Raw genomic sequence first — 56,528 nt, 5'->3', positions numbered from 1 at the left:
GGCGCCGCGGGCCTCTCCCGGGTGCGGGGGGGGGGGGGGGGCGGCGGGGGTGTTGTTTTACAAACAGTGTTCTAACCCTGTTTCTCACTCACGACGGCCGCGGCAGACCCGTCAGTCCAAGCCGGTGAGCCAGTCGGCGACGGCGGCGGCCGTCGTCGGGGCGTCGGTGTCGATCAGCGTGAAGTGGTGCCCCGGTGCGGTGTACTCCGTCCCGGCGTGGGACCACGTCGTCTGCCAGTCGCCCGCGAGCCCGTCGAAGGGATCGGCCGCGCGGACCAGGAAGGACGGCGTCGCGATGCCGGTGATCTCGATGCGGGGCAACAGGTCCATGTACCGGGCCATCGCCGTGAGCTTCGCCCGGTCGAAGCCGCCGTACTGGGATTCGTTGGCCAGCATGCCCTTCGCCATGTCCGCCGCCTTGTCGCCGATCGCGTCGTCGCCGTTGACCGCGTAGGTGTCCAGGAGCACGATGCCCGCGGCCGGGGTGCCGGCGCGTTCCAGGCTTTCCGCCACGGCGTGCGCCAGCACGCCCGCCGAGGAGTACCCGAGCAGGGCGAACGGCCGGTCGCCCGCCGCCTTGCGCAGGGTCTCCGCCAGCACCTCGACGATCGCCTCCGGCGTCGACGGCAACGACTCGTCGGGCAGGAACCCGGGCATCGGCACGGCGTACAGCTCGCGCTCGCCCGGGAACCCGGCGGCCAGCTTCGCGTACTGGTAGACCCCGCCGGTCGCCACCGGCGTGCTGAAGCAGAACAGCTGCGTCGCCGCGCTGCCTTCCTTCAGCCGCACCGGTGACGGCAGCCCGTCGATGTCGGCGGGCGAGGTGAACGACGGCCGCAGGTTCGCGACCGAGGCCAGCAGGCCGAGGCCGTCCTCCACCCGCCCGGCCCGCACCGCGTCGGCGAACACGCCCGCCAGCCCGTCGGCCTCTTCGGCGGGCTCCGGCGCCGGCCCGTCGCCGTCCAGCTCGGCGAGCAGGTGGGCGGCCAGTCCCGCGGGCGTCTGGTGGTCGAAGACGACGGTCGGCGGCAGCCGCAGCCCGGTGTCTTCGTTGAGCCCGTTGCGCAGTTCGACCGCGGTGAGCGAGTCCAGCCCGGACTCCAGGAAGTGCCGCTGCGCTTCGATCGCGCCGCCCCCGGCGTAGCCGAGCACGGCCGCGGTCCGGTCCAGGACCAGGTCGAGCACGGCACGCTCCCGCTGCAGCGCATCGAGCCCGGCCAGCCGCTGCTGCAGCGTCGGGCCCTCGGCGGCCTGCGATGCCACCCGCCGGGACCGCGGGGCCAAGGCGCGGAAGACGGGCGGGACGTCGCCCGGCTCCCCCGCCGCGCTCACCTTCATCGGCACCAGCAAGGCTTCCGGCCGCAGCGAAGCCGCGTCGAACAGCGCCATCCCTTCGTCCCCGGACAGCGGGGAGACGCCGTTGCGCGCCAGCCGCGCCCGGTCGGCGTCCGTCAGCGCCGCCGTGGCATCGCCCGGGGCGTCCCACAGCCCCCACGCCAGCGACTGCGCGGGCTGCCCGTGGGCGCGCCGGTGCACGGCGAGAGCGTCGAGGAAGCTGTTGCCCGCGGCGTACCCGGCCTGGCCGGCGTTGCCCAGCAGGCCCGCGACGGACGAGAAGAGCACGAACGCCGAGAGGTTCTCCTGCTCGGTCAGCCGGTGCAGGTTCAGCGCGGCGTCGACCTTCGGCCGCAGCATCGCGGCCACCCGCTCGCGGGTCAGTGCCGTGACGGGCGCGTCGTCCACCACCGCGGCCAGGTGCACGACCGCGGTCAGCGGGTGCTCGGCCGGGATCGCGGCGAGCACCGCGGCCAGCGCGGCCTCGTCCGCGGCGTCGCAGACGCCGACCGTCACGGTCGCGCCCAGCTCCGTCAGCTCTTCGACCTGGCCGGGCGCCGCGCCGCGGCGGCTGACGAGCAGCAGGTTCCGCACGCCGTGTTCGGTCACCAGGTGGCGCACCAGCCGGGAGCCGATCCCGCCGCCCGCCCCGGTGACGAGCGTGGTGCCGTTCGCGTCGAACGTCGTCGCCGGCGCGTCGGCCGACGGCGCGAGCCGGGTCAGCCTGCCGCCGTACGCGGCACCGCCCCGGATGACGAGCTGCGGTTCCCCGGCGGCCGCGAGCCGGGGCACCCAGGCCGCGGCGTCCTCGTCGACGTCCGCGAGGACGAACCGGCCGGGGTGCTCGGACTGGACCGCGCGGATCAGGCCCCACACGGCCGCGCCGGCCAGGTCGGTGCCGTCCTCGCCGTCCAGGGCGGCCGCGCCGCGGGTCAGCACGGCCAGCGTGGAGCTCGCGAATTCCGCGCGGCCCAGCCACTCCTGCACCAGCTCCAGGGTGCCGGTCACCGCCTCGGGCACCGCGGCGTCCGAAGTGGACAGATCGAGCGCCACGACGTCGGGGACCGGGCCGGCGGCCAGGAGCGCGTCGAGACCATCCTCCAGCGCCGCCCAGCTCCCGGCGGCGGCGGGGACGGGAACCGGCTGCCACGCCCAGCCGTGCAGCGACTTGGGCGGCCGGACGGCCCCGACGCTCGACACCCCGGCCCGCAGCACGAGCGAGTCCACCGACGCGACCGGACGGCCCGCCTGGTCGGCCAGCTCGAGCGACACGGAGTCCGCGCCGAGCGGGGTGACCCGCACCCGCAGCCGGGACGCGCCCGCCGCGTGCAGCTCGACTCCCGTCCAGGCGAACGGCAGCCCGCCCGCCACCGTCACGGCCTCGCAGAGGCCGATGGCGTGCAGGGCGGCGTCGAACGCGGCCGGGTGCAGCCCGAACCGGTCGGTGCCGGGGGCCGCCGAAGTGATCTCGGCGAACACCTCGCCGTCGCGGACCCAGGCCGCGGTCAGGCCCTGGAACGCCGGCCCGTAGCCGATACCGGCCTCCTCGAAGGCTTCGTAGACGCCGTCCAGCGACACCGGCTCCGCGCCGGCGGGCGGCCACTCCGGCAGCCCCGCGGGCTCCGGTCCCCCCGAAGGCGCCAGTACGCCCGCGGCGTGCCGGATCCAGGGATCCGCCGCGTCGGCCTGCGAGTACACCGAGAGCGCGCGGCGGCCGGAGCCGTCCGGCTCGTCGACGACGACCTGCACCCGCACCTTGCCCAGTTCGGCCAGCAGCAGGGGCGTCTCCAGCGTCAGCTCTTCCAGCCGCGGGCAGCCCGCTTCGTCGCCGGCCCGCACGGCGAGCTCGACGAAACCGGCACCGGGGAAGATGATCGCGCCGCCGACGGTGTGGTCGGCCAGCCACGGGTGCGTGTGCACCGAGACCTGACCGGCCAGCACCACCTGGGCCGAGCCCGCCACCGCGAGGGCGGCGGAGACCAGCGGGTGTTCGGTGGCGTCGAGCCCGGTCGCGGTGAGGTCGCCGTTGGCGCGCAGGGCCTCCATGTCGACCTCCGGCCAGAACCGGGTGCGGTGGAAGGCGTACGGCGGCAGCGCAACGCGCTCCGCGCCGCGGAACAGCCGCGCGGAGGCCAGGTCCAGGCCGGTGGCGAAGAACCTGCCCGCCGCCAGCTGCGCCCCCCGCACCTCGTCCTGCTTCTTGGCCCGCATCGGCACGACCACGACGTCGCGCGGGTCACCGGTCAGGCAGCCCTGGGCCATGGCCGCGATGGTGCCGTCGGTGCCGAGCTCGACGTACCGGGTCACCCCGGCCGCCTCCAAGGCGCGGACACCGTCGAGGAACCGCACCCCCTGCCGGCAGTTGGCCACCCAGTACTCCGGGTCGGCCCAGCGTTCCGGCGCGGCCTCCGCACCATCCACAGTGGACACGATGCCGATCCGGGCGGGCTCGTAGGTGAGCTCTTCGGCGATCTCACGCAGCTCGGGCAGGATCTCGTCCAGCAACGGCGAGTGCGCGGCCACGGTGATCGCCAGCCGCTTGGTCCGGCGGCCGAGCCCCTTGAAGTGCTCGACGATCGCGAGCACGTCGGCCTCCGCGCCGGACACCGTCACCGAGGCCGGGCCGTTGATCGCCGCGATCGCGGACGCGGCGGTGAGCAGCGGCGTCACCTCGGCCTCGGTGGCCTCGACCGCGACCGCGGCGCCGGGGGGCGCCTCCTGCATCAGCTGGCCGCGGAAGGCGACCAGCTTCACCGCGTCCGCCAGCGAGAACACCCCGGCCACGTGGGCCGCGGCGATTTCGCCGAAGGAGTGGCCCAGCAGCACGTCCGGGCGCACGCCCCACGACTCGACCAGGCGGAAGAGCGAGACCTGCATGGTGAACAGCGCGGCCTGGGTGAAGGCCGTCCGGTTGAGCAGCTGGGCGTCGGCCGTGCCTTCCTCGGCGAAGATCACCTGGCGCAGCGAGCGGCCGAGGTAGCCGTCGAACAGCGCGCTCGTCCGGGTGAAAGAGTGCTCGAACACCGGGAACGCGGCGCACAGCTCACGGCCCATGCCGGGACGCTGGGTGCCCTGCCCGGAGAACAGGAACGCCGTCCGGCCCCCGCGCGCGGTGCCCCGCACGACCGACGGCGAGTCCTCGCCCGCGGCCAGCGCGGCCAGCCCGGCGGCGAGCTCCGCCCGGTCGGTCCCGGCGACCGCGGCGCGGTAGGGCAGCGCCGGCTCGCGGACCGCCAGGGAGAACCCGACGTCGAGCGGGTCCAGCCCCGGGTTCTCCTCCAGGTGGGTCAGCAGCGCGGCGGCCTGCAGGGGCAGGGCCTCCGGGGTGCGCGCGGTCAGCAGCCACGGCGGGAGCACCGCGGTGCGGTCCTCCGCGGCGGGCGCCGGCCCGGGTTCCCCGGACGGCGGTGCCTGCTCCAGGATCACGTGCGCGTTGGTGCCGCTGTACCCGAACGACGACACGCCCGCCCGGCGCGGCCGCCCGCGGTCGGGCCACGGGATCGTCTCGGTGAGCAGCCGCACGGTGCCCGCCGACCAGTCGACGTGCTCGGTGGGGTCGTCCGCGTAGCGGGACTTCGGCAGCTCGCCGTGCCGCATCGCGAGGACCATCTTCAGCACGCCGGCGACGCCCGCGGCGGCCTGCGTGTGCCCGATGTTCGACTTGACCGACCCCAGCCACAGCGGCTCGCCTTCGGGGCGGTCGCGGCCGTAGGTGGCCAGCAGGGCGTTGGCCTCGATCGGGTCGCCCAGCTTGGTGCCGGTGCCGTGCCCTTCGACCGCGTCCACCTCGTGCGGGCCCAGGCCGGCGAGCTTGAGCGCGCGCCGGATCACCCGCTCCTGCGACGGGCCGTTCGGCGCGGTGAGGCCGTTGGACGCGCCGTCGGAGTTCACCGCGCTGGCCCGGACCACGGCGAGGACCTCGTGCCCGTTGCGCCGGGCGTCGGACAGCCGCTCGAGGACCAGCAGGCCGGCCCCTTCGGCCCAGCCCAGCCCGTCGGCCGCCGCCGAGTACGGCTTCGACCGCCCGTCGGCGGCCGTGCCGCCGTTGTCGAAGTTCACGAACGGTTCCGGCGAGACCAGCGCCGACACCCCGCCGGCCAGTGCCAGCGAGCAGTCGCCCTGGCGCAGCGCCTGGACGGCCAGGTGCAGCGCCACCAGCGACGACGAGCACGCCGTGTCGATCGAGACGGCGGGTCCCTCCAGGCCGTAGGCGTAGGCGACCCGCCCGGACACCACGCTGCCGAGCGCGCCGGAGCCGCGGAACAGGCCGTGCTCGGTCCCGCCCATCGGACCCGGGTCGTAGTCGGACTGCATGACGCCGGCGAACACGCCGGTGTCGGTGCCCTTCAGCGCCAGCGGGTCGAGGCCGGCGGACTCGCACGCTTCCCAGCACGCCTCCAGGAGCATCCGCTGCTGGGGGTCCATCATCACGGCTTCGCTCGGGCTGATGCCGAAGAAGCCGGCGTCGAAGTCGGTGAGGCCGGTGACGAACCCGCCGTTGGGCTCCTTGCCGGCGGCGGCCGCCGCGCCGAGCCAGTGGTCGAGGTCCCAGGACCGGTCCTCCGGGAACCGCGAAGTGCCGTCGCGGCCGGCCGCGATCAGCTCCCACAGCTCCTCCGGAGTCGTGACCCCGCCGGGGTACCGGCAGGCCATGCCGATGATGGCGACCGGCTCGTCGGCGCGTACGCCGGCGGTGGCCGCTTCGGGCTCCCCCGCGTCGCCGAGCTCGCCCAGCAGCGCTTCGTGCAGGTGCGCCGCGAGGTCTCCGGCGGTCGGGTAGTCGAAGACGAGCGTCGCGGTCAAGCTCAGGCCGGTGGCCTCGTTGAGCGCGTTGCGCAGTTCGACCGCGGTCAGCGAGTCGAAGCCGAGGTCCTTGAACGCGCGGTCGGCGTCGACGAGGGCGGCCGAGCCGTGGCCGAGGACCGCGGCCGCGTGCTGGACGACCAGGTCGAGCAGGTGGTCCGCGCGCTTCTCGGCGGGCAGCCGGATCAGCTTGCCCAGCAACGAGTCCGCGCCCGCCTCGCGACCGGCCACCGTCCGCCGCGTAGCCGGGACGAGGCCGCGCAGCAGGTCGGGGACGCCGCCGGCGTCGCGCCACGCGGGCAGGTCGAGCTTGATCGGGACGTACAGGTCGCCCGCCGCGCCGACCGCGGCGTCGAACAGGGCCAAGCCCTCCGCGACGCCGAAGGCGCCGAGGCCGCGCTTGCCGTGGGTTTCACCCGCCATGCCGGCCGCCGACTCCCACATGCCCCAGGCCAGCGAGTGCGCCGGCTTGCCCTCGGCGCGGCGGACCGCGGCGAGCGCGTCCAGGAACGCGTTCGCCGCGGCGTAGTTCGCCTGGCCCGGGGCGCCCAGCACGCCGGCGGCCGAGGAGAACGTGACGAACGCGGTGAGGTCGCCGGCCAGCTCGTGCAGGTGCCACGCGGCGAGGGCCTTGGGGTCGAAGACACCGTCGACGCGCTCCGGCGTCATCGACGAGAGGACACCGTCGTCGAGCACCCCGGCCGCGTGCACGACCGAGTTCACCGGGTGCTTCTTCAGCAGGGCCTTGACCTTCGCGCGGTTCGCGAGGTCGGCGGCCACGACGGTCGCCTCGGCGCCCAGCTCGGCCAGTTCCGCGACGAGCTCGGGAACGCCGTCGGCGTCCGGGCCGCGGCGGCTGACGAGCACGAGGTGCTCGACGCCGTGCTGCCGCACCAGGTGCTTCGCGACGAGCTTGCCCAGTGCGCCGGTGCCACCGGTGATCAGGACGGTGCCCCACTCGGGCGGCTCGGCGGGCCCGGTGGTCGCGCGGGCGAGGCGCGGGACGGTGACCCGATCGCCGTCGACGCGGACCGACGACTCGTCGGCGACGGCGATCGCGGCCAGCTGCTCCGGCGTCGCGTCGCCCTCGACGAGCACGATCCGGCCCGGGTCCTCGGCCTGCGCCGAGCGGACGAGCCCGGCGACGGCGGCCCCGGCCAGGTCGCCGTGGGTCACCACCAGCAGGCGGCCCTCGGCCTGCTGCACTGTGGACAGTGCACTGTGGACGGCCTTTTTCGCCGCCGCGGCAGTCGTTCCCGGCTTGACCTCGTACACCGTGAAGTCCGTTTCGGAGACCTCCGGCAGCGGGAACGGAACCCGGTCGATCCGGTAGAGGGAGTCGCCGCCGGGCGCCACGCGGGCGGCGGCGAGCTGTTCCTCGCTGATCCGGCGCAGCCGCAGCGCACCGACGCGGGCGACCGGGGCGCCGGTGGAGTCGGCCAGCCGCAGCTCGACCGTCTGCTCCCCGGTGGGCCGGACGTGCACGCGCAGCGCGGCCGCGCCCGCTGCCAGCAGCTCGACGTCGGACCACGCGTACGGCAGCGTGGTGCCCTCCCCGGCGGCGCCACTCAAGCCGACCGCGTGCAGCGAAGCGTCGAAAACGGCGGGGTGCAGGCCGAACACCTCGGCACCGAGCCGGTCCTGCTCGGGCAGGGCGACCTCGGCGAACACGTCGGCACCGGCGCGCCAGGCGGCCCGCAGGCCCCGGAAGATCGGGCCGTAGGCCATGCCCGCTTCGGCCAGCAGGTCGTACATGCCGTCGATGTCCACAGCTTCGGCACCGGCGGGCGGCCACTCGCCCAGGTCGAACGCGGCGGCGGCCGTCGCGGTCTGCACGGTGCCGTCGGCGTGGCGGACCCAGCCGCCGGTCGCGGCGAGGTCGTCCGGTCGCGAGTGGACACTGATCGGGCGCGACCCGTCGGCGCCGGGCTTGCCGATCCGGACCTGGATCCGCGCGGCGCCCTTCTCCGCCAGCACCAGCGGGGCGTGCAGCGTCAGGTCGCGGACGCGGCCGCAGCCCGCCTCGTCGCCGGCGCGGACCGCGAGCTCGACGAAAGCCGTGCCGGGCACCAGAATCGCGCCGCCGACGACGTGGTCGGCCAGCCACGGGTGGGTGGTGGCGGAGATCCGGCCGGACAGCACCAGGCCGTCGGCGTCGGCCAGCAGGGTGGCCGCGCCGAGCAGCGGGTGGTCGACCGGGTCGAGGCCGATCGAGGCGAGGTCGCCGGAGTCGGAGGTCACCTCCAGCCAGTAGCGCTGGTGCTGGAAGGCGTACGTCGGCAGGTCGGCGCGGGCCGCGCCGCGGGCGGCGAAGTGCGCCTCCCAGCCGGGCACGACCCCGCGGACGTGCAGGGCCGCGAGCGCGGTGGCGAGCGCGACGTCCTCGGGCACGTCCCGGCGCTGCGCCGCGACGGCGACCGCGGTCTCGGCGGACTGCGGGACGACGGCGGTCAGCGGCGCGTCCGGGCCCAGCTCCAGGAACCGGTTGACCCCTTCGGCGGCGAGGGCGCGCACGGCGTCGGCGAACCGGACCGGCTGCCGGACGTTGCGCACCCAGTACTCGGGGTCGGTCAGCTCGGCGGAGACCTCGGCGCCGGTGACGCTCGAAATGACGGTCAGTTCGGGCTGGGCGTAAGTGAGTGTCTTCGCGACGGCCCGGAACTGCGCGAGCGTCGGCTCCATCAGGCGCGAGTGGAAGGCGTGCGAGACCTTCAGCCGGGTCGTCCGCCGTCCGGCTTCGACGAACTTGTCGCCGATCGCGATGACGGCGGCTTCCTCGCCGGACAGGACCACCGAGCGCGGGCCGTTGACGGCGGCGACGTCGACCGTCCCTTGTGGATCGTAGGCGGCGACCTCATCGGGAGTCCCCTCGACGGCGATCATCGCACCCCCGGCGGGCAGCGCCTGCATCAGCCTGCCGCGGGCGGCGACGAGCTTCGCCGCGTCGGCGAGGGAAAGGACGCCGGCGCAGTGCGCGGCGGCGAGTTCGCCGATGGAATGGCCGCACACCGCATCCGGGACCAGGCCCCACGACTCGACGAGCCGGAACAGCGCGACCTCGAAGGCGAACAGGGCGGCTTGGGTGTTCCCGGTCTGCCCCAGCGCTTCCGCGTCGGTGTCGATCACTTCGCGGATCGGGCGGTCGAGGTGCTTGTCCAGCTCGGCGCATGCTTCGGCGTACGCCTCGGCGAACCGCGGGTAGGCGGCGGCCAGCTCGCGGCCCATGCCGGGCCGCTGGGAACCCTGGCCGGAGAACAGGAATCCCGTGCTGGTCTCGCCGCGGGCGACGCCGGTCAGCGCGCCCGGCTCGCCGTCCGCGAACGCGCGCAGCGCGGCGAGGAGCCCGGCACGGTCCTTCGCCACGACAGCGGCGCGGTGGTCGAGGTGCGCGCGCCCGGTGGCGAGGGTGCGGGCGACGTCGAGCGGCTCGGCGGCGGTGCCGTCGAGAGCCGTGAGGAGCCGCTCGGCCTGCGCCCGCAACGCCTGCGGCGTCCGGCCGGAGAGCACGAACGGGATCGCGGCGGTGTCGCGCGGAGTCTCGCCCGCTGCTTCGGGCTCCGGTGCTTCTTCGATGATGACGTGCGCGTTCGTGCCGCTCAGGCCGAAGCACGAGACGGCGCCGCGGCGCGGGTGACCGTTGCGGTCCCACGGCCGTCGCTCGGTGAGCAGCTCGACCCGTCCGGAGCTCCAGTCGACCTGCCGGGTCGGCTGGTCGACGTGCAGGGTCTGCGGCAGCACGCCGTTGTTCAGGGCCAGGACGATCTTCAGCACCCCGGCGACCCCCGAGGCGGCCTGGGTGTGGCCGAGGTTGGACTTGACCGATCCCAGCCACAGCGGCGACTTCCGCTCCTGGCCGTAGGTCGCCAGCAGCGCGCCCGCCTCGATCGGGTCGCCGAGCTTCGTCGCGGTGCCGTGCGCTTCGACGACGTCGACCTCGTCGGGAGCAAGGCGGGCGTTGGCGAGCGCCTGGCGGATCACGCGCTGCTGGGCGGGACCGTTGGGCGCGGTCATGCCGTTGGACGCGCCGTCCTGGTTGATCGCCGTGCCCCGGACGATCGCGAGCACGGGGTGGCCGTTGCGCCGGGCATCGGAAAGCTTTTCCACCAGCAGCATCCCGCAGCCCTCGGACCAGCCGGTGCCGTCGGCGGAGTCGGCGAAGGCGCGGCAGCGGGCACTGCGGGCGAGCGTGCCGTCGAGGCTGAACTCGACGAAGGTGCGCGGCGTCGACATCACCGAGACGCCGCCCGCGAGCGCGAGCGAGCACTCCCCGGACCGCAGCGCCTGCACGGCCATGTGCAGCGCGACCAGCGACGACGAGCACGCCGTGTCGATGGTGACCGCGGGGCCTTCCAGGCCGAAGGTGTAGGCGAGGCGGCCGGAGATGACGCCGGAGGAGCCGTAGCTGCCCTGGTAGTTGTGGTACATCGTGCCGGCGAAGACGCCGGTGGGGCTGCCCTTGACCGAGTTCGGCGCGATGCCGGCGCGTTCGAAGGCCTCCCAGGACGTTTCCAGCAGCAGCCGTTGCTGGGGGTCCATGAGCAGGGCTTCACGGGGGCTGATTCCGAAGAGGTCGGCGTCGAATTCGAGGGCGTCGTGGAGGAACCCGCCTTCCCGCACGTAGCTCGAGCCCGCGCGCTCGCCCGTCGGGTCGTAGAGCCGGTCCAGGTCCCAGCCGCGGTCGGCGGGGAATTCGCCGATCGCGTCGACGCCACCGTCGAGCAGCCGCCAGAGCGCTTCCGGAGTCGTGGCACCGCCCGGCAGCCGGCAGGCCATGCCGATGATCGCGATGGGTTCCCGCGCGGCTTCGGTCAGCCGCCGGTTCTTCTCGCGCAGCCGTTCGCTCTCCTTGAGGGAGGCGCGGAGCGCACCGACCAGCTTGTCTTCGGAGTTGCCCACGAGTCCTCTTTCCTTCCACGTCGGCTGCGCTGGAAAGGGGATCTCGCCCCCACAGCAATGGATCCGACGATACGAGCGGGCCGCGGGCCCACCCACCCCTAAAGGCCCCGGAGAACACGGGATCCGCGCCCCTAGGCGGCCGGTCCGCGCCCCGCCAAGGTCCGCTTTAGACGGTCTTTAGGGGTTGTCGGTCGCCCGGCGCCGATGTCAGATTCCGAACGGCACTTCCGCCACTGTTGATGCCGTGCGACGGCACTTCCATCAGCACCAAGACTGGGGATCCGGTATGCACAGGAAAACAAGCAAGCTGCTGGTCGTGGGGGCGCACGGCGACGACGAGACGCTCGGCGCGGGCGGCACGATCGCCCGGCTCGCCGACGAGGGCGTGACGATCTCGCTCTGCATCCTCACCAACGACGACGGCTCGCGGTCGGCGACCGGCACCGGGGTCGTCAACCGCACCGGCGCGATCGAGCTGGCCGCCAAGACGCTGGGCATCGAACGCGTGCGCATCCACGAGTTCGGGGACAACCGCCTCGACACCGTCAGCCACCTCGAGCTGAACCGGGTGGTGGAGCGCGAGGTCCGGGACTTCGAGCCCGACACGATCCTCACCACGAGCATGTGCGACCTGAGCACCGACCACGCGCTGGTCAGCCGGGCCGCCCGGGTCGCGGGCCGGCCGGGCAAGGGCAGCGTGCGGGAGGTGCGGACCTTCGAGATCCGCTCCGCCACCGACGTCGGCGAAGCGTCGGGTCTGCCGGTCACCTTCCGCCCCAACTGCTGGCAGCGCCTCGAAGAGTCGCACATCGAGCGCAAGATCGAAGCGCTGCGCGCGTACGGCAAGGAACTCGAGCCCTGGCCCCACCCGCGCAGCGAGCGAGGCGTCCGCGCACTGGCCGAGTACCGCGGTTCGCAGGTCTCCACCGAGCTCGCCGAAGCCTTCGAAATCGTCCGGGTCGTGCTCTGACCCGCACCACCTTCCACCGTGCAAGAGACGGGTGAACCGCTATGACGAGTACTGTCGCCGAACACGAAACCCTGGCCGAACTGAACGAGCTGACCTCCGTCGCGGTGATCGGGATGGGGTACGTCGGCCTGCCCACCGCGCTCGGCCTGCACGAGAGCGGGGTCGGCATCATCGGCATCGACCTCTCGCAGAACCGCCTCGACGCGATCCGCGCGGGCGAGGTCGACCTGATCGAGGCCGATCACCGCCGGCTGGAGAAAGCCGTGCACCAGGAGGACTTCCAGCTCACCGTCGACCTGGCCCGGATGGCCGAGGCCGACGCGGTGCTCGTGTGCGTGCCGACCGGGCTGGACGAGTACCTGATGCCCGACCTCGGCCCGCTGGAGAGCGCCTGCGCGGCGCTGATCGCGCACGCCCGCGCCGGCCAGACCCTCATCCTCACTTCCACCAGCTACGTCGGCACCTCCGCGCGGCTGCTGGTGAAACCGCTGGTCGCCAAGGGTTTCAAGGTCGGACGCGACATCTTCGTCGCGTCCAGCCCCGAACGCATCGACCCCGGCAACGTCACGCACACGCAGCAGGAGACCCCGCGGGTCCTCGGCGGCGTGACGCCGGCGTGCACCGCGATGGCGCAGCGCGTGATCAACCTGCTGACCCCGGCGGTGCACTGCGTCAGCTCGGCCGAGGTCGCCGAGCTGACCAAGCTGTACGAGAACACGTTCCGCGCGGTGAACATCGCGCTGGCCAACGAGTTCGCGGAGATCAGCGACGGCTTCTCGATCGACCCGATCGAGGTGATCGACGCCGCGGCGAGCAAGCCGTACGGTTTCATGGCCTTCCACCCCGGCCCCGGCGTCGGCGGCCACTGCATCCCGTGCGACCCGCACTACCTGCTCTGGCAGCTGCGCGCGACGCAGCACAACGCGCCGCTCGTCACCCAGGCCATGCACGCCATCGCCGAGCGGCCCAAGCAGGTCGTCGACCGGGTGGCGGACACGTTGTCCCGTGACGGCAAGGGGCTGGGCGGCACCCGCGTGCTGGTGGTGGGTGTGACGTACAAGCCGGGTGTCCAGGACGTCCGCTCGTCGTCCGCTTTGGACATCATCGACCTGCTGGCGGCGAGGGGCGCGAAAGTCGGCTACCACGACCCGCTCGTGCCGACGATCCGCGTCACCGGCGGGCAGCTCGACAGCGTCGTCGAGCCGGACGGCGACGACTGGGACGTGGCGCTGATCCACACCGTCCAGCCCGGCCACGGCTACGACTGGCTCGGCCAGTGCCCGCTCGTCATCGACGCCACCTACCGCTTCGATCCCGCGCTTTTCGCGAACTGAGAGGACTTCCGACGTGCGTTACCTCATCACCGGCGGCGCCGGCTTCATCGGCTCCCACCTGACCGAGCACCTGCTGGCGGGCGGCCACGAGGTCGTGGCGCTGGACAACCTCAGCACGGGCACCCTCGACAACCTCGCGGCGGTGCGGGACAACCCCGGCTTCCGCTTCGTGCGCGGCTCGGTGACCGACGCGGCGGCGGTCCAGGCGTGCATGCCCGGCATCGACGCGATCTTCCACCTGGCGGCCGCGGTCGGCGTCTTCACCATCCTCGACAAGACGATGGACAGCCTCCGCACCAACCTGCACGGCACCGAGACGATGCTGGACGCGGCCCTGCAGCACGACGTCCCGATCCTGGTCGCCTCGACCAGCGAGATCTACGGCAAGAACACCGCCGACGGGCTCACCGAGGACGCCGACCGGATCATCGGCTCGCCGCTGAAGAACCGCTGGTCCTACGCCGAGGCGAAGGCGCTGGACGAGACGTTCGCGTACCTGTACGCGGTGGAACACGGCCTGCGCACGGTGATCGTCCGGCCGTTCAACACGGTCGGCCCGCGCCAGACCGGCCGCTATGGCATGGTCATCCCGCGGTTCGTGAAGCAGGCACTGGCCGGCGAGCCGATCACGGTCTTCGGCGACGGCCAGCAGACGCGCTGCTTCTGCCACGTCCACGACGTCGTGCCGGCGCTGGTGGCCCTGCTCGCCGACGAGTCGGCGTACGGCACCGTGTTCAACCTCGGCAGCACCGAGCAGACGACGATCTCGCAGCTGGCGGAGCGCGTGATCTCGGCGACGGGCTCGGCGAGCACGATCGCGAAGGTGCCGTACGAGGAGGCTTACGGCGACGGCTACGAGGACATGCAGCGCCGCATCCCGGACTGCACCAAGGCGTTGCGGCAGATCGGGTTCTCGCCGACCCGCACGCTGGACGACATCATCGCGGCGGTCGTCGCCGACCAGCGCGGTTCCTGAGCTCCTGACGCGCGAAGGCCACCCCGGCTCACCCGGGGTGGCCTTCGCGCGTTTCAGCGCGGTGCCGGGCCGAGCTTGCGGTACACCGTCTCCAGGAGGCCCGCCGCGTCCGCCGCCGCGATGCCCAGCTTCTCCGCGATCGCCTCGATCGCCGTCGCGTCCGCGGCCAGCTCGGCGACCTTCAGCTCGGTTTCGGTGAGCAGCACGTTCACTGCGCGCTTTCGGCGTTGTCGAACTCGCCGGCCAGCGCGGCCCGGCCCGCGACGCCCAGCTTGCGGTACACACGGGTCAAGTGCTGCTCCACCGTGCTCACCGTGATGTACAGCGACTCCGCGATCTGCCGGTTGGTCCGCCCCGCCACGGCCAGCTCCACGACCCTCAGCTCCGCCTCGCTCAGCACGGACGCCGACGGCGAGACCGGCTCGGGGCGCCCCGCCGGGCGCGGGACCGGCGGCCGGGCCCGGCCCTGGCGTGGCACGTGCACCGCTTTCACCAGGCTCCCGCCGCGTTCCGCCCGCTGGCTCAGGTGGTTGATCGTGCGCATCGTCTTCGCCAGCTCCAGCCGGTCGCCGGACGCCTTGAACTCCTCCGCCGCCCGGTTCAGCAGCCCCGGGCGCGCCGCCGCGTCGCCCGCCAACGCCAGCACCCGCAGCGCCGACCCGCGCGTGTACGCGTCGGCCGGGCCGGCCAGCGACTGCTTCGCCAGTTCGACGGCGACGGCGGTGTTGCCCAGCCGCAGGTTCGCGTCCGCGAGGTCGGCCTGCCAGGGCAGCACGGCCGGGAGCTCCAGGCCCTGCTCCTGCAGGATGCGACGGCACTCCCGCAGATCGCTCACGGCCGCGAGGCCGCGGTTGGTCGCCAGGTGGAAGTGACCGCGCGCCCGCAGGTACCGGACACCACCGAGCGTCCCCCACGCCGCGTCCGGCAGCGGGTGCCGCAGCACCGCCGCCGCGTTCTTGAACGCGCCCGAAGCGGTGTAGGCGATCAGCAGCGTGGCCAGCGGGTAGCTGATCGCGACGCCCCAGTTCGGCGCGTCCAGCATGCCCAGCGCCCGGGTGCCGAGGTCCACCGCACCGGTGACGTCACCCCGGCGCAGCAGCAGGCTCGCGCCGATCGCGTCGAGCATCGCCTTCCACGTGATCGCGCCCCGGTACTCGGCTTCCTCGCTGAGCGACGTGCACCAGCCCTCCGCGCGGTCGGCCTTGTCGTCGTAGGCCAGCGCGAGGATCGCCGTGCACAGCGCCTCCAGCGAGGTGTCGGAAAGCCGGCAGTTCTGCAGGATCCGTTCCGCGCACGCCGAAGCCGTCTCGGTACCCCCGGTGTGCCACACCGCGGCCAGTGAGGTCGCCGTCTGCAGCCAGGGATCGCCCGGTTCGGCCGTCGTCGTCGAGCCGCCGTAGTGCCAGTGGCCGGCCAGGACGAGTTCCGCGCAGGTGCGCGGGTCGAGCGGTTCGCTGTCGTGTTCGAGCGCGGCGAACGAGCGCTCGAAGGTGTCGCGATCGCCGAGCCACAGCGACTGCCGCGCCAGCCCGATCCGGTCGGACCGGTCCAGCGAACCCGCTTCGCGCAGCGACCGCAGGTGCGGTGCGGCGGCGGCCGGGTTGACGCGCCAGGTGATCTTGGCCAGCAGCTGGGAGATGGTCTGCTGCTCCCACCGCGCCGTCGAGACCGACGAGGCGAGCTTCAGGCAGCGGGTGGCGAAGTCGATGTCGTCGCCGAGCATCACCTGCTCCGCGGCTGCGACCAGCACCGGCAGCGCCCAGTCGGCCGTCGCCTCGCCCGCCGCGACCAGGTGCCGGGCGACCTCGGCGGGGCTCAGCCCGCGGGCGTGCTTGACCTCGGCGGCCCGGACGTGCAGCCGGGCCTTCTCCGGCCCGCGCAGCCCGCCCACGACCGCGGCGGCGGCCGGCGGCCGGAACCGGACGCCGGCGACCAGGCCCGCGTCGGCGAGCCGCCCGGTGGACGCCTCGGCCTCCAGCGGGTCGACCCCGGCGACGATGGCCACGGCTTCGGTGGTGACGTCGCTGTCCAGCACCGCGATCGCCGTCGCGACCTCGCGCAGCGGCGAGCCGTAGCGGTGCAGCAGCCGCTGCACGGCTTCGGAGTACGCCGAGCCGGTGTCCGCGCTGTCGCGGTGGGCGTCGACCAGCGCGCGGACCAGCAGCGGGTTCCCGGCGCTCAGCTCGTGGATCCGCTCGGGCAGCCCGTCGTCCGGCACCAGCTCCGCGATGGCCTGTACCGACAGCGGCGTCAGCTCGACGTGCCGGTGCGGCAGCGAGGTGAACGGCGAGTCGGCGTACGAGCCATCGGCGTGGTTGAGGACCAGCAGCAGCGCGGCGGACGGCGCCCGGCGCTGCAGGCGCAGCAGGAGCCGCGCCGAGGTCTCGTCCACGTGGTGGAGGTCGTCGACGGCGACCAGCACCGCGCGTTCGCGGGCCAGCCGGTGGATCGCGCTGCACAGCCCGGCGATCCGCTCGTCGGTGTTCCCGCCGTCGCCGCCGGCCGGGTGCCCGGTCAGCGACGGCGGCAGCAGCGGGCTCGCCAGCAGCTGGTCGATCACACCGCCGTCCACGTCCCGTTCGTCGGCGGCACCGGCGGCGGTGAGCGTGACGATGCCCAGTTCCTTCGCCCGCACCACCACCTGGTGCTGCAAGTGTGTCTTCCCGCTGGCCGGTCCCCCACCGACCAGCACTGTCTCTCCCACGCCGGCATCGCAGTCGATCAGCAGGCCCTCGAGAAAACCCAAGGCCCCCTGCGGATTTTCGCGGCGGTTCTGCCCCCAGATCGCGCCCATCGCAAGCTCCTCGAAGCAGGCGGTTGTCTTCCTGCCCTCACAACGTTCGCAGCAGGCGCCTAAGCAGGGCCAACAGCGATCTAAAGTCACCCAACGGAGTGAATTGGACACAGGTTCGGTAGGGGTTGCCAGAGCGGGGAAAGGCCCGAACACTTCGGAAACTGTGACTGCCCTGAACGAAAGAACGAGCCGGTGGATCCGGCGCTTCCACGCGGCCGACGACGCCGCCGTGCGGCTGGTCTGCCTGCCGCACGCGGGCGGGTCGGCGACGGCGTACTTCCCGTTCTCGCGCGCGGCCGCCCAGGCCGGGCTGGACGCGGACATCGTCGCCGTCCAGTACCCCGGCCGCCAGGATCGCCTCGGCGAACCCTGCTACGACGACGTCGGCGCGATGGCCGACGCGATCGCCGACGACCTCGGCCCGTGGTTCGACCGGCCGGTGGCGCTCTTCGGCCACAGCATGGGCGCGACGCTCGGCTACGAGGTCACCCGCCGCCTCGAAGCCCGCGGCGCCAAGCCGCTGGGCCTGTTCGCCTCGGCTTGCCGGGCGCCGTCGGCCCAGCGGATCGAGTACGTCCACCAGCGCGACGACGACGGCCTGATCGCGGCACTCAAGGAGCTCAGCGGCACCGACAGCGCCGTGCTCGGCGACGACGAGCTCCTGCGCATGGTGCTGCCGTCGATCCGCGGCGACTACACGGCGGTGGAGACCTACCGGCACCGCCCGGGGCGTGAGCTGGAGTGCCCGATCCACGTGCTGGTGGGCGACGACGACCCGGTGACCGACCTGGCCGAGGCGGACGCGTGGCGGGCCCACACGACCGGCGAGTGCGTCGTCGAGGTGTTCCCGGGCGGGCACTTCTACCTGCACGCGCAGCTGGCGGGCGTGCTGGCCAGTGTCAAGGCCCGGCTGGGTGACTGGGGCCCCTGACCGGTGCCCTTAGGGGATGGGGAAACCCCAGCCGGAGATCAGGTGCCGGCCCCATGGCCGGCCGGGCGCCGGTCCGCGAAACTGGGTACATCGAGAAAACGACCCGCCCCTCGGAGGTAGTCATGATGACGATCCAGACCGTTCCCGGTGTCACCCAGCGGATGCTCCCCAACGGCCACCTCCGGCTCACCTGCCGCAGCACGAGCCGCCAGGTCGAGTGCGAGCCCGTGGCGGCGGCGATGTGGATCGCGCTGAAGCAGCACAACGGCGACGTCGACCGCGCGAGCGCCGTGCTGGCGGCCCTGTGGGAGACCGACGTCGAGGACACCCGCTACGACATGGAGCTGCTGGCGGGTTCGCTGTGCTCGCTGGGACTGCTCGCCGAGGTCTGATCGACTCCTGAGGCGGTGCACGGATCGGGTCGCCGTGCACCGCCTTTGTCGTGTCCGGCAACCTGCCGCGCGCGTCGAGCGGTCTGCAGCGCACGCAAAAGGACCGCTTCCGGCGCCGTTGGCGGAAGCGGTCCTGGTGTCCCGGCCGGGGGAGGCGGCCGGGAAGTCTCAGCCCTGGGACTCCAGTTCTTCGTCCAGCATCGCGAACAGCTCGTCCGCGCCCGCCTCCTCGAGTGCGCGGTCGGCCGGGGAGAACGTCGCCACCAGCTCACGCAGCCGGCCCACGACCGCCACCCGCGCGTCCGCGTCCAGCGAACGCAGCTCGGCTTCCAGGTCCGTCAACCGGACCTCCACCGCCGACGGCGGATCGGCCAGGCCGGCACCCAGGAACTCCGCCAGCGCCGAAGCCGACGGGTGGTCGAAGATCAACGTCGCCGGCAAGCGCTGTCCCGTCACCGATTCCAGGCGGTTGCGCAGCTCGATCGCCGTCAGGGAGTCGAAGCCCAGCTCGATGAAGCCCTTGCGCGGGTCGACCGCGTCCCGGCGTTCGTGGCCCAGCACCACCGCCGCCGTGCCGCACACCAGGTCCAGCACCGCGCGGGGCCGCTCCGCCGCCGGCAGGGCGACCACCCGGGCCCACGAGTCGTCCGAAGCCTCCGCCCGGCGACGACCGCCGCGGACCAGGCCGCGCAGCATCGCCGGGACGCTGTGCGCGTCCGCCCGCAGGCCCGACATGTCCAGCCGGACCGGCACCAGCGACGGCTGCGACGTCCCGAAAGTGGCGTCGAACAACGAAAGCCCGTCGTCGAACGACAAGCCGAACACACCCGACCGGGCCATCCGGATCAGGTCGGTCTCGGCCAGCTCGTTCGACATGCCGCCCTCGGACCACAGGCCCCACGCCAGCGACACCGCGGGCCGCCCGGTGGCGGCCCGGTGGTGGGCCAGCGCGTCCAGGAAGACGTTCGCCGCCGAGTAGTTCGCCTGCCCGGCCGCGCCGAGCGTGCCGCCCGCCGACGAGTACAGGACAAACGGGATGTCCAGCGAAGCGGTCAGCTCGTGCAGGTTCCACGCCGCGTCCACCTTCGGCCGCAGCACCGCGTCCATCCGCTCCGGCGTCAGCGCCAGCAGGACGCCGTCGTCGACGACGCCCGCCGTGTGCACCACGGCCGACAGATCGACCCCGGCGAGCAGCTCGGCTGCCGCGTCCCGGTCGGCCAGGTCACACGCTTCCAAAGAAACGTTGGCCCCCAAGGAAGTCAGCGACTCGATCAACTCCGCCGCTCCGGGTGCCGAAGCGCCGCGACGGCTCGTCAGCAGCAGGTTCTTGACGCCGTGCTCGGTCACCAGGTGCCGGGCGATCAGCTGCCCGAGCACGCCGGTACCGCCGGTGACCAGCACCGTTCCGCCGGGATCCAGGGCAACCGCCTCGGACGACGGCACGAACTTCGCCAGCCGGTGCACCAGCACCGCGCCGTCGCGCACCGCGACTCCGGGCTCGTCGGCGTACATCGCGCCGAGCACCGCGTCCAGGGGCAGCTCTCCCCCGTCCACGTCCACGACCATGAACCGGTCGGGGTACTCGAGCTGCGCCGTCCGGACCACGCCCCACAGCGCGGCGTGCGTCAGGTCGTCGACGCCCTCGTCCGGTCGCGTCCCGATCGCCCGCCGGGCCACGACCACCAGCCGTGACGACCCCAAGGTCTCCTCGCCGACCCAGGCCTGGGCCAGCGCCAGCAACCGGTGCGTGGCTTCACGAGCCGCGGCCGGTGACGCCGTCGAAGGAGCCGCGAACGGCGCGAACACCACGTCCGGGGCCACCCCGTCGGCGACCAGCGCCGGAAGGTCCGCATAGGACTTGCCCGGCAGTCCGAACCCGGACCCGAGCACTGCGGACGAGACGCCCGAAACGGCGTCGCCCGCGAACGGCTGCCACTCGACGCGGAAGAGCGAGTCGTCCACCGCCGAGCGCGTGCCGCGGAACGCGTCCGCCGCGATCGGCCGCAGCGACAGCGATTCGACGCTCAGCACGGGCGAGCCCGCGGTGTCGGTCGCGGTCAGCGACACGGTGTTCTCGACGTCCGAGGCGATCACGACCCGCAGGTCCGACGCGCCGGCGGCGTGCAGCGACACCCCCGACCACGCGAACGGCAGCACCGGTTTGTCCTCGGTCGGCCCGGCGAGGCCGATGGTGTGCAGCGCCGCGTCGAGCAGCGCCGGGTGCAGGCCGAACGCCGCGGCGTCGGTGCCCTCCGGCAGCGCCACCTCGGCGGCGAGCCGGTCGCCCGCCTGCCAGACGCGGCGCAGCCCGGCGAACACCGGGCCGTAGTCGAAGCCCTGCGCGGCCAGCTCGTCGTAGCGGGACGTCACGTCGATCTCGGTCGCCCCGGCGGGCGGCCACTCGGGCACCGCCACCGGCGCGGAAACCGACGAAGACAACCGGCCGCTGCCGTGCTGCACCCATTCGGCCGCGTCCTCGGCCTGGGAATAAATCGACAGAGAGCGCTGCTCCGCTTCGAGAGCACCGACGACGACCTGCAGCCGGACCGCGCCTTCGGCGGGCACGATCAGCGGCGCGGCCAGGGTCAGCTCGTCGAGCCGCCCGCAGCCGACCTCGTCGCCCGCCCGGATCGCCAGTTCGACGAACGCCGTGCCGGGGAACAGCATCGAGCCCTGCACGACGTGGTCGGCGAGCCACGGCTGCGTGGCGGCCGAAAGCCGGCCGGTCAGCACGGCACCACCCGAATCGGCCGTCACGACGACGGCACCCAGCAGCGGGTGCTCGGCGTCGCGCTGCCCGACCTCGGCGACCCCGCGGACGCGAGCGCCGGTCGGGTTCTCCAGCCAGTAGCGCTTGCGCTGGAACGCATAAGTCGGCAGTTCCACCGGCGCGCCGCCGGCGTAGAACGCCGAGAAGTCCACAGTGGACCCGGTGACGAACAGCGAAGCCACCGCGGCGGCCGCCGACTCGCCTTCGGGCCGGTCCTTGCGCAGGACCGGGACGAACGTCGCCCGGTCGTCGTCGCCCAGGCACGTCTGGCCCATCGCGGTGAGCACCGCCGACGGGCCGACCTCGACGAACGTCGTGACCCCGGCGTCGAGCAGCGTGCGGACGCCGTCGGCGAACCGGACGGCGTCGCGCACCTGGCTCACCCAGTACTCCGGCGAGGTCAGGTCGGCGTCCGGCGAAACCGTCGAGACGATCGGAATCACCGGGTCGGCGAAGGTCAGGTTCCGGGCGATGAAGGCGAAGTCGGCCAGCATCGGTTCCATCAGCGCCGAGTGGAACGCGTGCGACACCTTCAGCCGCGAAGTCTTCTCGAACTTCGACGCCACGGTGAGCACCGCGTCCTCTTCGCCGGACAGCACGACCGACACCGGTCCGTTGACGGCCGCGATCGAGACACCGTCGGTCAGCAGCGGCAGGACGTCGGCTTCGGCCGCCGCCACGGCGACCATCGCCCCTCCGGTGGGCAGGGCCTGCATCAGCCGCGCCCGGGCGGTCACCAGCGTGCACGCGTCTTCGAGCGAGAGGATCCCGGCGACGTGCGCCGCGGCGATTTCGCCGATCGAGTGCCCCAGCAGGTAGTCCGGCGTGACGCCCCAGGACTCGAGCAGCCGGAACACCGCGACCTCGACGGCGAACAACGCGGGCTGGGTGTACCCGGTGTCGTCGGAGCCCAGGACGGTCCGCAGCGGCACGTCGAGGTGCTTGTCCAGCTCGGCGGCCACGAGGTCGAAGGCCTCGCCGAAGGCCGGGTACGCCGCCGCCAGCTCCACACCCATCCCGGCGCGCTGCGCGCCCTGGCCGGTGAAGAGGAAGGCCGTGCGCCCGGTGGATGCCACGCCTTCGACGACACCCGCGGGCGTGCGACCGGCCGCGTACTCGGTCAGCGCGCGGATCGCGGCGGCCCGGTCGGGAGCCACGACACCTGCGCGGTGCTCGGCCTGGGTGCGGGTGGTCGCCAACGAGAACCCGACGTCCACAGTGGACGCGTCAGCGGCGGACGCGGCGAGCTTGCCCGCCTGCGCGCGAAGGGCCTCCGGGTCGTTGGCGGACAGCAGCCAGGTCACCGGCCCGTCGTCCGAAGAGCGCGTCACCGGGTCGCCCTGCTCGACGATCACGTGCGCGTTGGTCCCGCTGATGCCGAACGACGACACGCCGGCTCGGCGCGGCCGCCCGGTTTCCGGCCACGGCTTCGGCTCGCTCAGCAGCGAAACCGTGTCGGTCCATTCGACGTGCGGCGACGGCTCGTCGGCGTGCAACGTGCGCGGGAGGACGCCGCGGCTCAGCGCCTCCACCATCTTGATCACGCCGCCCACACCGGCGGCCGCCTGCGTGTGGCCGACGTTCGACTTGAACGACCCGACGTGCAGCGGCCGCTCGGCGGTGGCCGCCTTGCCGTAGGTGGCGATCAGCGCCTGCGCCTCGATCGGGTCGCCGAGCTTGGTGCCGGTGCCGTGCGCCTCGACGGCGTCCACATCGGACAGTTTCAGCCCCGCGTCGGCGAGGGCCGCCTTGATGACCCGCTGCTGCGCGGGCCCGTTCGGGACGGTGATTCCGCTGGACGCGCCGTCGGAGTTGACCGCGCTGCCCCGCAGCACCGCGAGGACGTGGTGGCCGTTGCGGCGCGCGTCCGAAAGCCGTTCCAGGAGCAGCATTCCGGCGCCTTCCGAGCAGCCGACGCCGTCGGCGCCGCTGCCGAAGGCCTTGCACCGGCCGTCCGGGGCCAGGCCCTGCTGCTCGCTGAAGTAGACGAACATGTCCGGCGTCACCATCACGGTCACGCCGCCGGCCAGTGCCAGCGAGCACTCGCCGCGCCGCAGCGCCTGGGCCGCCCAGTGCAGGGCGACCAGCGACGACGAGCACGCCGTGTCCACCGACACCGACGGGCCTTCCAGCCCGAGGGTGTAGGAGATGCGGCCCGAGATGAGACTGCCGTCGCTGCTCCCGGCGCCGTAGTCGTGGTACATCACGCCGGCGAAGACGCCGGTTTTGCTGCCCCGCAACGTCGAGGGCACGATCCCGGCGCGTTCCACGGCCTCCCACGCGGTTTCCAGCACGACCCGCTGCTGCGGGTCGAGCGTGCGGGCCTCGCGCGGGGAGATGCCGAAGAACTCCGGCTCGAAGTCGGCGGCGTCGTAGAGGAAGCCGCCTTCCTTCGAGTACGTCGTGCCGGGCCGGCCGCTCGGGTCGAAGAGCGACGCGGTGTCCCAGCCGCGGTCCCCGGGGAACTCGCCGACGGCGTCGGTGCCGTTCGCGACCAGCTCCCACAGCTGCGACGGCGTGGTCACCCCGCCGGGGTACCGGCAGCCCATCCCGATGATGGCGATCGGCTCGCTCATCGCCGCGGTGAGCTTCTGGTTGTCCGCCTTGAGCCGCTCGTTGTCCATCATGGACTGGCGCAGCGCGGCGACGATCTGCTCGGTGGACGGCTGGCTCACTGGGACTCCTCGGTTTCGGTGCCCGCCATCGCGGACCGGACCAGGTCGGCCAGGTCCATCCCGGCGATGGCGGCCACTTCGTCGGTTCCGTTGGCCTCGGCGACCTCTTCGACCGGCTCGCCGAGCTCGGGCAGCAGCTCGCCGAGCAGGAACCGGGTCAGCGGAAGCGGGCTCGGGTAGTCGAAGATCAGCGTCGCCGGCAGGCGCAGCCCGCAGGCCGCCCCGAGCCGGTTGCGCAGTTCGAGCGCGGCCAGGGAGTCGATGCCCAGGTCGGTGAAGCCCTTCTCGACCCCGACCGCCGAGGCGTCGTCGTAGCCGAGGACGGCCGCCGCGTTTTCGCAGACCAGCTGCAGCACCGCGGTTTCCCGCTCGTCGGCCGACATCCCGGTCAGCTTGTCGGCGAAGCCCGCCTCGGGCGCCGCCGTCGCCGGACCGGCCGCCGCGGCCGCCCGGCGCGGGGTGGCCGTGACCAGGCCCCGCAGGAGCGGCGCGATCCGGTCGGCTTCCTTCAGGTCGGCCAGTTTCACCGGCACCAGGGTCGGCTCACCGGCCGCCAGGGCGGCGTCGAAGAGGTCCAGGCCGTCGGTGACGGCCAGCTCCGCGACCCCGTACCGGGCGACGTGCGTGAGGTCGACGGCGTCGCCGCTGCCTTCCCACGGACCCCAGGCCAGCGACGTCGCCGGGAGGCCCAGCGCCGTGCGGTGTTCGGCCAGCGCGTCCAGGAAGACGTTGCCCGCCGCGTAGTTCGCCTGCCCGGCGGCGAGCAGCAGCCCGCCCGCCGAGGAGTAGAGGACGAACGCCTTCAGGTCCAGCGACGCGGTCAGCTCGTGCAGGTGCCAGGCCGCGTCCACCTTGGGCCGCAGGACGTTCGTGACCTGCGAAGGGGTGAGCGCGGTCAGCACCGCGCTGTCCATCTGCCCGGCGGCGTGCACGACGGCGGTGAGGTCGGGCAGCGACCCGATCAGCGCCGCCAGCTCGGCCCGGTCGGTGACGTCGCAGGCCGCGACGGTCACCCCGGCGCCCAGCTTCTCGACCAGCTCACGGGCCCCCGGCGCGTCGAGACCGCGGCGGCTGGTGAGGACCAGCTTGCGGGCCCCGCGAGCGACGAGGTGCCGGGCGAGGTGCCCGCCGAGCAGGCCGGCGCCACCGGTGATCAGCACCGTGCCGTCGGTGTCCCACTCGACCGGGTCGCCGACCGTGGTGACCTTGGCCAGCCTCGGCACGCGGACCTCGCCGACGCGCACGATCGCTTCCGGCTCGCCGGAGGCGACCACCGCGGGCAGGGCCCGCAGCGACTGGGGCAGGTCGTCGACGTCGACCACCTGAATCCGGCCCGGGTTCTCCGCCTGCGCGGCCCGCACCAGGCCCCAGACCGGCGCCTGCGCCAGGTCCGGGTTCTCCGCCACGGCGCCCCGCGTGACGACCAGGAGCTTGCCGTCGGACGGGCCGTCGAGCCAGGCCTGCAGCTGCTTCAGCGTCGCCTGGACGGTCGCGTGGACCCGGGTGGGCACGTCTCCGTCGGCGGAGGTCACCGGCAGGACCAGGACGTCCGCGGCCACCGGGTCGGTGTGCGTCGGGACGCCGAGGCCGAGGTCGTCGGCGCCGAGCACGGCCCAGCCCTCGAGGGACTTGACCAGCCGGACCCCGGCGGCGGGCTGCCAGTCGATGCGGTGGAGCGAGTCGGGCACCTTGGCGCCCAGCTGGCCCTCCGACACCGGCCGCGTCACCAGCGACTCGATCCACGCGACCGGCGTGCCCGCGGCGTCGGCGAGGGCGAGCGAGGCGTCCTTGCCTTCCTTGCGGACGTGCACCCGCAGTGTCGTGGCCCCGGAGGCGTGCAGCGAGACCTGGTTCCAGGCGAACGGGATCGTCGTCTCGGTCAGCGCCTTCGGGCCGCCGGGGACGAGGAAGTCCGTCGCACCCAGCGCCGAGTCGAGCAGGCCCGGGTGCAGCCCGAACTCGGTCGCCGCGGTGCCCTCGGGCAGCGCCACCTCGGCGAACACCTCGCCCTCGCGCAGCCAGACCGCCCGCAGGTTCCGGAACACCGGGCCGTAGCCGAAGCCGAGCCCGGCCAGGTCGTCGTAGAGCCCGGTGAGGTCGACGGCTTCGGCGCCCTCGGGCGGCCACGCCGTCAGGTCGAACTCCGCCGGCTGCGCGCCGGTGGCGAGCGTGCCCGCCGCGTGCTGCGTCCACCCGTTCTCGGTGCGGGAGTGCACCGAAAGCTCGCGACGGCCGTCCGCGCCGGGAGCGCCGACGACGACCCGGATGTCGACGCCGCCCTCCTCGGGCAGCAGAAGCGGCGCCTGCTGGGTCAGCTCTTCCAGGAGGTCGCAGCCGACCTGGTCGGCGGCGTGCAGGGCCAGTTCGACGTACGCGGTGCCCGGCAGCATCGTCCGGCCCAGCACCACGTGGTCGGCCAGCCAGGTCTGCTTGTCGACCGCGAGGCGGCCGGTGAGGACCGCGCCGCCGTCGGGCAGCTCCACCAGCGCGCCCAGCAGCGGGTGCGCGGCCGACTTGGCCCCCAGCGAACCGACGTCGCCGGCGGGCTTCGTCGCGTTGAGCCAGTACTCCTTGTTCTGGAACGCATAGGTCGGCAGGTCCACAGTGGCCGCGCCCCGGCCGGCGAACAGGGCGCGCCAGTCGATCTTCGCCCCCCGCGAGTACACCGTGGCCAGCGCGGTGAACAGCGTCTGCACCTCGTCGCGGCCCCGGCGCAGCGCGGGCACACCCACGACGCGGTCCGGCCGGTCGGCGACCGAGGTGTCGCACTCGCGGGCCATGCCGGTCAGCACGGCGTCCGGGCCCAGCTCGACGAACCGGGTGACCCCGGCCGAGAGCAGCGTGCCGACGCCGTCGGCGAAGCGCACGGCCTCGCGGACGTGGTTCACCCAGTACTCGGGCGAGCAGAGCTGCTCGGCGGTGGCGATCCGGCCGGTCACGTTGGAGACGACCGGGATGCTCGGCGCGTTGTAGGTCAGTTTTTCCGCCACGACGGCGAAGTCGGCCAGCATCGGTTCCATCAGCGCGGAGTGGAAGGCGTGCGAGACGACCAGTTGCTTGGCCCGCCGGCCCGCTTCCTTGAAGGCCGCCATCGCGGCCTTCACCGCGTCCTCGGGACCGGAGACGACCACCGACCGCGGGCCGTTGACCGCGGCGACGTCCACCCCGGCCGGGAGCGCGACGCGCACCTCGTCCTCGGTGGCCGCGATGGCCGCCATCGCCCCGCCTTCCGGCAGGGCCTGCATGAGCCGGCCGCGGGCGGCGACCAACGCGCAGGCGTCGGCGAGCGAGAGCACCCCGGCGACGTGCGCCGCGGCCAGCTCGCCGATCGAGTGCCCGGCGACGTAGTCCGGCGTGAGGCCCCACGACTCGACCAGGCGGTAGAGCGCGACCTCGATCGCGAACAGCGCGCACTGCGTGTACGCCGTCTGGTTCAGCAGCGGGCTGCCGTCCCAGATGACGTCCTTGAGCGGGACGTCGGTGTCGAACAGGCCGCACGCCTCGTCGAACGCTCCCGCGAAGACGGGGAAGGCCTCGTACAGCTCGCGGCCCATGCCCGGCTGCTGCGCGCCCTGGCCGGTGAAGAGGAACGCGGTCAGGTCGGCCGCGCTGGTCGTGCCGGTCACCGTGCCCGCCGGGGTCCCGCCGCCGGCGAGCCCGTCGAGGGCCTTCAACGCGGCGTCGCGGTTACCCGCCAGGACCACCGAGCGGTGGTCGAGCGCGGCCCGGCCGGTCGCCAGGGAGTAGCCGACGTCGGTCAGGTCCAGCTCCGGGTTCGAGCGGATCCACGCGGCCATCCGGGCGGCCTGGTCGGCCAGCGCCGCGGCCGTGGTCCCGGCGATCGGCAGCGGCACCGAGGTCAGCTCCGGCGCGGTCCGGCGCGGACGCTCCACAGTGGACGGCGGAGCCTCTTCGATGATGATGTGCGCGTTCGTCCCGCTGATGCCGAAGGACGAGACGCCCGCGCGGCGCGGGCGGCCGTTCGGCAGCCACGGCCGGGCCTCGCTCAGCAGCTCGATGTCACCGGTGGTCCAGTCGACGACCGGGGACGGCGCGTCGATGTGCAGCGACTTCGGCAGCATGTTGTGCCGCATGGCCTGGACGACCTTGATCACGCCCGCCGCGCCGCCGGAAGCCTGCGCGTGACCGATGTTGGACTTGACCGAGCCCAGGTACAGCGGCTGCCCCTCCGGGCGGTCCTGGCCGTAGGTGGCCAGCAGCGCCTGCGCCTCGATCGGGTCACCCAGCTTGGTGCCCGAGCCGTGCGCCTCGACGGCGTCCACTTCGGCCGGAGTGAGGCCGCCGGCCGCGAGGGCCGCGTGGATCACGCGTTCCTGCGACGGCCCGTTCGGGGCGGTGAGGCCGTTGGACGCGCCGTCCTGGTTGACGGCGCTCGATCGGACCACCGCGAGGACCTCGTGCCCGTTGCGCTGGGCGTCGGACAGGCGCTCCAGCAGGAGCAGGCCCGCACCCTCGGCCCAGCCGACGCCGTCGGACGCCGCGGAGAAGGACTTCGACCGGCCGTTGGGCGACAGCACACCCTGGCGGCTGGAGTCGACGAAGAGGTCCGGCTGCGAGAGCAGCGTGACGCCGCCCGCGAGGGCCAGCCCGCACTCCCCCGCCCGCAGCGCCTGCACCGCGAGGTGCAGCGTGACCAGCGAAGACGAGCACGCGGTGTCGACCGTCATGCACGGGCCTTCCAGCCCCAGCAGGTAGGAGATGCGGCCGGAGACGACCGCGCCCGAGCTGCCGTTGGGGATGTAGGCGGCGACGTCGAGCGGCGCGCCGGGAACGCGGCTGCCGTAGTCGTCGTACATCGCGCCGGTGAAGACGCCGGTCATGCTGCCGCGCAGCGCGGTCGGGTCGATGCCGGCCCGCTCGATGGCCTCCCACGCCGTCTCCAGCAGGAGCCGCTGCTGCGGGTCCATGGCCAGCGCCTCGCGCGGGCCGATGCCGAAGAACGCCGGGTCGAACTCGATGCCCTGGTGCAGGAAGCCGCCTTCGCGGGCGTAGGTCTTGCCCCGCTTGCCGCGCCCGGGGTCGTAGATCGCGTCGATGTCCCAGCCGCGGTTGGTCGGGAACTCCGACACGGCGTCGACCTCGTCGACGAGCAGCTGCCAGAGGTCCTCCGGCGACCGGACGCCACCGGGGTACCGGCAGGCCATGCCGACGATCGCGATCGGTTCCTGCATCGACGCGTTGGTCCGGGTCGTGGTGGCCGGGACCTTCGCGACCGCGCCGAGCAGTTTGCCCTTGACGAAGTCCGCCACCGCCTTGGCTGTCGGGTGGTCGAAGATCAGCGTCGCCGGCAGGGTCAGGCCGGTCGCGGTGCCGAGCAGGTTGCGCAGTTCGACCGCGGCGAGCGAGTCGAAGCCGAGCTCCTTGAACGCGCGTGCGCCATCCACTTCGGACTTGTCGGCGTAGCCGAGCACGGTGGCCACCTGCGTCCGGACGATGTCCAGCAGCACGCGGTCGCGCTCGCTGTCGGCCAGGGCGGCCAGCTCCGCGGCGAGGGCGTTGTCGGCCGCCTTCGCCGCCTTGGCGGTCCGGCGGGCCTTCGGCGGGACGAACCCGCGCAGCAACGCGGGCAGCTCGTCGGTGCGGGCCTTCAGTGCCGCGACGTCGATCCGCAGCGGGGCGATCACGGCCTCGCCGGTGGCGGTCGCCGCGTCGAACAGCGCGAGCCCCTGCTCCGCGGTGACCGCGGGCAGGCCGAGCCGCGCCATCCGGGCGAGGTCCGCCTCGGCGAGTTCGCCGCCGAGGCCGGTGTTCTCGGCCCACAGGCCCCACGCCAGCGCGGTCGCCGGCTGACCGGCGGCCCGGCGGTGGGCGGCGAGGCCGTCGAGGAACGCGTTGGCGGCGGCGTAGTTCGCCTGGCCCGCGGGCAGCACCTGGCCGCCGGCGGAGGAGAACAGCACGAACGCGGCCAGGTCACCGGCCAGCTCGTGCAGGTGCCAGGCGGCGTCGACCTTGGCCCGCAGGACCGAGTCGAGCCGGTCGGCGGTCAGCGAGTCGAAGACGCCGCTGTCGGCGGTGCCCGCCGCGTGCACCACGGCGGTGAGGTCGTCGATCGCGCCGAGGACGTTCTCGACCTGGGCGCGCTCGGTGACGTCGCACGCGGCGACCCGCACCAGGGCGCCGAGGTCCTTCAGGTCCTCGACCAGCTGCGCCGCGCCCGGCGCGCCGATCCCGCGGCGGCTGGTGAGCACCAGGTCGGTGACGCCGTGCTCGGCCACCAGGTAGCGGGCCAGCAGGCTGCCGAGCCCGCCGGTGCCCCCGGTGATGAGCACGGCACCGCCACCCCACGGCGAAGCGTCGCCGGCCTCGGTCTTGGCGTACCGCGGCACGACGACCGCGCCGTCGCGGATCGCGGCCTCCGGTTCGCCGGAGGCGACGACGGCCGCCAGCGTCCCGGCCGTGGTGGCCGCGTCGGCGTCGACGACGAACACCCGGCCCGGGTGCTCGGCCTGCGCCCCGCGCGCCAGGCCCCACAGCAGGCCCTGCGTGACGTCCACAGTGGACTCTCCGGCGGGGACCGCGTCCTGCGTCACGACCGCCAGCTTGGTGGCGGCGAACCGGGCGTCGGCCAGCCAGGCCTGCAGTTCGGCGAGCAGCCAGGCGGCGTTGGCCCGCGCGGTCTCCGGGACGTCCCCGGTGCGCTCGGGCACGGTCAGCGTGAGCAGGCTCGGCACCGGCTCGCCGCGGTCGATCGCGCCGACGAGGTCGGCGAAATCGGCGTAGGTGGCGGCCACCCCGACCCGGCCCCGGCCCACGGCCACGACCTCGGTGTCGGACTGCGGCACGGACACCGGCTGCCAGGTGATCTTCAGCAGCGAACCGTCCACTTCGGACGACGCGGTCAGCTCGCGGCGGACCGGGCGCGAGACCAGCGAGTCGATGGTCGCGACCGGGCGGCCTTCACTGTCGGCCACCTCGATGGCCGACACCTCGTCGCCGTTGATCCGCTCGATCCGCACCCGCAGCACCGAAGCGCCGGCGGCGTGCAGCGTGACGCCGTTCCAGACGAACGGCAGCAGCGTCGCGCCACCCGGGTCGCCGAGGAGGTCGGCGTGCATCGCGATGTCGAGCAACGCGGGGTGGAGGCCGTACAGGTTCGCCGTCGCCGCCGCCGGTTCCGGCAGCGCGACCTCGGCGAACACCTCGGTACCCCGCTTCCAGGCGGCCGTGAGCCCCTGGAAGGACGGGCCGTAGCCGTACCCGCGCTCCTCGAGCAGGTCGTACGCGCCCTCGACGTCGATGGGGGTCGCCCCGGCCGGCGGCCATTCGGTGAGCCCGGCGGGCTCCGGCCGCGGTGCCGCGGACAGCGTGCCGAGCGCGTGCTGGGTCCACTCGTCGCCGTCGGCCGGCCGTGAGAAGACGGTGACCGGACGCCGGTCGCCGTCGGCGGGGCCGACCACGACCTGCAGCGCGACGGCGCCGTCCGGCGGCAGGACGAGCGGCGCCTGCAGCGTCAGCTCTTCGACCGTCGAGTGCCCGACCTGGTCGCCGGCGGCGATGGCGAGCTCGACGAACCCGGTGCCGGGCACCAGGATCGCGCCCTTGACGACGTGGTCGGCCACCCACGGCACCGACGCGGCGGACAGCCGGCCGGTGAGCACCGTGGTGTCCGAACCGGACAGCGGCACGACCGCGCCGAGCATCGGGTGCGGCAGCGGCTGCTGGCCGACCGCCGTGACGTCGCCGGACGGGGTCGCGTCGAGCCAGTAACGCTTGTGCTGGAAAGCGTACGTCGGCAGGTCGAGCCGGATCGGGCCGTCGCCGAGCACCTTGCCCAGCCCGGCGGCACCACGGGCGTGGAGCCGGCCGAGCGCGGTCAGCGCGGTGCGCACCTCGTCGCGGTCGCGGCGGCCGAAGGGCACGAACGCGGCGTCCGGGTCGATCTGGCGGCCGAGCGCGGTCAGCACGCTGTCCGGGCCCAGCTCGAGGAACGTCCGGACGCCGTCGGCGGCCAGCGCGGTCACCGCGTCGGCGAAGCGGACGGCTTCGCGGACGTGCGTGACCCAGTACTCCGGCGAGGTCAGGTCCGCGTCCGGCGAGACCGTGGAGAAGATGGGGATCTTCGGCTCGTGGAACGTCAGCCCGGCGGCGATCTCGCGGAACTCGTCGAGCATCGGCGCCATCAGCGGCGAATGGAACGCGTGGCTCACACGCAGCCGCCGCGTCCGGACGTCGGTGCCGCGCTCGATGCGGGACACGACGTCGGCGTCACCGGAGATGACGACCGACGCGGGGCCGTTGACGGCGGCGATGCTGACCTCGTCCTCGTGCCCGCGGATCAGCTCCCGCGCGGCTTCTTCGGTCGTGGCCAGGGAAACCATCGCCCCCGGCGGCGTGCTCAGCGCCCCCATCAAGCGGCCACGGGCGGCGACCAGCTTCGCGGCGTCCTCCAGGGACAGCACCCCGGCGACGTGTGCCGCGGCCAGCTCGCCGATCGAGTGGCCGGCCAGGGCGTCGGGGACGATCCCCCACGACTCGGCGAGCCGGAACAACGCGACCTCGACCGCGAACAGCGCGGTCTGCGTGTACTGCGTCTGGTCGAGCAGGCCGCGGTCGGCGAGCGCGGTCGTGCCGAAGACGACGTCGCGCAGCGGCACGTCGAGCAGCGGGTCGAGCGCGGCGCAGACGGCGGCGAAGGCTTCCGCGAAGACGGGGTAGGTCGCCGACAGCTCGGCGCCCATCCCGACCCGCTGCGCACCCTGCCCGGAGAACAGGAACGCCAGCTTGCCCTCGGTGACGGGCTCGCTGCCCTGCTCACCGGCGGCCAGCGCGTCGAGGCCGGCGGCCAGCTCGGCCGCGGTCCCGGCGACGACCACCGCGCGGTGCTCCAGCGCGGCGCGGGTGGAGACCAGCGACCGCGCCAGTTCGGCGACGGGGACGCCTTCGTGGTCGGCGAGGTATTCGCGCAGGCGGGCGGCCTGGCCGCGCACCGCGGCCGCGGACCGGCCGGACAGCGCGACCGGCACGACGGCTTCGGGCTGAGGTTCGGTGGGCCGCTCGACCACCGCGTCGGCCGGAGCCTGTTCGATGATCACGTGGGCGTTGGTACCGCTGATGCCGAAGGACGAGATCGCCGCGCGGCGCGGGTGGCCGTTGGGCGCCCAGTCCTGAGCCTCGGTCAGCAGGCGCACCGCACCCGTGTCCCAATCGACCACAGTGGACGGCCGGTCGACGTGCAGGGTCCGCGGCAGCTGCTCGTTGCGCAGCGCCATGACCATCTTGATGATGCCCGCGACACCCGCGGCGGCCTGGGTGTGGCCGATGTTGGACTTGATCGAGCCCAGCCACAGCGGCTGGTCGTCGGACCGGTCCTGCCCGTAGGTCGCGAGCAGCGCCTGCGCCTCGATCGGGTCGCCCAGCGTGGTGCCGGTGCCGTGGCCCTCGACGGCGTCCACTTCGGACGGCTGGAGACCCGCGTCGGCCAGGGCCTTGGCGATCACGCGCTGCTGCGACGGGCCGTTCGGGGCGGTGAGGCCGTTGGACGCGCCGTCGTGGTTGACCGCGGAGCCCTTGACGAGCCCGAGCACGGGGTGGCCGTTGCGCTGGGCGTCCGACAGCCGCTCGACGAGCAGCATGCCCGCGCCCTCGCCCCAGCCGGTGCCGTCGGCGGCGTCGGCGAACGAGCGGCAGCGGCCGTCGGCGGACAGGCCGCGCTGGCGGCTGAAGTCGACGAACGTGTCCGGAGTGGACATCACGGTGACGCCACCGGCCAGGGCGAGGGTGCACTCGCCGCGGCGCAGGGCCTGGACCGCCCAGTGCAGGGCGACCAGCGACGACGAGCACGCCGTGTCGACGGTGACCGTCGGGCCCTCCAGGCCGAGCGCGTAGGAGACGCGGCCGGAGACGACGCTGGCGAGGCTGCCGTTGCCGAGGTAGCCCGCGATGTCGTCGGACACGGTGCCGAGGCGGGTGCCCCAGTCGTGGTACATGACGCCGGCGAACACGCCGGTCGCGCTGCCGCGCAGCGAAACCGGGTCGATGCCGGCCCGCTCGAACGCCTCCCACGACACTTCCAGCAGCAGCCGCTGCTGCGGGTCCATGGCGGCCGCTTCGCGCGGGCTGATCTCGAAGAAGTCGGCGTCGAACTCGGCGGCGTCGTGCAGGAACGCGCCGTGCTTGACGTAGGAGTGGCCGGGCTTGCCGGGCTCGGGGTCGTAGAGCGCGTCGACGTTCCAGCCGCGGTCGGCCGGGAACGGCGTGAGCGCCTCTTCACCGCCCGCGACGAGCCGCCACAGGTCCTCCGGCGTCGCGACGCCGCCCGGGTAGCGGCAGGCGATGCCGACGATGGCGATCGGCTCCTCCGGGTCGATCGTGGTCACCGGCGCGATCGGCTTGACCGGGGCCAGGCCGCCGAGCCGCGTGACGAGGTACTCGGCCAGCGCGCGCGGAGTCGGGTGGTCGAACACCAGCGTGGCGGGCAGCCGCATGCCGGTGACGGAGTCGAGGATGTTGCGCAGCTCGACCGCGGCGAGGGAGTCGAAGCCGATCTCGCCGAACGGGCGGGCCGGACTGATCGCGCTCGGGCCGTCGTGGCCGAGCACGGCCGCGACGTGCGTGCGGACCAGGTCCAGCACCGCGCGGTCGCGGTCGGCCTCCGACAGCGCGGCGAACCGCTCGGCGAACTGCCGCTCCGGCGTGAGCTCTCCCGCGACCGCCGCGATGCGGCGGCGGTTGGCCGGGACGAAGCCGCGCAGCAGCGCCGGGACGTCCTCGCGAACGCCGAGCGCGGCGCGGTCGACGCGGGTCGGGACGACGGTGGCCGTCCCCGAAGTGATCGCGACGTCGAGCGCGGCGAGGCTTTCGGCCGCGCTCAGCGGGGCCAGGCCCAGCCGGCCGAGCCGGCCCAGGTCCTTTTCGGACAGTCCGGCGCTCATGCCGAGCGCCGCACCGCCGTCGGTCCAGAGGCCCCAGGCCAGCGACGTCGCCGAGAGACCCTGCTCGCGGCGGTGCTCGGCGAGGGCGTCGAGGAAGGTGTTGGCCGCCGCGTAGTTGGCTTGGCCCACGCCGTCGACCAGGCCGGCCGAGGAGGAGAACAGGACGAACGCGTCGAGGTCCGAAGTCAGCTCGTGCAGCGCCCAGGCGGCGTCGACCTTCGGGGCGAGGACGGTGTCCAAGCGCTCCTCGGTGAGCGAACCGATCAGGGCGTCGTCGAGCACGCCGGCGGTGTGGACGACCGCGGTCAGCGGCCCCTCGATCTTCTTCAGCGCGGCCGAGAGCGACCGCTTCTTCGTGACGTCACCGGCGATGACCTGCACCGTCGCGGTTTCGCTCAGCTCGGCGACCAGGTCCGCCGCACCGGGGGCGTCGAGGCCGCGGCGGCTGAGCAGCACCAGGTGCCGGACGCCGTGGGTGGTGACGAGGTGGCGCGCGACCTGTGCGCCGAGACCACCGGTACCGCCCGTGACCAGCACGGTGCCGTCCGGCTGCCAGGCAGGGGTGTCGGTGGCCAGGCGGACCAGCCGCGGGGCCAGCACCCGGTCACCGTCGACGCGCAGTTCCGGCTCGCCGGACGCGAGCGCGGTGGCCAGCGTCGCGTCGGTGGTCTCGCCTTCGACCAGCACGATCCGGCCCGGGTGCTCGGCCTGCGCCGAGCGCACCAGCCCGCGCACCACGGAGTCGGCGAGCGAGCCGCGCGTCCGCAGCACGAGCTTGGCCGGGGTGGCCTCGGCGAGGAACGACTGGAGGATCCCCAGGACGCGGTGAGCGGTCTGGCGGGCGGCGGCGGGAACCCGGCCGCGTTCGCCCGGCACACTCACCAGCCGCACCTCACCCGGATCCGCGTCCGAGGCCGCGACCGGCGTCCACTCGACGGTGTGCAGCAGGTCCTGGGCCCGGGGGCCCAGGTCGGCGCCGCTGACCGGGCGCGAGCGGAACGACTCGACCGACAGCACGGGCGCGCCCGCCGTGTCGGTGACCTCGATGGCGACACCGCCGGTGGCGGGCGAGGTGATCCGCACCCGCACCTCGGCCGCGCCGGAGGCGTGCAGCCGCACGCCGGTCCACGCGAACGGCAGCCGGATCTCGCCGGCTTCGCGGGCCTCGCCCGGGGCGAAGTCGGTGGCGTGCAGGACGGCGTCGAGCAGCGCCGGGTGGATCCCGAAATCGTCGTCCCGCTCGGGCAGGGCGACCTCGGCGAACACGACGTCACCGCGCTTCCACGCGGTACGCAGGCCGCGGAACAGCGGGCCATAGCCGTAACCCTGAGCGGCCAGCTCGTCGTACAGCTCGCTGGTGGCGACGACCTCGGCGCCGGACGGCGGCCACTCGGTCAGCGGCGCGGGCTCGGCCCCCGCGGCCTCGGCCAGCACGCCGACGGCGTGGCGGGTCCAGGCGACGTCCTGCTCGGCGCGCGAGTAGAACTCGATGGTGCGGCGGCCGTCCTCGACCGGGCCGACCACGGCCTGCACCTCGACGCCGTGCCCTTCCGGGACGGCCAGGGGCGCCTGCAGGGTCAGCTCGTCGACGAGGTCGCAGTTCGCGCGCTCGGCGGCGTGCAGTGCCATTTCGACGAACGCGGTGCCGGGCAGCAGGGCCGTGCCGGCAATCGCGTGGTCCGCGAGCCACGGGTGGGTCCGCAGGCCGATGCGGGCGGTCAGGACCAGGCCGTCGTGGTCGGCCAGGCCGATCTCGGCGGCGAGCAGCGGGTGGCCGGAGGCGAGCTGGCCGAAGCCGGCCGCGTCGCCGCGGCCGGGCGCGGTCAGCCAGAAGTGCTTGCGCTGGAAGGCATACGTCGGCAGGTCGACGGCGTTCGCCGGGCCGAAGAACGCGGTCCAGTCGATCGCCACGCCACGGGTGTGCAGCCGGCCGAGCGCGCCGGCCAGGGCCGGGACCTCGGCGTGGCCGCGGCGCTGCGCGGGCACGAACGCGATGTCCGAGCCGTGCGGGCCGGTGGCGCCCAGCGCGGCGAGGACGGCGTCCGGACCGACCTCGATCGCGGTGGTGACGCCGGCCGCGGCGAGGGCGGCGACGCCGTCGGCGAACCGGACCGCGCGCCGCACGTGGTAGAGCCAGTAGCCGGGCGAGGTGAGCTCTTCGGCCGTCGCCAGCCGGCCGGTGACGTTCGAGATCACCGGGATCTTCGGCGCCGAGAACTCGACGACCTCCAGGACCTCGCGGAACTCGGCGAGCATCGGCTCCATCAGCGGCGAGTGGAACGCGTGCGAGACGCGCAGTTCGCTCGTCTTGCGGCCCTGCGCCCGGAACACCCCGGCAACGGCGTCGACCTCGGCGCGCTCACCGGACACGACCACGGACGCGGGCCCGTTGATCGCGGCGATGCTGACGCCGTCGGTGAGCAGCGGGCCGACCTCGTCCTCGGTCGCGGCGATCGCGACCATGGCGCCGCCCTCGGGCAGGGCCTGCATCAGCCGGCCTCGGGCGGCGACGACCAGGCAGGCGTCTTCCAGCGACCAGACGCCGGCGACGTGCGCGGCGGCCAGTTCGCCGATCGAGTGGCCGAGCAGGACGTCCGGCTTGACGCCCCACGACTCCAGCAGCCGGGCGAGCGCGACCTCGACCGCGAACAGCGCGCACTGCGCGTACTGGGTGCCATTCAGCTTCTCGGCGTCCTCGCCGAACAGGACGTCCCGCAGCGGGCGGTCCATCTGGACGTCGAGGTGGTCGAGGGCCTCGTCGAAGACCTCGGCGAAGACCGGGTACGCGAGGTAGAGCTCCTTGCCCATGGCGAGGCGCTGCGACCCCTGGCCGGTGAACAGCATCGCGAGCTTGCCCGGCGTGCGGGTCCCGGTGAAGACCGCGCTGTCCGGCTCCCCCGCGGCGAGCGCACGCAGGCCACGGAGAGCGTCCTCGGTGTTTTCGGCGACGACGACCGCGCGGTGGTCGTGCGCGGCGCGCGTGCCGGCCAGCGAGAACCCGGCCTCGGTCAGGTCCGCCGATTCCACAGTGGACACGAGCTTCGCGGCCTGCGCCCGCAGTGCTTCCTCGCTGCGGGCCGAGACGACGAGCGGCACGACCGGCACCGGCTCGGTGGTGGTCTCGACGTCCGCGGTCGCGGGTGCCTGTTCGATGATCACGTGGGCGTTGGTACCGCTGACGCCGAACGACGACACACCGGCGCGACGCGGACGCTCGACCTCGGGCCACTCGCGGGCCTCGGTCAGCAGCTCGACCGCGCCCGCGGTCCAGTCGACGTGCGGGGTCGGCGCGTCGACGTGCAGCGTCTTCGGGAGCCGGCCGCGGCGGATCGCCTCGACCATCTTGATCACCCCGGCCACGCCGGCCGCGGCCTGCGTGTGACCGATGTTGGACTTGATCGAGCCGAGCAGCAGCGGCGTCTCGCGCTCCTGGCCGTACGCGGCGAGCAGGGCCTGGGCCTCGATCGGGTCGCCGAGCCGGGTGCCGGTGCCGTGCGCCTCGACAGCGTCCACTTCGGACGGCGTGAGGCCGGCGTCGGCGAGCGCGCGGTGGATGACGCGCTGCTGCGACGGGCCGTTGGGGGCGGTGAGGCCGTTGGACGCGCCGTCGGAGTTGATGGCGGTGCCGCGGACGACGGCGAGCACGGTGTGGCCGTTGGCGACCGCGTCGGACAGGCGCTCCAGGATCAGGACACCGACACCTTCGGCGAACCCGGTGCCGTCGGCGGCCGCGGCGAAGGCCTTGCAGCGGCCGTCCTCGGCGAGGCCGCGCTGGCGGCTGAACGCGGTGAACGTGCCGGGCCCGCCCATGACGGCGACCCCGCCGGCGAGCGCGAGCTGCGTCTCACCGCGGCGCAGGGCCTGCACGGCGAGGTGGAGGGCGACGAGCGAGCCGGAGCACGCCGTGTCGACGGTCAGCGTCGGGCCTTCGAGACCGAGCGCGTAGGCCACGCGGCCGGAGACGACGCTGGGGGCGTTGCCGGTGAGCAGGTAGCCGTCGAGGCCGTCGGGAGCTTCGTGCAGGCGCGGGCCGTACTCCTGGGCCTCGGCGCCGATGAAGACGCCGGCGGGCGTGCCGCGCAGCGTCGTCGGGTCGATCTTGGCGCGTTCCAGCGCTTCCCACGCGGTCTCGAGGACCAGGCGCTGCTGCGGGTCCATCGCGGACGCCTCGCGCGGGGCGATGCCGAAGAAGTCCGCGTCGAACTCGCCGGCGTCGGGCAGGAACCCCCCGGAGGTGACGTAGCTGCTGCCCGGGCGGTCGGGGTCCGGGTCGTAGAGGCCGTCGAGGTCCCAGCCGCGGTCGGTCGGGAACCCGGTGATGGTGTGCACTTCGTCGTCGACCAGCCGCCAGAGGTCCTCGGGGGAGGCGGTCCCGCCGGGGTACCGGCAGCCGATGCCGACGATCGCGACCGGCTCGTCCTCCTCGGTCTTCGGGTATCCACTGTGGATGATCTCCGCACCGAACACCGTGGCGTGCAGGAAGCGCGCGACGGCGGCCGGGGTCGGGTGGTCGAAGGCCAGGGTGACCGGCAGGTCGAGCCCGGTGGCGTCGGTGAGCCGCGCGTGCAGCTCCACCGCCGCCAGCGAATCGAACCCGTGGTCGGAGAACGCCTTTTCCGGGTCGAGCACCGCCGGGACGTCCGGGCGCGCCGCCAGCAGCGCGGCCCGGGTGGCGTCGTGGACGACGTCGGCCAGGAATGCCGCGCGGTCACCGGCGGGCAGTTCGGTCAGCCGCTCCGCGAACCCGGACGCCCGATTCGATTCGGTCTCAAACTCACGCATTCCGCACTCCACCGCTGTAGCAAGCCAGCACTCATGGTCGTTCTGCTCGAATGTAGGTCGGCGCACACCGCCGCCGGATCCCCTGAAAAGCCTTCTAGGGGCGGGAGATCACCAGGCGATGCGCAGGAGCGACGGCCCCCGCACGATCACGCCGTACTCCCACTTCACGCCCGCGCGCCCGTCCGCGAACCGCAGGTCCGGGAACCGCGCCAGGATCGCCTTCAGCGCTTCCTGCAGCTCCAGCCGCGCCAGCTGCGCCCCGATGCAGTGGTGCGGGCCGTGCCCGAACGCCACGTGCGGGTTCGGCTTGCGCGTCAGGTCGATGCGGTCCGGGTCCGCGAAGACCTCCGGGTCGCGGTTGGCCGCGTGCAGCGCCGGCAGCACCGGGTCGCCGGCGCGGACGACGACGTCGCCGAAGCGGATGTCCTCGGTGGCGTACCGGGCGAACATCGCCGCGGTGTTGATCGGCACGTACCGCAGCAGTTCCTCGATCGCCGTCGGCATCAGGTCCGGGTCCGCGCGCAGCTGCTCCAGCAGCTCCGGCTGCGTCAGCAACGTGAAGACGAAGCTGGGCAACGCCGTCGACACCGTCTCGACGCCGCCGGTGAGCAACCCCGCGCCGGCGATCGAAATCAGCTCGTTCTCGGTCAGCTTGTCCCCCGCGTCGCGGGCGTAGACCAGCGCGCCGAGCAGGTCGTCGGTCGGCTCCTCGCGCCGCTGGGCCACCAGCTCGGCCACGTAGTTGTCGAGCTTGTCGCCGTAGACGTCGAGCACGTCGCCCTTGGCCGTGGCGTCGCTGACCAGCGCCTGCGTCCACTCGCGGAAGATCTTGTGGTCCTCCTGCGGCACGCCGAGCAGGTCGCAGATCACGGTGACCGGCAGCGGCCGCGCCAGGTCCTCGACGAGGTCGGCGCTGTCGCCGTTCGCCTGCATGTCGTCGAGCAGGCGGTTGACCAGGTCCCTGACGCCGTCGCGCATCTGCTCCAGCCGGCGTGCGGTGAAGGCCTTCGCGACCAGGCGGCGCAGGCGGGAGTGGTCCGGCGGGTCCATCCCCATGATGCCGTCGCCCATCTGCTGGCGGCGCATCCGCGGCTGGTCGAGGCCCTGCGCGAGCTCCCGGCTGAACCGCGGGTCGGTCGTCACCAGCTTGACGTCGGCGTACTTCGTCGCCAGCCACGCCGGTTCGCCGAAGGGCATCTGCACCCGGCTCATCGGCTCTTCGCGCTGCAGGACGTGGTACTGCTCGGAAACGGAGATCTCGTGCATGTCGAACGGATACGCACGGACTGTCCGGCGTGAACTCGTCACGACTCGCCCCCAATCGCTCTCATCGGTTGTTCCAGCGCCTCGGCGTCGAAGGCGTTCTGGACGTGGGAAAGCGCCGACATCAGCGTCGACGAGGTGATCCGGCCGGCGTGGTGGCGTTCCACCACGCCGTGCAGCGGCAGCGACCCGAGCTCCGACCAGCCGAGCCGGCCCGCCGGGTCGAGGTAGCTGCGCGCCTGCCCGGCGTTGTCGGGGTGCAGGCAGTACGGGACGTCGAGCAGGCCGCGCTTGAACGCGACGACGATCGCGCGACCGAGGTCGGCGTGACTGTTCAGCACGGCGTCGACGAGCGCGTACGCCTCGCGGTAGACCTGGTTGTCGGCGTCCACAATGGCCTGTTCGGTGACGGTCCGCGCCGTCGCGCCCGCGTGTTCCAGCGCCGAGACGTTCTCGGCGACGGTCGGGATCCGGTGCGCCTCGGCGGTGGTCTTGACGATCAGCCGTTCCGACCCGGTCGTCACGGCCAGCTCGGCCGCCCGGCCCAGCAGGCTGCGCGCGCCGTCGGAAGTCCGCGGGAACAGGCCCATGTAGGCGTAGATGACGACGTGCCAGGTGGCGTCGGGCAGCAGCTCGGCGCACAACCGGCGCAGCGCCGACACCGCCTCCTGGTCCTGCGTCATGTTCGTCTGCTGCGCGTAGCTCACCGAGATGCTGCGAACGCCCCTGCGGTAGAAGAACAACGCCTCCAGCACCGACAGCGCCACCAGCTCGCTCGGCGGGCACAGCTGGCCCATCATGCAGCCGCCGAACGTCTCCAGGTGCGGCCGGCCGGCCGGGTGCTCGGCGTCCAGGAGCAGGTCGCAGCAGTGCGCCCAGTTGCGCACGGACTCGTCGAGCGGCGTGCGGCTGTAGGGCAGGCAGTAGGACACCGGGCCGCCCTCGGTGGCGTGCAGCCCGGCGGCGATCATGGCGCGGAAGATGTCCGCGGGCCGCGCCGAGCCGTGGCGCACCTGCACCGGGAATCCCGGGCCTTCGAGGCCGTCGAGCATCGCGCGGGTGACTTCGGCCGGGTGGTTGACGATCGGGTACCCGTTGAGCGCGAGCCCGTTGCCCAGCGCGTGCGCGACGGAAGCCGTGTCGCAGACGCGGGTGTAGCTGTCGAGCGTGACCGTGCCGACGGTCGCGGCGGCCGCGTTCTTCGTCGCGGCGAGCCCGGCCCGCATGACCGCCGGGTCCGCGAACCCCATGCGGGGCTGGACGACCAGTTCGCCCGCGGCATGGCGCCGCGCGACGAACTCTTCGAAGCTCACGCCTCCACCTGAGTGACACCGGCCGACAGCGTGGCGGCGAACCGGCGGAACGAGCCCGCGCCCTGCTGGTCGTCGAAGACCGCGTCGAACCCGGCGAGCAGCAGCTGCGCGGTCTCCTCCGCGGTCAGCGCCCCGCCGACGCCGAGCTTGCCGCCGATCACCACCGGCAGCGCGCGCAGCTGCGGGAACGCGCGCAGCCGCTGGATCACGCGCAGGCCGTCCTGGTGGCCGTGGCCGTTGACGCTGCTGAGCACGAGCATCGCCGGCTTGCGGCTCAGGCACTCCGACTCCAGCAGCTCGTCCGGCACGCAGGCGCCGAGGTTCACCACGTCGAAGCCGAGTTCGCCGACGAGCAGCTCGAGGTAGACGAGGTTCCAGGTGTGGGAGTCCGACGCCATGCTGCTGACGATCACCGTCCGCCGCGGCGGGTCCGTGACGACTCCGCCGCCGAACGCGTGCAGTTCTTCGGTCATGGCGAAACCTCGTAGACGCGCTGGTAGTCCAAACGAGACACCGAGAGGACCTTGCCGCCGCGGACCACGATCTCCGCCGGCGTCGGCCGGCCGAGGAAGCTGATCAGGCTGGCGGTGACGCCGTAGGCGCCGACGTTCGGCACGGTGACGACGTCGCCGGAGACGAGCTCGGGCAGCTTCGCCGCCTTGGCGAGCGAATCGCCGGGAGTGCACAGTGGACCGACGAGGCTGCCGGTGAGGTCACCGGTCTCTTCGACGCCGACCGCCGCGGGCAGCAGCCTGCCGATGCCGGACAGCCCGCCGACGGCGTTGATCCCGGCGTCCAGCACCACGAACCGGCTGCCGCGGCTGTCCTTGACGTTGACCACGCCGGCCAGCATCGAACCGCAGCTGCCGGAGAGGTAGCGGCCCGACTCGCAGGCCAGTTCGATCCCGCCGTCGCGCCACTCGGGCAGGTGCAGGTCGAGCAGCGTTTCCAGGCCCGCGCGCAGCTTCGGGTAGTCGGTGCGCGGGCCGGGCACCGCGTACGGCGACGAAAACCCGCCGCCGATGTCCAAGACCTCCAGCGGCAGGCCGACCTCGTCGCGCAGCCGCGCGGCCGAGGTGAGCACGAACTCGTATTCGCCGAGCAGGGCGTCCTCGTCCTGGGCGTTGCTCATGGTGAAGAAGTGGGCGCCGACGACCCGCGCGCCCGGCACCGCCTTGAGCGCGGGCATGAGGTCGGGCAGTGTCTCGGCGTCGATGCCGAACTGCGACGGGCGGCCCATCATCCGGATGCCGGTGCCGCCGCTGCTCGCGGTGGTGTTGACGCGCAGCAGCGCGGACGCGGTCACGCCCTGCTGCTCGGCCGCCGCGCCGACGTGCTGCAGATCGGTCAGCGACTCGACGGAGAACAGCCGGACCCCGGCGGCGAGCGCGTGCTCCAGCTCCTCGTTCGTCTTGCCCGGTCCGGTGTAGAGGATGCCGGCCGGGTCGAACCCGGCTTCGAGGGCGTTGACCAGCTCGCCGGTGGAGCTGATCTCCGCGCGGCAGCCACCGCGCCGCAGCTCGCGGCCGATTTCGGGATGGGGGTTGGACTTCAGCGCGTAGAACAGCTGGAAGCCCTCCGGCAGCAGGCCGAACAGCTGGTCCCGCGACTCGGCGACGACGTCGAGATCGTAGACGTAGGCGGGCGTGCCGTACTTCGCGGCGAGATCGGCGTACTTGCTCATGCGCGGGCCCCCTCGACCAGCTGCGCGAGTTCCTTGGTGGCGTTCTTGCCGTGCGCCGTGAGCGGGAACTCCTCGACGACGTGGCACAGCGACGGGACCTTCTGCGGCTCGAGCCGCTTGGCCAGCTCGCGCAGCACGGTCGTGGGCGGCAGGTCGGTCTCGACGCAGATGGCGAGGTCGCGGGTCTCGCTCGGCGGGATCGCACCGGCCGCGCGGACGCCGGGGATGTCCATCGCCGCGGCTTCGATCTCCAAAGTGGACATCCGGATGCCCTTGCGCTTGAACATGTCGTCGCGGCGGCCCTCGAAGTAGAGGTAGCCGTCGGCGTCGAGGCGGCCGTAGTCGCCGGTGTGCAGGCGGAGCTCGCCGGTGGTCTCGTCGCGGCGGAAGGCGCGGGCGGAGATCTCGGGTGCCCGCCAGTAGCCGGGCATGACGTGCGGGCCGGCGGCGACGATCTCGCCGATGTCCCCGGCGGGCAGCTCGGTCCCGTCGGCGGCGAGGATCAGCACGGACGTGCCCGGCAGCGGCAGCCCGGACGAACCGGGGCGCTCGGTGTCCTCTTCGGGGGGCATGATCGTGATCCGCTTGCACTCGGTCTGCCCGAACTGGCGGACGACCTTGACCCCGGGGAACGCCGCGCGCAGCTGGGCGATGGTGGAGTCGGGCAGGGCGGCGCCGGTGTTGGTGAAGAGGCGCACGGGCGCGGCCGGCTCGGTGTCGCGCTGCGCGAGCGTCGCGATCATGGTGGCCAGCGACGGCACGATCGGCACGACGGTGGCGCCGACCTCGCGCATCCGCTGCAGCAGCCGCAGGTCCGACTCGGCGTCGGCGAGCACGATCTCGCTGCGGCCGAGGGTGCTCAGCAGCACCTTGTAGAGGCCGTAGTCCCAGGACATCGGGAACCGGCAGAAGACGACGTCGTCTTCGCGGTAGCCGAGGACGGCCTGGATGGCGCGGGAGGCGAAGGTGACCTGGCGGTGCGGCCCGATCACGCCCTTCGGCGCGGCGGTGCTGCCGGAGGTGTAGACGAGGACGGCGATGTCGTCTTCGGTCACCGCTGCTTCCTCGGCCTGTTGTCCTTTCGCCTCCTCGACCTCGGTCCAAAAGGGACCGAAGTTTTCGGGCGTGAGCACGAGGACGGGCTCGGCGTTGGCCACGACGGAGTCGAAGTGGAACTTCTTCATGGCCGGGTTGATCGGCACGAACACCGCCCCGCCGCGGGAAGTTCCGTAGAAGAGCGCGACGAGCGCCCGATCGGTGGGCAGCTGCACGACGACGCGGTCGCCGTGTCCGACCCCGCGCCGCGCGAGGACGACGGCGACGGCGTGGCTCCACGCCTGGACTTCGCCGTAGGTCCAGGCACCGGCACGGTCGCGGACCGCCGACGCCCCGGCCGCGTCGGCCGCCGCCGCGTCGAGCAGAGAATGGACCAGAGAATCGTTCACGACTGCCACTCCGTAGGACTCGAAGGATGACCGGGCCGGCGTGGAAGACACACCTGGAGACCTTCGCCAAGCTAGCCGCGCCGACCTGCGGATCCACACCCCTAACGGCCCCTAAGCCCACCCGCCGGAGCCCGGGCACGCCAAAGCGGCCGTGGGTGTTCAGGAGCGGCGGGAACCGCCCCGAACACCCACGACCGGCCGCGGGAGACTGCTCAGGCCGCGAGGAGCCCGGCCGCGCGGGCCGCCAAGCTCTTGCGGTCGATCTTGCGGTTGGAGTTCAGCGGGAACTCGTCCACGTGCCGGTAGTGGCGCGGGATCACCCCCTCCGGCAACACCGCCCGCAGCGCCCGCACCAGCTCCAGCACCGGCCGCTCCCCGCCCGTGTAGAACACGAACAGCTCGGTCCCGGCGTCGCCGGCCACCCCCAGCGCCACCGCGTCCTGGATGCCGCAGTCGCGCAGGGCGTGCTCGACCTCCGTCAGCTCGATGCGCCACCCGAGCACCTGCACCTGGGAATCCAGCCGGCCCAGGTAGGCCAGCCCGTCGGAGAGCCGCCGCACGCGATCGCCCGTGCGGTAGAAGCGCGTGCCGTCGCGGTCCAGGAAGCGGCCCTGCTCGTCGGCCGGGTCCAGGTAGCCCGGCGTCATCTGCGGCCCCGCGATGCACAGCTCGCCCTCGACGTCGTCGCCGTCCAGCAGGACGTAGTCGTGGCCCTCGTGCACCGAACCGATCGGCACCACGCCGTTCACCGCGACCCGCGGCGTCACGACGTCGTCCCAGCGGTAGCCCGAGACCGTGATGGTCAGCTCGGTGGGCCCGTACAGGTTCTCCACCAGGGACGACGACGCCGCGGCCCGCCAGTCCGCCGTGTCGCGGACCGTCAGCGCCTCCCCCGCGAAGAAGCTCCACCGCAGGCCCGGCAGCGCGCCCGGGGTCAGGCCGCCGGTGCGGCGGACCAGGTCGATCGCGCTCGGCGTCGAGAACCACACCGTGAGCCCGCGCTCGGCCGCGAACCGCGGCAGGTTGCGGTACGCCCCGCCCGGCAGCACCACCGCCGGCGCCCCCGCGCCCCACGCGCAGAACAGGTCGAACATCGCGCAGTCGAAGTTCAGGTCGAACGTCTGCGAAAACACGTCGTCCGGCGTGAAGTCGTAGCGCTCGTCGAGCAGCCCGAAGTAGTGGTCGACCGCCGCGTGCCCGATCCGCACGCCCTTGGGCCGCCCGGTCGAGCCTGACGTGAACAGCACGTACGCGGTGTCCGATGTCGGCGCCAGCGGGGCCGACAGGGCTTGGGACACCGGCGGCGAGCCGAGCACCGGAACCCCGGCGGGCGCCACCGCGCGACCCCGCTCGTCGGCGATCAGCACATCGACACCCGCGGCCGAAACCATCTGGGCGGTCCGCGCGGCCGGGAAGTCCGGGCGCAGCGGCACGACCGTCGCCCCCGCGTACAGCGCGGCCAGGATCCCTGCGTACGCGGTGACGCCCTTCCCGGCCAGCACCCCTACGGTCCGGGCGCCGGCTTCGGCCAGCGCGCCGCCCCAGAGGAGGGCCAGGTCGTTCAGCCGTTCGTAGCTCAGCGCCTGGTCGCCGACGTGGACGGCCACGCCGCCACCGGAGCGTTCCAGGCCGCGCAGGAACCGCGTGTGCAGCCCGCTGGTGAGACCGGTGTCCATCGAAGTCCTCCGCAAATGAATAGGGGTGCCGATGCGTCGATCCGGGACGGCGACGCGCGGTAGAGTCCAAAACCGAACCGGGCGGTCGGTTTCCTCTCGGTAGATCCCAACCTAGCGATCCGGAGTAGCCATGTGGGACAGCACTTTCGACGAGACGCTTCGCACGTTCCTCCCCTTCCTGCCCGCCGAGGAGGCACTGACCGAAGAGACCCCGCTGCGCGAGTACGGGCTGGACTCGCTCGCCACCGTGGAGCTGCTCTCCGTGCTGGAGCAGAGCTACAACGTGCGGTTCGAGGACGACGCCCTGAACCTGGAGACGTTCGAGAACCCCGGCCGGCTGTGGACCACGCTGTCGGCGCTGCAGCCCGCTAGCTGACCCGCGAAGGTCCTGCGCCCCGGCGGCGGGGTTGCAGGGCCATGCGCGGGTTGACCGTCACGACCTCGAAGCGGCTCGTGGTGACGCGGACGCGCCCGAACAGCGTGTCCGGCCCCGCGACCCACAGCTTGCGCACCCCGTTTTCCGCCAGCGTGTGCACGACGTCCGGCCAGCGCATCGGCTTGACGATGCTGTCGAGCAGCATCGTGCGCACCTGGTCACCGGTGCGCAGGATCTCGCCGTCCTGGTCCGCGACGATCGGCAGCAGCGGGTCGTGGAAGTCCAGGTCGCCGAGCACCTCGTCCTCCGCCTTGCGGCGCAGTGCCCCGAAGGCGCGCGAGTGCAGCGGCGGCCGCATCGTGTAGAGGGAGAGCCCGCCCATGCTCCGGACCGTCTGCTTGAGCCAGTCGAGGTTCTTCTCGCGCACGGAAACCATGTAGAAGTCGTGGTCGATGTAGCACGAGATGTCGAACCACTCGCCCTTGGCGTCCAATCGGGACAGGGCGTCCTTCAGCTTCTCCTCGGGCGTGCGGACGAACGAGTGCGTCACGACGTCGGTGTACTCGGTGTCGAAGAACTCGGTCAGGCAACGCGCGAGTTCCGCCGTCATCCAGACCGCGTCCTGGAACGTCAGCGACCCGGCGTACACACTGGCCGGCTTCTCGCCGAAGCTCGGGCCGGCGCAGAAGTCGGGGCTCATCCCCTGCTCTTCTTCGGCCCATTCCGCCAGTGCGACGCAGGTGAGCATGAACCCGACCTGCGCGTACGCCGAGTAGTCGCCCTCGGTTTCGCGGAAGCGGTCGACCAGCGAGTAGCCGAGCCGGTCGTTCGCCTCCGCGATCAGCCTGCGAGCGAAGGGGTTGATGAGCAGGAACTTGCCGAAGTCGGCGAAGCGACAGGGGCTCATCCCGGGGAAGACGACCGCCGATCCCGGCCGGGTGGCCTCATCCATGACTGGCGACCTCTCGTTCGACCCGGCTCGCGGGTGCGGTGGGGTGGACGTCCCGCAGGAACTCCAGCAGGACTTCGTGGAACCGCTCGGGCTCCTCGAGGTGCGGGACGTGGCTGGAGTCCTCGAAGATCTCCCAGCGCACGTCGTGGATCCGGTCGAAGTACGGCTGGACCGTGACGGGGGTGGCCTCGTCGTGACGTCCCGAGATCAGCAGCGTCGGCACTTCGATGTCGTCGAGCTCGTCGATCACCGAGTAGTCCTTGAGCGTGCCGGTGACGGTGAACTCGCTGGGCCCGTTCATCGTGGCGTAGACGGTGTTGTCGTCGGCCATCTCCATGAACGAGGCCAGGTAGTCGGCCGGCCACGGCAGCACGCGGCAGACGTGCCGGTCGTAGAACGCGCGCATCAGCTCGAAGTACTCCGGCGCGCCGGTGGTGCCGGCGGCTTCGTGCGCCCGCAGCTGGTCGTCGACGCCCGGCGGGAGCTGGGCGCGCAGCACGTCCATCTCCTGGCGCCACAGCGGGTAGGACGCCGGCGAGTTCGCGATCACCAGCCCGCGCAGGCCGTCCGGACGCTGGGCGGCGTGCCGCGCGACGACCAGGCCGCCCCACGACTGTCCGAACAGGACGTAGTTGTCCTCGATGCCCAGGTGCTGCACCAGGTTGTCCAGCTCGTCGCCGAACAGCTCCGGCGTCCAGAAGTCCTCCCCCTTGCCCGGCAGCCGCGTCGAGCCACCGCTGCCCAGCTGGTCGTAGTGCACCACCGGGAACCCGTGCCCGGCGAGCGAGCTGAGACTCAGCAGGTAGTCGTGCGTGCTCCCCGGCCCGCCGTGCACCACGACGACAGCGGGCGCTTCGCCCCCGGTCTCCCCGGTGACGCGGTACCAGGTGCGGTACCCGCCGAAGGGCGCCCAGCCCTTCGTGATCGGTGCCACGGCCATGCTCATCACCTCGTTCGTATCCCTCGCCCCGGCACGCGCGGCCGGACCCACGTTCCTGTCTAGTCCTCGCGAGCCCGCCGGAACCAGCCCCTAAGGGGCGTCTAAAGCCGCTCCAAACCCACTCGAACTCCCTAGCGCACAGCGGGCGAGCCGGGGAAGGATTCCGGGCCGGGACAGGGGTCGCCGACCCCTACCGCCGCGTTGCCGGGTCGGCCCGGCGGCGCCCGCGCACTACCTTCGAAGACAGCAACAGCCGACTTCCCGGGGAGTGCGTCCATGCGCGTCATGATGATGGTGTTCCCGACGAGGACGCACGTCTACAGCATGGCCCCGGTCGGCTGGGCGCTGGCCGCGGCCGGGCACGAGGTGCGGTTCGTGGGCCAGCGCAACCCGCGCGAGGTGGCGTCCTTCGCCGAAACCGGCCTCGACGCGATGTGGTTCGGCGACGAGCTGGACATCGCGCGCCACCGGCAGCTCCAGATGGACGGCGACAACGCCATGCAGGGCGGCTTCCGCATCTCCGAGAGCCGGCCGGAGCGCTACACCGAGGAGTACGTCCGCACGGTGTACGAGCACTGGGTCGAGGTCTTCCGCTGGACGACGCCGGACTCGCTGCTCGACGAGCTGGTGCGGTTCGCGAAGGGCTGGCAACCGGACCTGATCGTCTGGGACCCGATGATCTACGCGGCCCCGATCGTCGCGCACGTGCTCGGCGTCCCGCACCTGCGGATGATGTACGCGGCCGACCAGACCGCGCGGATCGCCGCGCAGTACCGGGACCTGCGCGCGAGTCACCCCGAAGACACCTCGCCGGACCCGTTCGTCGAATGGATGTCCGCCGCGGTGGGCCGGTTCGGCGCGGAGTACGACGAGGCGCTGCGCCACGGCGTGAAGACCTTGGACTGCCACCCGTCCTACCTGCGCTACGAAGGCGTCGACGTCGACTACGTGCCGGCGCGGTTCATCCCGCAGAACAAGCCGATGGCGATCCCCCGCTGGGTGCTGGAGACGCCGGACCGGCCGCGCGTGATGCTGACGCTGGGCATCTCGAACCGGCAGGTGCTCGGCGTGGAGGAGACGTCGGTGGCCGACCTGCTCGACGGCCTGGCCGACCTCGACGTCGAGGTGATCGCGACGCTCAACGAGTCCCAGCTCGCCTCCGTGAAGAAGATTCCCGACAACGTGCGCGCGGTCGACTTCGTGCCGATGTACGAACTCCTTGCCAGCTGCTCGGCCATCGTGCACCAGGGCGGCGGCGCGACGATCGGCAACGCGGTCGTCAACGGCGTCCCGCAGCTGATCATCCCGGGTACCACCTGGAGCGAGCGGGTTTCCGCCGTCGCGCAGGAGAAGCGCGGCAACGGCCTGGTACTCGACCTCGAGGACGTCACGCCCCAGTCGGTCCGAAATGGACTGAAGAGACTGCTGGAGGAACCGTCGTTCCGGGCCTGCGCGCTCGAGGTCCGCGACGAGATGCTGGCGACGCCGACGCTCGACGACCTCGTGCCGGAGCTGGAACGGATCGCGCGATGCCGGTGACCGGGCGGCCGAAGGTGGTCCGCACCATCGGCTTCCTGATCGCGAGCCTGCCGCTGCGGATCTTCGCGTTCGTCCTCGTGCTCGTCACGATGGTGCTCGGGATCGCCACCACCATGCTGTGGATCGGCATCCCGATCCTGATCGCCGCCACCTCGCTCGTCCGCGGGTTCGCGGACCTCGAACGCCGCTGGACCGGCGCCATGCTCGACGCGGACATCCCGGCGCCGCGCCGCCGGCCGCACGGACCCGGGCTGCTGCAGACGTGGCAGGCCCGGCTGGTCGATCCGGTCACCTGGCGCGAAGTGAACTACGTGCTGCTCGCGTTCCCGCTGGGCATCGTGGAGTTCGTCGCCGGGATCGTCTCGGTCGCCGTGCCGCCGTTCGGGATCTTCGTCGCGCCGCGGATCGGCGCGATGCACGCCGCGCTGACGGCGTCGATGCTGGGGCCGAACCGGACGCAGCAGCTCGAAGCCCGCACGCGGCAGCTGAGCGACTCCCGTGCCCGGGGTGTCGACGCGGTCGAGGCCGAACGCCGTCGCATCGAACGCGATCTGCACGACGGCGCGCAGCAACGGCTGGTGGCCGTCGCGATGAGCCTGGGCCGGGCGCAGCTGAAGCTGGACAACGACGACCCGTCGGCCGTGCGCGAGCTGATCGGCGCAGCGCACGCGGACGCCAAGCTCGCGGTGTCGGAGCTGCGCGACCTCGCCCGCGGGATCTACCCGCCGGTGCTGCAGGACCGCGGCCTGGACGCGGCGCTGTCGTCGCTGACCGCGCGGATGCCGATCCCGGTCGACGTCGAGGTGAGCGTCGAGCCGCGCCCGCCCGCGCCGGTGGAGACCACGACGTACTTCATCGTCAGCGAGACGCTGACCAACATCACCAAGCACGCGGGCGCCGACCGCGCGACGGTGCGGGTGACCCGCGACGACGAGACCGTCGTCGTCGAGATCGTCGACAACGGCCACGGTGGCGCGGCCATGCGTCCCGGCGGCGGCCTGGCCGGCCTGGCCGACCGCGCCGCCACGATCGACGGCGTGCTCACCGTGGTCAGCCCCGCGGGCGGGCCGACCGTGGTGCGCGCCGACCTGCCCGTCCGCTGGTGAACCCCCTGGGAGTGGGAACAATGCGTGTCGTCATCGCCGAAGACTCCGTCCTGCTGCGGGCCGGCGTGCAGAGCCTGCTCGCCGACGTCGGCATCGAGACCGCGGCGGCGGTGTCCAACGGCGACGACCTCCTGGTCGCCGTCCGCGAGCACCGGCCGGACCTGGTCATCGCCGACGTCCGGATGCCCCCGACGTTCACCGACGAGGGCCTGCGCGCGGCCCTGGCGGCCCGCAAGGAGGTGCCGGGCCTGCCGGTCCTGGTGGTGTCGCAGTACGTGGAGGGCAGCTACGCGGTCGACTTGATCGCCGAGGGCACGTCGGGAGTCGGCTACCTGCTGAAGGAACGCGTCGCCGACGTGCGCGAGTTCCTGGAGGCGGTTCGCCGGGTGGCGGGCGGCGGCTCGGCGATCGACCCGGACGTGGTCGCGCAGATGCTGTCCCGCAACCGCGACCCGCTGCACGCGCTGACCGCCCGCGAGACGGAAGTCCTCGGTTTGATGGCCCAGGGGCTGTCGAACGCGGCGATCGCGAAGCAGCTGGTCGTCACGCAGGGCGCGGTGGAGAACCACATCAGCAACATCTTCGCCAAGCTGGGCCTGGAGGCCAGCCGCGACGAGAACCGCCGCATCCGCGCGGTGCTGACCTATTTGGACAGCACGACGATCCGGACGTGACCGGCTCAGCCGCGCCAGCTCGTCGCCGGCCGGAACCGCGGCCGGCGGCGAAGACGCGCGGGCTTCGGCGGTTCCGGCGCCGACGGCCGGGCGCCGATCGCGGCCAGGACCGCCAGCAGCGCCGCCAGTTCCGTTTCGTCGGGCGCGCCGCGCACGACCCGCACCACCGGCTCGCCCATCAGACCGGCGGGTTCCCGTGCTTGCGCGCCGGAATGTCGGCGTGTTTCGTGCGCAGCATCGCGAGCGAGCGGATCAGCAGCGACCGCGTCTCGCCCGGCTCGATCACGTCGTCCACGAGACCGCGCTCGGCCGCGTAGTACGGGTGCATCAGCTCGGTGCGGTACTCCTTGATCTTCTGCGCCCGCACGGCTTCCGGGTCGTCGGCCGCGTTGATCTCGCGGCGGAAGATCACGTTCGCCGCGCCTTCGGCGCCCATCACGGCGATCTCGTTCGTCGGCCACGCCAGCGAGACGTCGGTGCCGATCGAGCGCGAGTCCATCACGATGTACGCGCCGCCGTAGGCCTTGCGCAGGATCAGCTGCACCCGCGGCACGGTGGCGTTGCAGTAGGCGTAGAGCAGCTTCGCGCCGTGGCGGATGATGCCGCCGTGCTCCTGGCCGACGCCGGGCAGGAAGCCGGGCACGTCCACCAGCGTCACGAGCGGGATGTTGAACGCGTCGCACGTCTGCACGAACCGCGCGGCCTTCTCGCTCGCCTCGATGTCGAGCACCCCGGCCAGGACCGCGGGCTGGTTCGCGACGATGCCGACGACGTGCCCGTCGAGCCGGGCGAGCGCGCACACGACGTTGGCCGCCCAGCCCGCGTGCACCTGGAGGAACTCGCCGTCGTCGACGATCTCGGCGATGACGTCGCTGATGTCGTACGCGCGGGCCGGGTCGACCGGCACGACGTCGACCAGCCGGTCGGTGCGCCGGTCGGCCGGGTCGGCGGCCGGCACGTGCGGCGGGGCCTCGTTGTTGTTGGACGGCAGCAGGGACAGCAGGTACCGGACATCGGCCAGGCAGGTCGCCTCGTCGTCGTAGGCGAACGCGGCGACGCCGGAGGTCTCGGCGTGCACGTCGGCGCCGCCGAGACCGTTCTGCGTGATCTCCTCGCCGGTCACCGCCTGCACGACGTCGGGGCCGGTGATGAACATCTGCGAGGTCTCGCGGACCATGAACACGAAGTCGGTCAACGCGGGCGAGTACGCCGCGCCGCCCGCGCACGGGCCGAGCATCACCGAGATCTGCGGGATGACCCCGGAACAGCGGGTGTTGCGCCGGAAGATGCCACCGTACCCGGCGAGCGCTGTGACGCCCTCCTGGATCCGCGCGCCGGCGCCGTCGTTGAGCGACACCAGCGGCGCGCCCGCGGCCTCGGCGAGGTCCATCACCTTGTGGATCTTCTGGGCGTGCGCCTCGCCGAGCGCGCCGCCGAAGATCCGGAAGTCGTGGGCGTAGACGAAGACCGTCCGGCCGTCGACCGTGCCCCAGCCGCAGACGACGCCGTCGGAGTGCGGACGGCGCTGCTCCAGGCCGAACCCGGTCGCGCGGTGCCGGCGCAGGGCCTCGAGCTCGGTGAACGAGCCGGGGTCGAGCAGCAGCTCGATCCGTTCGTGGGCGGTCAGCTTGCCGCGCTCGTGCTGCCGCCGCGTCGCGGCTTCGTCCGGCCCGCGGCGCGCCGCGTCCTTGATCTCCCGCAGTTCGACGAGCCGGTTGGCGAACGCGGCCGGCGCCTCAGACACGGACGCCTCCCAGCTCGGCCAGCCGCCCGAGGATCACGTCCTGGTGGCGGGTGAGGAAGAAGTGCCCGCCGGACAGCTCCACCAGCTCGAACCCGCCGGAGGTGTGGTCCGCCCAGGCGGCGACCTCGTCGAGCGTGGCCATCGGGTCGGCGTCGCCGGTGAAGGCGACGATCGGGGTCGCCAGCGGCTCGCCCGGCGTGTCCCGGTAGGTCTCGACGGCGCGGTAGTCGTTGCGCACCACGGGCAGGATCATCCGGACGACGTCGTCGTCGCCCAGCAGGTCCAGTTCGGTGCCGCTCAGCTTGCGCAGCTCGTCGATGACGCCGGCGTCGGTCCGCGTGTGCACGCTCTCCTCGCGCACCCGCGAAGGCGCGCGCCGCCCGGAGACGAACAGTCCCGCGACGGGCACGCCGGCCTGCTCGAGGCGCCGCGCCGTCTCGTAGGCGACCATCGCGCCCATGCTGTGCCCGAAGAGGGCGAGCGGGCGGTCGGTCTTGTCCCGCAGCAGGTCCGCGACCCGGTCGGCCATGGCCCCGATGCTGGTCAGGAACGGTTCGTGGCGCCGGTCCTGCCGCCCCGGGTACTGGACGGCGAGGACCTCGACGTCCGGGGCGAGCGCCTTCGCCACCGGGAAGTAGAAGGTGGCCGAGCCACCGGCGTGGGGCAGGCAGACCAGCCGCGCCTTCGCCCCGGGTGACGCGGCGAACCGGCGGAACCAGTTCTCCTCGGCGTTGTCCCCTGCGACCATGTCGTCCCCCGCCTTCCGGGTCGGAGCCTCCGTCCGGCCAAGCTAGCCAGCGTGCGGCCGGTCGAACGACCCCTAACGGCCCCTACGCGCGAGTAAAAGCCGCGGGACCGGGTACGCCTTCCGGGAGTTCACCGCGCCCGTGGGGAAGCGCGGTGCCTGGAGGAGTCGCACTGTGCGCGTGAGCTGGAACGGAGCCGAGCAGACAGGGTGGCACGTGCTCGACGTCGCCGGAGCCGACCGGCCCGGGTTGACGGCCGCCCGGCGGTGGGCCGAAGCCCGGCTCGGCACGCTGCGCGAGACGGACCTGATCGACGCGCTGATCGTCGTCGGGGAGCTGCTGGAGAACGCGTACCTCCACGGCGGCGGCCCGCGGCAGCTGCGGATCCACCACGTGCACGACCCGTGCGAGGTGACGGTGGCCGTGGCCGACACCGGGCACGGCGAACCGAAGCTGCGCGCCCCCGACCACGCCGGTGGCCGGGGGCTGCTGCTGGTGGACCAGCTTTGTCTCGCCTGGGGCGTGACCCACCACGACGACGGCAAGCTCGTCTGGGCCCGGGTCGGGTGCGAAGAGGGTTAGGCCGCCGTCAGCCGCAGCCACGCAAGCGCTTCCTCGGTGCTCCAGTGCACCGGCAGCAGGTGCGCCAGCCCGAGCGCGGCGATAGGCCGCAGCAGGGCCCGGCACCGCCCGGCGACCGCGAAGGGCACGCCGCTCGCGACGGCTTCCGCCGCCGTGTCGATCAGGATCGTCAGGACGCGGGCGCCGCAGAACGTCACGCCCGAGGCGTCGAACACGAGAGCCGGCGGAGCGAGCCGGAGTTCTTGGCGCAGCAGGGTTTCGAGGTGCCCGGTGACGACGAGGTCGAGTTCACCGGTGGCGGTGACGACGCTCGCGTGCGCGGTCGTGGTGACGTCGAAGTTCGCGAACGGGCAGGTCTGCGGAGCGAGCATGCGGTGGCCTCCTTGGCACAACGCCGGGAGGCCGGAAGCCGATCCGGTCTCCACGGCAGCCCGGGCAGGGGCTGCGAGGGGTGAGGCACGACGGCTGCAGGCTGAACCGCTGCAACACCACCCTACAAGCGATGCGCAACCGTTGCACTGTGGATCTCCAAATCGCGGGCGGACGCGTTCCGCGCGGAGCGCGACCCACAAGAAGAGCTGGGTGGTCATCCCGTCGCCTGAGGCCGTCAAAATCACTTTGAGCCGGGCCCGCAACACAGAGACCAAGGTGAGGGGATATGCCAGGCTTGCGGGCCCGGCTCAAAGTGATAGGCCTCAATCAGGCGACGGGATGACCACCCAGCGGCCCACCCGAGAAGGTGAGGGGACAGCGGGACTAGAGGTCATCCCAGAGCCTGCCCGTCCGGCGAGGACAGTCTTTTGCTTCTAAGCCGCGGCAGAAGCGAACGTGAAGCGGGTCCGACCTCCCCCGCCCTCCGTTCGGATTGTCCGTCGCCGCCCGGGTTGTCGACTGGGATGCGGCTGGGGAGGAGGGCGGGGGAGGTCTGGTGATCTCGT

The 56,528-nt window shown here is 73.0% G+C and carries 27 protein-coding genes; 10 read left to right on the top strand and 17 right to left on the bottom strand.

Annotation, left to right across the window (positions count from 1 at the left end):
• Positions 1-111 precede the first annotated feature (111 nt).
• The gene (locus ACWEVP_RS40310; protein WP_452067840.1) at positions 112-11,034 is read right to left on the bottom strand and encodes an SDR family NAD(P)-dependent oxidoreductase; all 10,923 of its coding nucleotides are present in this window, start codon (positions 11,032-11,034) and stop codon (positions 112-114) included.
• Positions 11,035-11,320: 286 nt separating this feature from the next.
• On the opposite strand from ACWEVP_RS40310, the gene ACWEVP_RS40305 reads away from it, so the two are divergent.
• The 3 genes from ACWEVP_RS40305 to ACWEVP_RS40295 are packed head-to-tail and all read left to right on the top strand — an operon-like array spanning position 11,321 to position 14,314.
• Positions 11,321-12,004, top strand: a complete 684-nt coding sequence (locus tag ACWEVP_RS40305; RefSeq protein WP_452067839.1) for a PIG-L deacetylase family protein — start codon at positions 11,321-11,323, stop codon at positions 12,002-12,004.
• 41 nt (positions 12,005-12,045) lie between these two features.
• Complete coding sequence (locus ACWEVP_RS40300) at positions 12,046-13,338, top strand: nucleotide sugar dehydrogenase (RefSeq protein ID WP_452067838.1); 1,293 nt, start codon at positions 12,046-12,048, stop codon at positions 13,336-13,338.
• Between the two features lie 13 nt (positions 13,339-13,351).
• A complete protein-coding gene (locus ACWEVP_RS40295; protein ID WP_452067837.1) occupies positions 13,352-14,314 on the top strand; it encodes an NAD-dependent epimerase/dehydratase family protein in 963 nt (320 codons plus the stop codon).
• 53 nt (positions 14,315-14,367) lie between these two features.
• Here the strand turns inward: ACWEVP_RS40295 and ACWEVP_RS40290 are convergent, their stop codons facing one another.
• Positions 14,368-14,520: a hypothetical protein gene (locus ACWEVP_RS40290; protein ID WP_452067836.1), complete on the bottom strand. Its 153-nt coding sequence runs from the start codon at positions 14,518-14,520 to the stop codon at positions 14,368-14,370.
• A gap of 2 nt (positions 14,521-14,522) precedes the next feature.
• Positions 14,523-17,108 (bottom strand): LuxR C-terminal-related transcriptional regulator, encoded by a 2,586-nt coding sequence (locus tag ACWEVP_RS40285; RefSeq protein ID WP_452067835.1) that lies wholly within the window; start codon positions 17,106-17,108, stop codon positions 14,523-14,525.
• Positions 17,109-17,271: 163 nt separating this feature from the next.
• Between ACWEVP_RS40285 and ACWEVP_RS40280 the strand changes: the two genes are divergently transcribed.
• On the top strand, positions 17,272-18,039 hold the full coding sequence (locus ACWEVP_RS40280) for a thioesterase II family protein (RefSeq protein WP_452067834.1): 768 nt from the start codon (positions 17,272-17,274) through the stop codon (positions 18,037-18,039).
• A 125-nt stretch (positions 18,040-18,164) separates the two neighbouring features.
• On the top strand, positions 18,165-18,431 hold the full coding sequence (locus tag ACWEVP_RS40275) for a hypothetical protein (protein ID WP_452067833.1): 267 nt from the start codon (positions 18,165-18,167) through the stop codon (positions 18,429-18,431).
• A 168-nt stretch (positions 18,432-18,599) separates the two neighbouring features.
• On the opposite strand, the gene ACWEVP_RS40270 is transcribed toward ACWEVP_RS40275, so the two are convergent.
• The 8 genes from ACWEVP_RS40270 to ACWEVP_RS40235 form a co-directional block, all read right to left on the bottom strand.
• Positions 18,600-23,876, bottom strand: a complete 5,277-nt coding sequence (locus ACWEVP_RS40270) for a type I polyketide synthase (RefSeq protein ID WP_452067832.1) — start codon at positions 23,874-23,876, stop codon at positions 18,600-18,602.
• Positions 23,873-39,550, bottom strand: coding sequence for an SDR family NAD(P)-dependent oxidoreductase (locus ACWEVP_RS40265; protein WP_452067831.1), 15,678 nt, complete (start codon positions 39,548-39,550; stop codon positions 23,873-23,875). Before ACWEVP_RS40265 ends, ACWEVP_RS40270 begins: the two co-directional genes overlap by 4 nt.
• Positions 39,551-39,658: 108 nt before the next feature.
• Complete coding sequence (locus ACWEVP_RS40260) at positions 39,659-40,816, bottom strand: cytochrome P450 (protein WP_452067830.1); 1,158 nt, start codon at positions 40,814-40,816, stop codon at positions 39,659-39,661.
• 38 nt (positions 40,817-40,854) lie between these two features.
• Complete coding sequence (locus tag ACWEVP_RS40255) at positions 40,855-42,126, bottom strand: methylaspartate mutase (RefSeq protein ID WP_452067829.1); 1,272 nt, start codon at positions 42,124-42,126, stop codon at positions 40,855-40,857.
• Positions 42,123-42,599 carry a cobalamin B12-binding domain-containing protein gene (locus ACWEVP_RS40250; protein WP_452067828.1) on the bottom strand — a complete coding sequence of 159 codons (477 nt, stop codon included), beginning with the start codon at positions 42,597-42,599 and terminating at the stop codon, positions 42,123-42,125. Before ACWEVP_RS40250 ends, ACWEVP_RS40255 begins: the two co-directional genes overlap by 4 nt.
• The gene (locus tag ACWEVP_RS40245; protein WP_452067827.1) at positions 42,596-43,810 is read right to left on the bottom strand and encodes a type III PLP-dependent enzyme; all 1,215 of its coding nucleotides are present in this window, start codon (positions 43,808-43,810) and stop codon (positions 42,596-42,598) included. The genes ACWEVP_RS40250 and ACWEVP_RS40245 overlap by 4 nt, the downstream gene beginning before the upstream one ends.
• Positions 43,807-45,255: an AMP-binding protein gene (locus tag ACWEVP_RS40240; protein ID WP_452067826.1), complete on the bottom strand. Its 1,449-nt coding sequence runs from the start codon at positions 45,253-45,255 to the stop codon at positions 43,807-43,809. Before ACWEVP_RS40240 ends, ACWEVP_RS40245 begins: the two co-directional genes overlap by 4 nt.
• Before the next feature lie 212 nt (positions 45,256-45,467).
• On the bottom strand, positions 45,468-46,931 hold the full coding sequence (locus ACWEVP_RS40235) for an AMP-binding protein (protein ID WP_452067825.1): 1,464 nt from the start codon (positions 46,929-46,931) through the stop codon (positions 45,468-45,470).
• A 130-nt stretch (positions 46,932-47,061) separates the two neighbouring features.
• On the opposite strand from ACWEVP_RS40235, the gene ACWEVP_RS40230 reads away from it, so the two are divergent.
• Positions 47,062-47,307, top strand: a complete 246-nt coding sequence (locus tag ACWEVP_RS40230) for a phosphopantetheine-binding protein (protein ID WP_086674110.1) — start codon at positions 47,062-47,064, stop codon at positions 47,305-47,307.
• Here the strand turns inward: ACWEVP_RS40230 and ACWEVP_RS40225 are convergent.
• A complete protein-coding gene (locus tag ACWEVP_RS40225) occupies positions 47,300-48,259 on the bottom strand; it encodes an ACP S-malonyltransferase (protein WP_452067824.1) in 960 nt (319 codons plus the stop codon). The genes ACWEVP_RS40230 and ACWEVP_RS40225 overlap by 8 nt on opposite strands.
• Positions 48,252-49,199: a proline iminopeptidase-family hydrolase gene (locus ACWEVP_RS40220; protein WP_452067823.1), complete on the bottom strand. Its 948-nt coding sequence runs from the start codon at positions 49,197-49,199 to the stop codon at positions 48,252-48,254. Before ACWEVP_RS40220 ends, ACWEVP_RS40225 begins: the two co-directional genes overlap by 8 nt.
• A 276-nt stretch (positions 49,200-49,475) precedes the next feature.
• Between ACWEVP_RS40220 and ACWEVP_RS40215 the strand changes: the two genes are divergently transcribed.
• Genes ACWEVP_RS40215 through ACWEVP_RS40205 form a run of 3 tightly spaced genes read left to right on the top strand, consistent with a single transcriptional unit; the run spans position 49,476 to position 52,518 of the window.
• The gene (locus tag ACWEVP_RS40215; protein WP_452067822.1) at positions 49,476-50,738 is read left to right on the top strand and encodes a nucleotide disphospho-sugar-binding domain-containing protein; all 1,263 of its coding nucleotides are present in this window, start codon (positions 49,476-49,478) and stop codon (positions 50,736-50,738) included.
• Positions 50,729-51,844 (top strand): sensor histidine kinase, encoded by a 1,116-nt coding sequence (locus ACWEVP_RS40210; RefSeq protein ID WP_452067821.1) that lies wholly within the window; start codon positions 50,729-50,731, stop codon positions 51,842-51,844. Before ACWEVP_RS40215 ends, ACWEVP_RS40210 begins: the two co-directional genes overlap by 10 nt.
• 20 nt (positions 51,845-51,864) lie before the next feature.
• A complete protein-coding gene (locus ACWEVP_RS40205) occupies positions 51,865-52,518 on the top strand; it encodes a response regulator transcription factor (RefSeq protein ID WP_452067820.1) in 654 nt (217 codons plus the stop codon).
• Between the two features lie 5 nt (positions 52,519-52,523).
• On the opposite strand, the gene ACWEVP_RS40200 is transcribed toward ACWEVP_RS40205, so the two are convergent.
• Genes ACWEVP_RS40200 through ACWEVP_RS40190 form a run of 3 tightly spaced genes read right to left on the bottom strand, consistent with a single transcriptional unit; the run spans position 52,524 to position 55,010 of the window.
• On the bottom strand, positions 52,524-52,697 hold the full coding sequence (locus ACWEVP_RS40200) for an acyl-CoA carboxylase epsilon subunit (RefSeq protein WP_452067819.1): 174 nt from the start codon (positions 52,695-52,697) through the stop codon (positions 52,524-52,526).
• Positions 52,697-54,262, bottom strand: a complete 1,566-nt coding sequence (locus tag ACWEVP_RS40195) for an acyl-CoA carboxylase subunit beta (protein WP_452067818.1) — start codon at positions 54,260-54,262, stop codon at positions 52,697-52,699. The genes ACWEVP_RS40200 and ACWEVP_RS40195 overlap by 1 nt, the downstream gene beginning before the upstream one ends.
• Positions 54,255-55,010 (bottom strand): thioesterase II family protein, encoded by a 756-nt coding sequence (locus ACWEVP_RS40190; RefSeq protein WP_452067817.1) that lies wholly within the window; start codon positions 55,008-55,010, stop codon positions 54,255-54,257. Before ACWEVP_RS40190 ends, ACWEVP_RS40195 begins: the two co-directional genes overlap by 8 nt.
• A 178-nt stretch (positions 55,011-55,188) precedes the next feature.
• Here ACWEVP_RS40190 and ACWEVP_RS40185 point away from each other — a divergent pair, with 178 nt between their 5' ends.
• A complete protein-coding gene (locus ACWEVP_RS40185; protein ID WP_452067816.1) occupies positions 55,189-55,590 on the top strand; it encodes an ATP-binding protein in 402 nt (133 codons plus the stop codon).
• Here ACWEVP_RS40185 and ACWEVP_RS40180 read toward each other — a convergent pair.
• Positions 55,587-55,961, bottom strand: coding sequence for an STAS domain-containing protein (locus ACWEVP_RS40180; protein ID WP_452067815.1), 375 nt, complete (start codon positions 55,959-55,961; stop codon positions 55,587-55,589). The two genes, ACWEVP_RS40185 and ACWEVP_RS40180, sit on opposite strands and share 4 nt — an antisense overlap.
• Positions 55,962-56,528: the final 567 nt, after the last annotated feature.

It is taken from the genome of Amycolatopsis sp. NPDC003865 (assembly GCF_053605345.1).
The sequence above is the reverse complement of the archived record's forward strand: the minus strand, read 5'-3'. Positions and strand labels throughout refer to the sequence as shown.

What these genes read in the sequence shown, in the direction of transcription:
- ACWEVP_RS40305 (WP_452067839.1), top strand. Translation starts at nt 11,321, where the DNA reads ATGCACAGGAAAACAAGCAAGCTGCTGGTCGTGGGGGCGCACGGCGAC.
- ACWEVP_RS40300 (WP_452067838.1), top strand. Translation starts at nt 12,046, where the DNA reads ATGACGAGTACTGTCGCCGAACACGAAACCCTGGCCGAACTGAACGAG.
- ACWEVP_RS40285 (WP_452067835.1), bottom strand. Translation starts at nt 17,108, where the DNA reads ATGGGCGCGATCTGGGGGCAGAACCGCCGCGAAAATCCGCAGGGGGCC.
- ACWEVP_RS40275 (WP_452067833.1), top strand. Translation starts at nt 18,165, where the DNA reads ATGACGATCCAGACCGTTCCCGGTGTCACCCAGCGGATGCTCCCCAAC.
- ACWEVP_RS40265 (WP_452067831.1), bottom strand. Translation starts at nt 39,550, where the DNA reads ATGCGTGAGTTTGAGACCGAATCGAATCGGGCGTCCGGGTTCGCGGAG.
- ACWEVP_RS40260 (WP_452067830.1), bottom strand. Translation starts at nt 40,816, where the DNA reads ATGCACGAGATCTCCGTTTCCGAGCAGTACCACGTCCTGCAGCGCGAA.
- ACWEVP_RS40250 (WP_452067828.1), bottom strand. Translation starts at nt 42,599, where the DNA reads ATGACCGAAGAACTGCACGCGTTCGGCGGCGGAGTCGTCACGGACCCG.
- ACWEVP_RS40245 (WP_452067827.1), bottom strand. Translation starts at nt 43,810, where the DNA reads ATGAGCAAGTACGCCGATCTCGCCGCGAAGTACGGCACGCCCGCCTAC.
- ACWEVP_RS40235 (WP_452067825.1), bottom strand. Translation starts at nt 46,931, where the DNA reads ATGGACACCGGTCTCACCAGCGGGCTGCACACGCGGTTCCTGCGCGGC.
- ACWEVP_RS40230 (WP_086674110.1), top strand. Translation starts at nt 47,062, where the DNA reads ATGTGGGACAGCACTTTCGACGAGACGCTTCGCACGTTCCTCCCCTTC.
- ACWEVP_RS40225 (WP_452067824.1), bottom strand. Translation starts at nt 48,259, where the DNA reads ATGGATGAGGCCACCCGGCCGGGATCGGCGGTCGTCTTCCCCGGGATG.
- ACWEVP_RS40220 (WP_452067823.1), bottom strand. Translation starts at nt 49,199, where the DNA reads ATGGCCGTGGCACCGATCACGAAGGGCTGGGCGCCCTTCGGCGGGTAC.
- ACWEVP_RS40215 (WP_452067822.1), top strand. Translation starts at nt 49,476, where the DNA reads ATGCGCGTCATGATGATGGTGTTCCCGACGAGGACGCACGTCTACAGC.
- ACWEVP_RS40210 (WP_452067821.1), top strand. Translation starts at nt 50,729, where the DNA reads ATGCCGGTGACCGGGCGGCCGAAGGTGGTCCGCACCATCGGCTTCCTG.
- ACWEVP_RS40205 (WP_452067820.1), top strand. Translation starts at nt 51,865, where the DNA reads ATGCGTGTCGTCATCGCCGAAGACTCCGTCCTGCTGCGGGCCGGCGTG.
- ACWEVP_RS40200 (WP_452067819.1), bottom strand. Translation starts at nt 52,697, where the DNA reads ATGGGCGAGCCGGTGGTGCGGGTCGTGCGCGGCGCGCCCGACGAAACG.
- ACWEVP_RS40190 (WP_452067817.1), bottom strand. Translation starts at nt 55,010, where the DNA reads ATGGTCGCAGGGGACAACGCCGAGGAGAACTGGTTCCGCCGGTTCGCC.
- ACWEVP_RS40180 (WP_452067815.1), bottom strand. Translation starts at nt 55,961, where the DNA reads ATGCTCGCTCCGCAGACCTGCCCGTTCGCGAACTTCGACGTCACCACG.